The organism is Pantoea sp. MBLJ3, from assembly GCF_000816655.1.
Taxonomy (GTDB): domain Bacteria; phylum Pseudomonadota; class Gammaproteobacteria; order Enterobacterales; family Enterobacteriaceae; genus Pantoea; species Pantoea eucalypti.
This window is the reverse complement of sequence record NZ_JSUT01000030.1, coordinates 1-57,671: the sequence shown is the minus strand read 5'-3', so window position 1 is coordinate 57,671 and position 57,671 is coordinate 1. Positions and strand designations below refer to the sequence as shown.

Genomic DNA, 57,671 nt, shown 5'->3' with positions numbered 1-57,671 from the left:
GTCAGAACGCAACAGCAATACCCTGCCCTGTAACTGCGTCGTCTGCGCGGCCAGCACCATGTACCAGTAATCTTCATGGCGCCATACTTTGGGATCGCGAACGTGACCGGTATACCCTTCCGGTACAGCAATAACCGGGCCGAGCTTGTCAAAACCCCCCGCACTGTTCTGCTGCGCCAGACACTGCCACGCCGTACGCGAACCATCATCAAACTTGACGTTGCCGGTATAGATCAGCGTCAGCTGACCGTTATCGTCTACCGCGCTGCCGGAGTAGCAGCCGCTGCGGTCATACTCCTCATCCGGCATCAGGGCAATGGGCTGATGCTCCCAATGCAGCAGATCGGCTGAACGCCAGTGTCCCCAGCATTTGTGCTGATGCGCACAGCCGAGCGCGTTCCACTGGTAGAAAAGATGGTAGTCACCGTTGAAATGGATAAATCCATTAGGATCGTTCAGTAACCCGGTGACCGGAGCCAGATGCCAGCCTGGATAATGGCTGTCGCCCAGCGCCTTTGGCATACCCTGCATCACCGCCTGCAGAATGGTGGCAAGACGTGTTGATGAGGCCATTATTCAGAATCCGTTTTGTATTTGAGAAGATATGAAATCACAAACGCGGTGGTAAAGGCGATTGCGATGCCGATGACATAATTCAGCAGAGATCCAGCCTGGACAATCGCCATGCCCGGTAGTCCGGTCAGCCCGACCGCTGTCATATAAACGTGAACCGACACGACCCAGGCACCGCCCAGCGCACCGCCCACCAGTCCGGCGATAAAGGGCTTCATAAACCGCAGGTTGATACCAAAAATGGCCGCTTCGGTGATCCCCAGTAATGCAGAAAACGCGGAGGGCAACGAAATCGCCTTGATCTTCGCATCACGGGTTTTGAACCACACTGCCAGACAGGCACCGCCCTGAGCCACGTTCGCCATCGCCCAGATGGGCAGCAGGAAATTCACGCCGATTGAAGGATTGCCCAGTAGTCCCGCTTCAATGGCGTGGAAGCTATGATGGACGCCGGTGATGACAATCACCGAGTAAAGCCCACCAAATACCAGCCCGGCCAGCCATCCGGCGTGCGCAATCAGCGTGCTGAGGACAAAGGAGATGCCATCACCCAGCATACGGCCCGCAGGACCAATAATCAGTAGCGCAATGAATCCGGAGATAATCACCGTCAGAAACGGGGTCAGGATCAAATCCAGCGCATCCGGTATTACCCGACGTAGCTGTTTTTCGAGCATGCTCATGAACCACACCGCCAGCAGTACCGGGAATACCGTGCCCTGATAGCCAATCATCGCGACTTCAATGCCGAAGAAGTTCATCGTGTGGAAACCGGCTGCCACGCCCCAGGCGTTGGTCAGCGCCGGGTGGGTCAGAATGCCACCCAGCGTTGCGCCCAGAAATGGGTTACCGCCAAACTCACGCGCTGCCGTAAAGCCAATCAGTATCGGCAGAATAATAAAGGCCGCCGAGCTGCACATATCCAGCATGATGTAGAGTGCATTTTCCGGATTGACCCAGCCGTAGGTTTTGACCATCCCCAGCAGGCCCATCAGCAGACCTGACGCCACAATCGCCGGAATGATCGGCACAAAGATGTTCGACAGCAGTCGGGCGATGCGCTGGAAAGGGTTAAGCTTGCGTGCGGCAATATCAGCAGCCTCAGACTTGCTCGATTCGCTAATACCCGCCTCGGCGATAAAGGCAGCGTAAACCTTGTTTACCACGCCAGTCCCAAAGATAACCTGAAGCTGTCCCGCATTACGGAAGCAGCCTTTAACCCCTTCAATCCGGCCGATCGCGGTAGTGTCCGCCTTTTCATCATCCGCCAGCACCAGACGCAGCCGGGTCGCACAGTGTGCTGCGCTGGCGATGTTCTCTTTACCACCCAGCAGCGGCAGTAAGGCCCGCGATATTTTTACATAGTCCATATACACCTCAGTCTTGTTTTGTTTTTATTCGTGTGGCGTTGAGGCCCCGGTCTCCGGGGCCATCCGGTCAGAACCAGGTTTCCATCTGTACACCGAAGTTCCATTCGCCACCGGCATCAAAGCCCTTGCTGCCGAACGCGTCGTCACTGGCATAGTTATTGAGCCGATGATCCCAGTTCATCCAGGTTGCAAACAGACGAATTTCCGGACGCTTAAGGAAGTCACCGACATCACCGGCTTTCAGGGTTGGCGCAATAGTGAGTTTGGTAAAGCTGCCGCTGACCGCGTTACGGTTGTTGTAACCTTCCGGACGCAGATCCATGTACTGATAAGAGCCTTCATACTGCATCTCAAAATTCTGGGTGATTTCCTGAATCAGACGCAGGTTAACTGTCGCCCAGTCATAGCTGTCACCTTTGACGTACCGATCGTCACTGCGCTGTGCCAGTACGGCAGGCGCAATGTGCCAGCCACCGCCCAGCGGGGTGATGCCGTAACTCGCCAGCCGCCAGGTGTTCGCTTCTGGCAACAGTGCGCCGTCAGACCCAATTGACTTCACCTCTGCGCCCAGGCCATGGCCATAGAGCAGTGCCGTTTTGGAAGTGCCCTCTGTCAGCCCATAGAAGCTGTCGTTATGCAGGCCCAGCAAAGCATGTACGCCGGTTTCGGCCGCATCGCCTTTGACTCTGAGTCCGTCGATATCCCGGCGATCGTCGTTATCTTTCGCCCGCATACCACTGAGCATCATCTGCACCGGGCCGACAAAGTTATTCAGCGTCAGGATGTAGTTCTGCGCCGTATTTTCATTGTTTTCGATGTCGCCAAAGGTACGACCGTACAGCGAAATGTTGCTACGCGTCTGATCGCTCCACTTCATGTCGTAAATGCCGGCACCGGTACCTGCAAGAAACACAACATCAGAATCGATCCAATGGATATCAAAGTTATCACGGTCAAAACGCTTACCGGCCCACACGGTAGAGTTATCAAATGCACCGCTGAAAGTGGGAAGTTGCCCAAGCTCGACAAATGCCTGACGCAGGTTGAGATCGCTGCTGGATGCGGTCCAGTCGTTATAGGTGCGCTGCCCGTCAGCCAGCATGGCTTTGAAACGGGTGGTAGCACCATTATCCAGCGTCTGCTTATGTTCGAGGTTGAGCTCAACATACGTATCCGGCTCATTACCGAGACGTCCAACGTGACCGCCGGTTTCGCCAGCAGGAGTGAGTGTCGGACCACCCTGCGTTTTAGTGGCTGAGCTGTTCATCAGCAATCCGGAACGGGCGTAACCGTGGAACTCAAAGCCACCTTCATCGGCAGATTTTTGTTCCAGCTTCGCGGTGCGCTGAGCAACCTCGGCGGTGGAAGTCTGGGTCTGCTGCTGTACGGCTGCCAACTGTTGAGCCTGCTTCTCAGCCACCTGTGCCTGCTTTTCGGCGACCTGAGCGCGGGTTTCAGCAACATTTGCTCGCTGCTCGGCTGCCTGAAGTCGTCGCTCCATCGCCGCAAGGCGTGCCTCAATGCTGCTCATGCTGGAATCGGCCCAGACTGATGTAGAAAAGAATATTAAAGAGAGGGCGACTGCTAACGTGCTTTTTTTCATTTTTTATTCCCTGAGGAGAGGCTATCATCACCGGCTTTTTTGCTAAACCGGTTTAGGCGCAAATCATAGCCACGGGTAATTTCCCTCTGCAATGAAAATAGCTAAACCGGTTTAGTGATTGTGAGATAGCTCCCAAAACAGGGGCGTCAGGGATGATTAGCCGGCCAGATTGCCCAGCTGATGGAGCCAGGGAAGTGCTGTCATGGCACCTTTCGCGGTGGTTGCCAGGGCGCCACAGCGTTGTGCTGTGGCAAGACAAATGGACAGCTTTGATTCATCGGCAGGCAGACCTGACGTCGCCAGAACCCAGAGTAATCCGGCCACGAAGGCATCACCTGCACCTGTGGTGTCGACGCTGTCCACGGGCGTCGTCGCATGGTGAGTGATCTCGCCCTGATAGCAGGCGATTACCCCTTCCCTGCCCCGCGTCACCAGTAATAAGCGAATACCAAATCGTTTGGCCAGCTGCGGCAAGCTGACAGCTGGTTCCTGTCCCGGACAGAGGAAATCCAGTTCCTCGTCTGAGAATTTAACCACGTCGGTATGACTCAGCGCCTCGTTCACCACCAAATGCAGCAGTGCCGGATCGGACCAGAGGTCTTCACGCAGATTTAAATCAAAGCTGACATGGCCGCCTGCAGCACGAATCTGCTTCATGGCGGTAAGCGTGGCGGTGCGTGATGGCTCAGCTGCTAAGGCGATCGAACAGCAGTGCAACCATTCACCGCGCTGGAACTCAGGCAGATCCGACGGTTCAAGAAACAGATCGGCGCTTGGGCGCACCATAAAGGTAAAGGAGCGTTCGCCCTGCACATCCAGCCCGACCACCACCGTTGACGTGCGGTGCTGTGAATCAGCGATCATGTAGCGAGTATCAACGTTCTCCTCTCTGAGCGTCTGCCGCATAAATTCACCAAAAGGATCAGCGCCTATCCGGCCAATAAAAGCACTGTTTCCCTGCAGACGTGCAATGCCAACGGCGACATTAGCCGGTGCTCCGCCCGGACACTGCATCAGGTGGCCCGGCTTTTCGGGTAGCAAATCGACCACGGCATCCCCGAGACACCATACGCGAACAGACATAGACAACTCCTGTGATTGAATTTAAAAGCTAAACCGTTTTAGCTATAGCGTTAAACTGTACCAGGATCAAGCGTAATACTGCTGAAATGAGGCGCGTCGTACAGAACATCTCTTCAGGCGAAGAAGAAAATGCGGATAAGGCAGGTATGCCTCTGGGTGGATAGCAGATAAAAAAACCGGCCAGTGGCCGGTTTCGAAGGCGATACAGGGTGACGATTAATTCATTGTAGAAAGAATCTGTCTTATTGATGCGTCAATCTGCTCAGCGATCTCTTTTGGCAGACGACTGAATTCATATTGCACGGTCCGCTTCTCATCATTGGTTTTGCGTCGTGCATAGGTATTAGCCGTGGTAAATGTTGCCAGTTTCTCCGTCACAGTTTTGCTGACGGGTGTCGGTTTCTTTAACTGACGACGCGCGCTTTTGAAGCCATTCAGGATAGCGCTCTTCTTATCATCCGGGTTGGTGATTCGCAGGAGATCATCTTCATTCAGCTTTTGCTGAATCTCGCTGACCAGCGCAGAGACCTCAACCGCTTCCGCTTTAGCCTCCTCCCAGACATCAAGCAGCAACTGGTAATCCTGAAGCGTCAGCTCAGAGACAACCGGGAAGAGTTCAATGAACTCAGCAGGCACAGCTGCTGCCTGGAACGCACGAGTGACCTTGGCATTAGAGATACCTTCTGCTTTGGCAATCTCGGATTTGCTCATGCCATTTTCGTTCATCAGCATAAAGCGTAACCCTAATTCGCGCAGGTTATGCTCTTTAGCGGTCTGTATATCAGCGGCCAGTTGACGCGCATCACTGATGCTCAGTTCATCAGCGGTGACCAGTACCTCCAGGCTTGCCCCCGAAAGAATACATGCAGCGCGGCGGCGTGAACCATCCATGATCTCAATCTGATCACCGTTGATGCGACCAATTGCCGGGAAAAACTGCTGCAACGTAATGGTACGGGTGATCTCCTGCAGCGATTCCGGTGTCAGTGTGCTCTGGTCACGACCGTTGATTTGGGGATCAACCGTTGTTCTGGTCTCAATATCATCATGCAGGATGAGCTGGCGAACGAAAGTTGCCTTCGCACCCGATTTCAGCGTAAAGGTGCGTGACTGACTGCTACTGTCAATCATGTTCGCGATAGCTGAATCACCAAATTTGCGGCCAATGCGCTGTATAGGTTTGCTCACAAGGTGCTCCTGATATATTCGATGCGGTCAAACACAGCCCTGGAGAACTGTTCGGCTTCATATTTAGCTTTGCGCAAAGCGTCCGCACTGCCTGGATAAGATGAGGGATTGGCACTGATGACGGTATCAAAGGATTCACCGCAGCGTTCAAACCCGTCCAGTCTTGGCAGGCTGCAGTCCAGCATTGATTTGGTAAACACTTCACGAGCATAACTTTGAGAGGTCAGGTGATCGTGTTTAGAGGTCATTTTCGACATAAAGCCAATATTTGCTTTAAGACGCGGTTCAATGCCTTCTGACTCAATACGTTCGAGCATTTCTGGCAGGCGAGTCAGATACTTCATAGTTGAATGGAAATCGACCTGTGCCGGCGGCGTCGGTGTCAGCAGCACATCACTGGCCGCAATAGCATTCAACATGAACGAATCAAGGTGAGGACCGGTATCGAGAAAGATGAAATCATAATCACCGGCCAGACGATCAATCACGTTGCGGCGCAATACTTCGGACGGTGCAACGCCAGGCAGATGTTCAGCAACCAACTCTTCCCAGTCACTGGCAACGAAACCATCGTCTATTGAGGCGGGAATTACATCCACTCCCGGCATGACAGTTGGCTTAATAAACTGTTCGCGAAGCTGGTCGGCATCCAGGTCGTTCAGCATGGCCTGCGCTGCGGTCTCAAGAACGGAGCCTACGCTATTAGTGTGACTCAGGAACATTGTGCTTGATGCCTGTGGATCCAGGTCAATAACCAGAATGCGCAGGTCATTATGCAACATAGAGGGATGAGCGCGCATACCGTGGGCCAGTGTGACAGTACTGACTGTTTTAGAAACACCGCCCTTAAGACTTACAACAAAGACGACGAAGGGTCCATCATGGCGATCGCGATATTTTGGGACTTTACGGTGCTCATAGATGTCGACTACGTTCTGAATGGTCAGTGCGTATTGTGAGGTACTGCCGGTTTGTTTCTTACCAAACTGATAACCTGCTTCTTCCATATCACCAATGGCAGCAACAACAGCGTGCTTACTCAGTAATGGCATATTGGCGACGGCATTACGTGAGAAAGTCTGGTAAAAACCGGTCTGATTGAACTCCTGACGTTGTTGTTCAATGTGGCTACTCAGTCCATGTAACATGGAATTGGCTCTGGTCGCCATTTCCAGCACTCCACCATAATCGCGCTTCATAAGCCCCTCTGCTTTACTGTTTTTTGCATACTACACAAAAAGGCTAAACCTGCCAATTTTTTAGAAAAATGACAAAAACCTGGATTTTTTATTAATGACATTAAGATGACGATGAGATGGATGGGAGAGTTATGAAAAGGGTGGGTCAAATTGACGGTTTCTCTCGCTGAAATGAATGAATTCGATGTTTCAGGATTACCTCCCTAAAGAGGCTTCAGGGCGTTTTCAACTGTCGTTTCACCCCTTTATATTACAGCATACCATTCTGTTTATTGTGCAAAGAGTTATAAAGTTCATATGTTTTCCATGGTATTTTCAGCATGAAAATTTAAATAAATTTCATATTAATCATCAACATAAAAGAGAAATTGAATGGTGAAAAAATGCGTTGCAACGTGTTGAAGATAAGCTCTAACTTTGATTTTTAGCCTTTTTATGATTGCTTCAGCTTATTAATTTTATCAACAGGGCTTGCAAGTCTGGTAAGTCGATTAATGGCGGTGTCCTTTCAATTTCCATCGCTTAAACTTGAAATTTTTACTCTCCTTAAATCATCATGTGTCATGACTTTTTCATACTCTTGATTGCCGGGCTTCATCGAAGCTTTATAGTATTTTAAGTCTGACAAACACTCTATTACTTACTCAGGTTGCGTTTGAACAACATATCCAGTCGTTATGCCGGTTGATAAATTTTGTGAATTCACTGATCTTTCCGTACCCGTTTCAGACCGGGGGCAGGGCTCATACTTATAAAGCAGGTATCAAATCTTAACCGGACATTTTGACGATTAAGTGATTGCGAATATGTATCATCGCCCTTTCAATATTGTATTCAACTCCGCAAATATTTACCTATCTCTCAGTTTCTCTTTCTGAGGAGAACCTTCACTTACTCGAAAACGAGGCAGCACAACATTTCTTCCATGTCTGACAATCTTCAACTTTTAAAAAAATGAGTTTCCGGTTGCTTTTAGTAGTCTGAATTTCTGTTCAGCTCCTTTTTGAACGCTGCTGTAAACCAGACTTCGCTTTCTCAGTTAATCAACATAAGATATTGAATCAGAAAATTACAAGGGGAATTTGATTATGGTGTTTTCATCATGAAAAAATCATAATAACTCCTTATTTATCATAATGATAGATTATTTTTTAGGGTGGTAACTCTTTAAAGTATGAAGAGCACGACAAATGCTCAATCTACATCAGAGCCCTATTTAAAATGTGGTTATCAGAGTTTCTTTCACGGTCTTGCTGCTTATGCTTTGTTCAAAGGGCTTTCATGTTAAATCCTCTGCTAAACCAAACCTGACGGCTGATCACAATTCAATGCCTGTCTTAAACATCAGATCTATCTGACATGCTGCTTCTGCCATGTTTTCTCTGTTTTATCCTCATTATTCACAGGCCAGATCCAATTGGTCGATCCTTAATAGATCAAATTGAGATCCTAAACAGATCCCCATAACGTCTGAGGGCTTGTGGCACAAGGCTTTGAAGGGTGTCAGTAACCACTATAGCGAGAAGAATAACCACTATAGAGAGTGGAATAACCACTGTAGCGAGGAAAGCAACCGCGCTGGCGAGTACTTAACAACCACTGTAGCGAGTAAATGACTTTTTATTGTGTGTATAACCCTTTTGAGAGGGCATTACTGTCGCTTCACTGACACTGTGCGATGAGAGCGAGTGCTGCATGTCGAGGGCAGGGCAAATTATCCGTTCTGTTAACCTCTTTTTACCGGGTTATCCACTGAATAGATCCAATAACAGATCATCATAAGATCCTAATAAGTTCCTTAAAGATCCCCAACGCGCTCCAGGCCACGGTACGCCTGAGCTGGGGTAAGGTGACTAACCACTATAGCGAGTAGAACAACCACTGTATCGAGAGAAATAACCACTATGGTGAGTAGATTAACCGCTGTAGTGAGTGATAGTATCCACTGTATCGAGTAACAGCGGCTTTCGCCTGTTCACATCACGGATCTTCCTAATGCCAAGAAAAGAACCAGATATCCTGAACATAGCCGATGCGTTTAGCGAAACAGACAAACGCACAGGTGAAGTTGTTACTCTTACCCCCAACAGTAACAACACCGTGCAGCCGGTAGCGCTGATGCGGCTCGGCTTATTTGTTCCGACGCTCAAATCTACGGCGCGCAGTCAGAAAAACCAGATGAATGCCATGGATGTGACACAGGATCTTAAGCAGTTATCCCTGGTCAGGTCAGAAGGCTATGACAACATTAAGATTCTGGGTGCCCGGTTGGATATGGATAATGATTTTAAAACCTGGGTCGGGATCATTCGAGCATTCGCCACGCATGAGTGTCTGGGAGACACTGTAACGCTCTCTTTCGTTGAATTCGCAAAACTCTGTGGCATACCTTCGGTACGACTCTCCTCGAAGCTCAGGAGCCGCCTGGACGCATCCTTGACGCGTATCGCATCGAATACTCTGACCTTTACCAGTAAAGGCGGAGAAAACTACACGACGCATCTGGTGCAGTCGGCTAAATACAGCATCAAGAAAGATACGGTAACGCTGCAGGCTGACCCCAAAATCTTTGAGTTGTATCAGTTCGACAGAAAGGTTTTGCTGCAGCTGAAAGCTATCAATGAGCTGGCCCGCAAAGAATCCGCTCAGGCACTCTACACCTTCATTGAAAGCCTTCCTCCTAAGCCTGCCCCGATATCAATGGCGCGTCTGCGTGCCAGACTAAACCTGACGTCACGCGTGATTACCCAGAATGCGACTGTCAGAAAGGCCATGGAGCAGTTAAAAGAGATTGGTTATCTTGATTACACCGAAACACGGCGGGGCTCGTCAGTCTACTTTTGGGTGCATTATCGTCATCCTAAGCTGCGTCCGGCCGAACTGCCACTCAGCAACTCTGACCTGATCGATGATGAGATCGACGATTATGACGATCTTGATCTTGACCCCGGCGTTATTGATGTCAGCCTGCCTGAACCGATGATCGAAGAAGAGAACAGTGAACTGGTCATGGTGTCTCGTGAGGAAAAAGAATTACTCAACAAAATCAGAAAGCAGAAGAAGCTGTGACAGATTCGCTGTGTCGCTCTCGCCATTTTGCAGGGATAGGCTTCTTTAAAACGGTAACCACTGTAGCGAGTACTGCTACTCGCTACAGTGGTTAGTGAACAGTGATTAACAACAGATATCTTGTCTTAATAGCGTCGCTGCCAGCATGCTCACTTGTCATTTACTCTTTTTCTGAACTGAGTCCGGTGATTTTCATGCTCGCTACAGTGGTTACTCACTGTGTATAGGGACCTGTCTGTTAAAGCCAGATAACCAAACAATGGCCTGTTATTCACTCGTTACAGTGGTTACTACGTCTGCTTCAGGCTGGCTATCGCTGGGTTAGAGAGACCAGATGCGCTACCGGGATAAAATTTGAGTTTTTATGTTACTCGCTACAGTGGTTAGTCCCTCCTGATTTCTGCTTAATCCTCTGATTTTCCTCTCCGACGCGCTCAGGCTTTACTCGCTATAATGGTTATCAGGCTAATTTTTCGTAAAAACGGCCAGTTAATGCTCAGATAACAACGATCAATAATGAAATGTTCTCGCTACAGTGGTTGTTAATTGGGAGCAGAATTGTTTAGCTTACTCTCCATAGTGGTTGTTATTGTCAGGGACTTTTATGCCTGGCAATGAATCCCTGATTAAAGTGATTACTCACTATCATTTAATGCCTCTCCAGGTAAGGTTTTTGTTAACAGCTTCAATTAAACCTCTCCCTGAATTGTTACTCGTTACAGCCGTTAATAAAGATACCCACCTTTAGAATTTCGCTGACAAAATGCTTTATCACATCCTTAAAAGCTCTTCTGTAAGGCCGCAGACTGCGACAATTGATGCAATCAAGGGTCAACTTTCATTATTGTGAAGGGGATTCGTCTTTTACTCTCTACAGTGGTTAGGGCATGACTGACGTGCACGGGTGCTGTTGAGGTGTGTTTAAAGCCAGAGTGGTTGAGTTGCCCTGAATGCTTTTTTCATTTACTCGCTATAGTGGTTTCCGAAAATCTGCATGAGGCCTGTCTACTCGCTACAGTGGTTAGCTGATGGATTTTGATACGAAATAAGGATCTGCTATCGCTGATTTCTCAATGCAGATGTTAAAAGGTGAGCTTTTCTCACTACAGTGGTTGCTCTGAGATCTTAGCGAGAATGAATAGTGAGACCAGAGATTTATCAACAATTGCAGTAAGAAGTGGCCGGGTTTCCCGATATCACAACACGGAGGGCAGTGGGGGAGGGCATGTTCAGAGGGATGAGGTTAAAGCGCTGAATGACTCTTTAAAGGACAGTTATCAAAGCGGCCGCACCCGGGCGCACCGCTTGATACTGTTCAGGCAGCTTGCCCTATATCGCTTCCCGATATTCGGGCCAGGCGACAGACTGGGCTTCGTAGCGGCCTGCAGCAGCGAACAGCGTGCCCTGGAAATTAATCACACCTGCGGCCTCCAGCCACATCCACTCTTCAGCCTGTACGATCCCTGCGGCAATCACATTGATCTCCAGTGCTGAACAGCATTTGATGATCGCCTGCACAACGGCCTGCTTTGGCCCACTGCGATGGACATCACGAGTGATACCAGCATCTATGCGAATGCGGTCGGGCTGAATATGAGTCAGTAATGACAATCCTGCGGAACCGTCACCAAAATTGTCGATGGACAGACTAATTCCAGCCGCTTTTAGCGTGCGTACTGCCTCAGAGAAATCTTCCAGCTGCGAGATAACTGCAGTTTCACTTACGCCGATAACGACCTGCTCAGGAACCAGCCCCGCCTGATGAATGGCGGTTACAATCTGCTCAACAGCCTGAGGTATCACCACCAGTGTCATCGGTAACAGACTGACGTAAAGCGTCATACCGTCCGGGCAGACCAGCCCTGCATGGGCAAATGTCGCTTTAACGGTTTCCAGATCGTTAGCATAAAGCTGGTCCCCTGTTGCGTCATCAGCATGCGCAGGCCTCAGTGTTGTTGCTTCAATGGCCGTGACCTGACGAGCCAGGGGATCGACCACTGGACGGAAACTGACGCCTTCTGTCTCGGGATGGGAGTCAGGTACATCATTGTGTTCGGAAATAAACTCCCAGTAACCTGGCGGGAGAACTTCGTAGTAATTCTCTTTTTCACGTGACTCTACGAACGTGCGCAGGAATTGCAGTGCCCGATCATCATAGGTCAGGCGATATTTTGACGTCCCTTTATCCAGCACAGCCTGCAGCAGTGATGAGCGATCGTGTTCACGCAGGTCAAAGAGCGCCATACCCGCGTTACCAAAGCGGCGGTAAGGTGCATAATCGCGCATCAGCTCGACTACATTATGGTGTCGCCGATCGGCGCAAATTCGCTGATAGACAGCCTGAATGCCCGCTTCCGGACCTTCAAGCAGTTGAAAAAAATGGGTACCATTAAATAATAAAATGCCGGTCACGTCGTGAGCCGTATTTATTCTGTTGGCGTTGTCGACCATCGCGGGAATGGTTCTGATCGGAAAATCATCAGAAATATGGCTGCGATAAATTATGGTAGTCAGCATGTGCAGCTCAGCTTTATATGAATGTTGGGTACACGCTAACATTGTTCAATAAATGTTTCATCACTACTTATTCAGTGTCGCACAGACTGCACCAGAGCAGATGGCAGTAAGCGTAACGGCAAATTGATGGAGCGATTTCAATAATCGCTGACAGTATTAAAGACACGGATACTGAACAGACAACTGCATGCCTGCTACATAGTAAAAAAGGCCGCCATAATGGCAGCCTCGTCGTATTAACCTGATAAACGTTATTTAATCAGCTCAGCAGAGACGTAGGCACGGTTATCAACGCGTGCGCCGGTGATTTTATAATATGCACCAGCATCTTTGGCCAGCGACGCGACTTTCGCTTCAGCAGCATCCAATGTCGAAGCAGTAGCGGTAATACTCTCTGCAAAACTACTAAAAGAAATCAGTAGTGCGGTAACAGTAACGAAATTTTTGATTGTTTTCATGGGCAGAATCCTCAGCATTTTCATTCAGGGAGAGGCGTTTTGCCTCGATGTAATGAATCATAGGCAAGATCATGCCGGACTAAAATAGCTAATATTTGCTGAAGTAATTCAATTATTTTGAATAAATGAATGTGAGGGTGTTTGAGAGGACCAGATGTGCGAAACGCGATCTGATATCAGATCGCGTTCAGGCCAGTTTAATGGCACTCGCCACGTAGCTTCCAGTGAAGCCAGTGATCGAGAGCTTCTTCGCGTAGCGGCTTTGAATAGAAATACCCCTGAGCCTGATCGCAACCATATTCAGTCAGGGATGACACCGCGTCCGGACACTCTACCCCTTCAGCCACCACGGTATAATCCAGCTCTTTGAGCATCGCGATAATGCTACGGGCAATGATGCGTGAAGCGGTATCTGAGGACAGTTCACTGATCAGGGAGCGATCCAGCTTAATCACATCCAGCGGCATACGGCGCAGATAACTGATGTTACTGTAGCCGGCGCCAAAATCGTCGAGTGAAATTTTGAATCCTCGTTCCCTTAGCATCTCCAGCCCGCGCAGAGCGGTGGGGCTTTCGAGAATACGTTCGGTCTCCAGACATTCGATGCCCAGCAGAGAAGTCGGAAGTTTAGATTTCAGCATCTTGCTTTCCAGCGCTGAAGCGAATCCCTCACGCGCAAAGTCGCGCACACTAACGTTTATGGTCAAGGGCAACTGGATACAGTTATTACGCAGCCTGCTGAGACGTTCGACCGCTTGATCGATAATCCAGATGGTCAATACAGAGAGTAGATCGGTCTGTTCAGCCAGCGGGATAAATGCAGCGGGTGAGAGCTCTCCCCGGCTGGGATGTTGCCAGCGGATAAGTGCTTCCAGACCCACCGGTTTACCACTTTGCAGACAAATTTTCGGCTGATAGACCATGTAAAGCCCGGTATTTTCACGTAACGCCGTTTTAAGATCGGTCATCAGCATGAAATCTTCTGAACGCTGGGTTTCCGATGCAATATTAAAGCACTGAGAAGGCAGCCCACGGCCAACAGCTTCATTCAATGCACTAACCGCGCGACGTAATATTTCTGATGCTGGCAGATGGCCGGCAACAAATCCCGTTTCACCAGTATGGGGAGTCAGTGCGACCGACAGACCTTCATCCATGTCTGCGCTGATACCCTCCAGACGACCGGCTACCCAGGCAGCACTGAGCCGGCTGTCCGCTCGCGTCAGGATAGCAAACCGGCCCGTTGCCACGGTATAGATCATCTCGCCAACTGCCGGGCGCAGGCGCAGCGGCAACAGGGTAGCCATATCTTTTAGCAGACTTTCGACCGGTGTCATTCCCATGGTCCGGGCCAGTTCGTAAGCGCGTGACATATCAATGCAGTCAATCAGAACCAGACGGCGTGGCGTCGTATCGCCGGCCAGGGCCAGATACTGCAAATCCCGTATCAGGCGTTGACGATTGGGCAGGCCGGTCACCGGATCGGTAAAACCCGCCGAGTGCCAGGCTTCCAGGAATGACATCACCAGTGTGGAGAGCAACGTCAATATCGTCACTTGCTCACTCGCAAATGCCTGTGGCTGGGTGTCGGTAACACAGAGTGTGCCCAGAATCATACCGTCGCGGGTTTTCAGTGGCACACCGGCATAAAAGCGAATAAAGGGCGAGCCGGTAATCAGAGGATGGGTGACAAAACGCGCGTCATGATACGTATCAGGCACAATAACGGCACTGTCACTGTCAACCACGTGGCGGCAGAGTGAATCTGCGCGGGTTGAGCGTTGCAGATCAAAATTGTGTGATGCCCGTACTGTTTGAAATTCATCATCCAGCACCGAGATAAAGCTGCCCGGGATACCCAGGGCCTGACTGGCTAGCCGGACAAACTTCCGCAGAACCTCGTCGCGGCTTTCATCTGGGGCGCGCAGAGCCTGTAAAGCGCGTCCTCGGCGCTCGTTGTCGCCGTCTGGATTGTTAAGCATGTGTGTAGAACCCCCGCACCGGCTGATTACAGTGCGAAAAAAAGAAAACTGTCCGGAACGAAATGTGATTCGGGCGGCAGGAAATAGAGTGTGATTTTTATTTTCAACTTAATGATAAGGGACTATGCACTGGGTGTCTCTTAATATTTTCTTTAACGCATTAAAAGCGTGTTTACGATTTGAAAATTTAATCGAAGAGGCATGAGACTATTTGAGCTTCTTCATTTTATAAATAAAAAAGGTAATTTTAAGAAGGGCTAATGTTTATCTGTCATCATGAGATGAATAAGCATTCAGGATGGTTAATATTATTTAAAAGGCAATTTTACACCGAAGCACAACGTTTACATGCAGAGCAATCGCAACTTGCGGGTCGAAGGACAGGTAACCGCATAAAAACACTAAGCAAAAGCCAGGATGTGATTTTGAACGGCAGATGTGACCTGTCAGCATAACGCTGTCTGATGCAGGTCAACCCACCGCATGGCTGGCGGAAAACCAGCGCTTCAGTCAGGATTTATTAAACTTTTAGCCCTCTGGGATTATGTTGGACGGCGTGGCGGCGGATTTTGCTCAAGCCAGTCCCGGACCTGTTCTGTCTGCGGCCCCCCCTCCCGGATAGCGCGCGTCAGCCTTTCCTGTGTTGTACCTAATTCCTGGGTCCAGTAAGTGATTTGCCACTGTTCGCGAATTTCCACCTGTGACAAATCATCAGGCGAGCGACGCTGGATAGGATTTTTCATTTATTATCCTCCTCTGGTTTCAATGAAGCAGCCTGAACATAATTCTCAAGCTAAGCATCTATCCTGATGAAGAAAGGCGTAATGAGGTAGCGGATTAATCCCTGAATGGACCTTAAGGCAAATAACAGGATAATTCCTGGCGGGAGGAATAAAGCACTCTAACGAAATAGAAAAATCGCCGATGAGTTGAAATATGCCGCTTCGCTTAAAAAATTTATGTCTGAATCTTAAGTCTGAAAATTTGACATTTATTCAAAATAGTCAATTATTCTCTGGTCTTGTCGTCCTCACCGCTTTCAGATCGCTTCGCTCAGTCAATCGCGAAGCGCTGTGCGTTTTCGTTTCATCGTGTTGAAGGAGTCTTTGTTTGGTTAACCGTCCCCCCCAGTCGCCTGTGGTTGTCCAGAGTAACGTGCGTGAACTTCGTCTTGCCGCCGGCCTGTCGCAGCAGAGTGCTGCTGAGCGTTTTGACCTTAGCCTGAGAGTCTGGCAAACCAAAGAAGCTGCAGGCAATCCAACGTTATTAAGTCAGGGCGAATATGAGTTGCTATTATTATTGGCTGGCCGCCATCCCCATTTCGTTCTTTCACCCCAGAGTAAGAAATAGACGCTGTGTTATCGCCCTTAGTGTTATTCCCTGCAATAACCGGCTGTATGATAACAATAAAAAAAGCCAGTTTCTGGCTTGAAAACTGACTGAACAACCCTATTTAGGAAGTTGACTGGAAGTGTGTTACCGGTCAGATGAACTTTTGGATGAACCTGTTCAGGAGATTATCACTATGTCAGTACAACACGTTTCTGTTTTCCCCTCCCTGTCTGATTCAGTTTTTTCAGACCGCTTTAATCGCATCGATAAGCTGTTTAGTCAGCTTACTGGCGACAGTCCGGTAAGCTCTGTTCCTGCTTATGATCTTAAGCATGTTGAGGAAAACCGCTATGCGTTGACCGTTAGCGTACCGGGCTGGAAAGAGCATGAACTGGAGATTGAGTTACGTGGCGATCGGCTTTCAGTCGCGGGGCACAGAGAACAAGCATCTCAGCACGCATCCGATGAGGCCGGCAAAGAGAGTGGCCGCTGGATACATCGCGGCATTTCCCGGCACGATTTCCAGCTGAGCTTTTCTATTCCGGAGCATATAAAAGTGACTGAAGCCAGCCTGGCGGAAGGATTGCTCAATATCGATCTGCTCCAGGAAATACCAGAGAGTGAGAAACCGCGACGTATCCCGATTGCAATCGGCGGTCAGCGTACGCTGGAACATCAATAATATGAACAGGGCGGAGACGGCAAAGGCTGTTTCCGCCTTTTAAGTGCCGGCTGGTGAAAAGGTGACGGTGCTCAGGCGCTGGCAAAGATAAGATTATTTTGCGACTGCAAATCGATGTTAGTGCCAGTCAGCATGATGGGTTTACCCGCTTCAAGACTGGCATTAAATGCCGCCTTCATTGAGGCACTAATCCCATCACCACAACACATCAGATGATGTTCAAAACGACATTGTGCCACGGCGGGTTGACCAGAAGCGACTGCGGCCACTTCAACCCGAAAACCCTGTCCATTAAGCCGTATCGCCTCCATCCAGATCTCTGTTTCATCTGTAACGCTGACCGCTTCCAGGAACAAGGGAACCGTGCTGCGTCGACGGGCTGCCAGAGACAGGCGCTCCCATTGCGCGACAACCGCGGCATGAAAGCGTTGCAGACGCATATCCGCTCCATCACTCAGGTCAGCGCGCAGCCAGAGGTTAAGGGGTCGCAGGTAGCAATTAACGTAATCGTCACCACAGTAGTCGGTGTTCATCATTTGAAGTTCGCGATCGATATCAGCATCTGGATTATTGGCCAGCAACTGCAAAATATCCTCTTCGCGACAAGCCCACCCGCCTGACAGTGCCACGTTGGGCCAGTTAATTGCCGTATGGATATCGAACAACGTATGACCTCCTGACGTCATTTCACGCACACATAGCGCACGCGTGAGCTGATTATCTGAGTAGCCAGCAGGACCCGGTGGCGTGATTAGCCCGGCACGGCGCCAGCGACGCAGAGTTTCAGGAAGAACACCGACAAGGCCACATACGGTGTCGGTAGTGTGGTGAGGCATAGGTAATATCCGGACGATTTTGAGGTCCCATGTTCAGGGACGAGAGTCGCAGTATGCGCTTCATCGGCAAATAAAGAAATAATCATTTCCATAATCACTGCCCGCATCAGGCGCAGTTGACATTAAGTCGGGTGAATAAGGATTGAGGGAAATCAAAGCAGGTGCCGGGCGCTGTAACGCCCGGCGATTCAGAACGCATTACCAGTGATACTTATTGGAGTCTTCCCAATCTTTCACTTCTTTTTCAGCACGATCTTTTTCGTAGCCATAGCGTTCCTGAATTTTACCGACCAGTTGATCACGCTTCCCTTCGACAACGGTCATATCATCATCCGTAAGATCACCCCATTTTTCCTTAACCTTACCTTTGAACTGCTTCCAGTTACCGCTGATGCGATCTTCGTTCATGGTGATTCTCCCAATTTCGGTTGTTATCCAGGGACGTGATGAATATCTGTTTTGCCTGTTGGCTGCCAGATGAATAAAGCATGGCACAGCTTTTGCACTTTGCAGCGAGGAGGTGTGAGCCGGGTCAAACTCTGAGTAAAAGAGGAGAGATAAAAGGAACGCTCTCCTCTTTAGTCAGTCCGGGCGGCGCGATGGCCAGCTTACTGCAGGCAGCGCATTCAGGGCCGGGCGGGCAAACAGAAACCCCTGGTAATAGCGAACGCCAGCACCTTCCAGCCAGAGCCACTCTTCAATTTTTTCTACTCCTTCCGCGATGACCGTGATCTCCAGCGCCTGGCAGCATTTAAGAATGGCCAATACTATCGCCTGGCGAGGGCCGCTACGGTGAATATCGGTGATGAGTTTGCGATCAATTTTAACTTTGTCGGGCTGAAAATCGGCTAACAGTGACAGGCCTGCGAAACCGGCGCCAAAATCGTCCAGCGCCAGACTGATTCCGGCAGCTTTAAGTTGCTGTACGGCAGACTGAAACTCGTCAAAGCGCGAAATGATCTCATCTTCCGTCACCTCAATCACGACCTGCTCAGGTCGCAATCCTTGCTGAATGATTTGCTGGATAAGATGGTCTACCGCATGATCGATCACGACCAGCGACATGGGCAGGAGATTGACGGAGAGCGTCAGCTCCCGCAATCCCAGGTGTCTGGCCAGCTTGAAAGCGTAGGCTTTAGAGTGCAGATCGGCCTGGTATCGCTCGTTCTCCTGCAATTGTGAAAAATAGTCGGCGGGTGGGGCGCCATGTGGGCCGCGTATCAGGGCTTCACAGGAAACAATCTGACGATTTGTTGCATCGACAATTGGCTGGAGCGCAAATTCACAGCGCTGCCCGGAAGTCTGTTGCCCGGCGGGCTGAACGTCTTGTTTAAGAGGTAAAGTCAGCGTCCATAGACTGGCGGGATCGATCTGAATAAACGTCGCTTTATCACGTCCTTCGACGAAAGAACGCAGGAACTTTACTACCCGGTCTTGTTTGATGCGCTCATCACTCAGAGTCACTCGCTTAAGCAGGGCATCCACCACGGTATGTTGCGGATAGTCACGTAAATCAAACAGGGCCATACCAGCATTTCCAAAGCGACGTGCGGGCGCATAATCTCGCATCAGCTCAATCAGATTAAAGTGTCGATCATCCTGACAGATACGCTGGAAGACAGTCTGGACATTATCGACTTTTCCTTCCAGCACCTGAAAAAAGTACTGCCCATCATAGAGCAGGATTCCAGTGACCTCAGCCTCGGCATTTTTAATACTGGCGCGTTCCACCAGCGCCAGTAATCTCTCTGGCGAGACAGAAGCCACAAGCTGGCTGCGATATATAAGGGTGGAGAGCATAAGCAAACTCATATGGCCAAACATTACTGATTAACCATATCACAGAAAAATTGATGGCTAAGGGCACAACTGTAGCCATTATAACCTTTTGCTTACAGCATTAATCGGGCTATCAATTTATGGCGTGGTCAGGATTGTGAGGATTGACGTATTGCATCGCTCAGGAGCGGGAAGGTGATAAAGGAATGAGTAAAATAAAAAGCCCCCGCAAAAGCGGGGGCGAATATCGGATATAGCGCATTATTATAACGTTACGACATCCCTGGTGAGGCGCCGGTCAAAACAATAGTGACTGATTATTACGCGTTTTTTGTTCTCCTTACCATGGTGATTTGGCGAGCTTTTTTAGCAGATAAGAGTTGTTCTTTAGATATTTCATAAAAAATACCTTTAAATTCAAACAACTGTTTTTAAGTGTTGATAATTTAAGCCCGGCTGATGAATCATCAGGTTACAAATACACCATTTTTCCAGACAGCGCATTAACGTAGTCACCACATTTTCGCTAAATACACGCATATTACCCGTCAGCATAAACTCGCGAATGTCGTCACCTGTGTTATCTGAAAAAGTGCCCCCTGTAAAAGGGGGCAAGGGTAGGAGTCAAATCACTCTGTAAAAGAAGTGGATTTCATTACAGAGCCATTTAAAGATAGGGCAAAACCAACTTTTATGCCGCTGTGTTTAACAGTTTTTTTATTTAGATATCAAATAATTAAAATGCTACTTATGGTACTTGCTTTTTTTATCAATGACTTAATCTGATGTGAAAACGATTTCTAAGATTTGGATTAAAGTCCCCCTCAAACCTGCCGCTTCTGCTAAAAGTGGCCGGAACAGTGATGTCTCACAGTGTCTGAATCAGGCTTTTCACGAAGACTTGACCGCATCAAAAACAAATTGTACTGTTTGTATATACAGTTATTTTGGGCCTGAGCCAGAGCGGGGTAAATGTGATGTCACAGGATGATGAGGTCTGGACAGCATTCAGGGATGCGATGAGGCAGGATGATGTCGGTCAGTGCACAGTAAGCACCCGAGATTTTGTCGCTGAGCTTGAACAGCGAAATGCCTCTTACACATTTCGCGCCGCGAACACCTGGATTGAAATGCATATAACCACTTTCAGCGATATTTCGATTGAGGATGGTGATTGTCGGCTGTTTCAGGTGCCCGCGGCGCGCACTTAAAACGTGCCGCAGAATCGTTATACACAACAGACAAGAGAGCGTTTAAGCCTGCCCGCGTTAACGCTTGCAGGCTGAATAAACATCAGAGCCTTGACGTGTTGTGGCGCAAATCTGACCGATCCTGAAACTTAGGATTGGCGGAATAACTTTTGTCGCACGCCATGCGAGCCAGATTCAAAGCAACTTTGCGTTTTTTAAGCTTTAACTTCGGTAGCCACTCTTTGAACTGGGCTGTCAGTGACGCAGCCTGCTGCTCGTTGGCGACACGGCAGATAAACAGCTTGCTTTTAGTCTGACGGCTGACGTCAATGGCGTAGATTTCAACGCCAGCGCTGCAAAAGTCATATTCAACATCCGTAAACTGCATGTGTGGCCAAAGACCCGTTCTGGTTTCAAATGTGGCTAAATCCATGATCACTACCTTTTTTATTTTAAGCGATATTGCTATCTGACAGACTAAAGCCTGGTCGGGCCAGTGAGCATAGACCAGAATCAGCATTCCGCCAGTCATTTCACTGATTTAATCTGGGCCTGCCACGAATGGCTAAAATCCTATGCCTTCTCCTTTAAGCCTCTGGACAGTCAATAACACATACATCAGTGCCACTGATGATAAACAGAGGTTGTGATTTTGGCTCTCAGTCTTCGCTTAGTAATCCCTTTCCTATTTTTACTGGGTCTGTAGCAAGATTTCTCTGGGGTTGCCCTCCTTCTGACAGATGATTATTGTCAGTCAGGCTGTTGAATTAGCTCGCTAATCATTAGGATCAAATGAATGGCTGATATGTAACAAAGATGACCTTGCTGCATGTAAAAAAACACCATTCTGAAAAAGAGGAAATTATGTAAATACGACTAAATGTAAAACTTTATGTCCTGATGGTAAGCATCATTTTGATAGATAGTGCATTCTCTGAGATTCGCCAGAACAATTAAAAAAATATATTTACCCCAATTAATTAAAGCACTGCTGACCAGAGCCGATAAGAACGATCCAGCTTTCGATATATTCAAATTACTCTTTTTTAAGGGCTCGTATGACTATTACACAGCGTCTCGTACTGATTTTTTCACTGCTGGCAATGTCACTGATTGCGCTGGTTATTATCTCATTGTCTGTGATCTCGGGTTTTCAGTCGCGATTTGAATATGTCCAGGTCAACGCGATACCCAGCATTCGTGATCTCAATAAATCAATCAGCGTGACCAATCAGCTAGGTATTGCGCTTTATCGCCATCATAGCACCAGTGATGCGACGAAATTCTCCGCGGCAGAAGAGCGCATTGAGAGTTTGCTTTCGCAGATTAAGTCACTCAATGATTATTATATGGCGAACGACATCTCGAGCGATGAAGATAAAGCGATGACTGAGCAGGCCGATAAAAATCTGGATGCAGTCCGTAACGCATTGCCGGCCTTTATTGCTGCATCACGCGCCCACAATGATGCGGTCACACTGCCGTTATTACAGAGTGAGAATGGGATTGGTGCTGCAGCGCGTAAGATGGAGGCAGATTTCACCCGTCAGATTCAGCTGAACATCGATATTGGCGAACAGCTTAGAACTGAGAATAAGCGTGTTTATAACAAGACGCTGTGGATGATGTCTGGCGGGTCCTTGCTGCTTATTCTGATACTGGCCGCTTTTTCCACGAAGGTGATTCTGGGCATCAAAAAGAGCCTCTCAGGCATGGTGAATACCATGACCCAGGTCAGTCATACGCTTGACCTGACCCACACCGCTGAAGTCCGCAGTAAGGATGAGATCGGTAAAACGGCAATGGCATTTAACCAGCTGCTGGCACGCGTTTCTGGCACGCTTCTGTCGGTCAGTCATGCCGCACAATCGGTCAGTACCGGGTCAACGCAGATTGCCGCAGGCAATGAGGATCTCTCTGCGCGCACGGAAGAACAGGCTGCTTCACTGGAGCAGACGTCTGCCAGTATGGCCACACTGAGTGAAACGGTGCGTCAGAACTCAGAAGGTGCGCATCAGGCCAGCAGCCTGGTGAATAATGCCAATAACATGTCAATCCAGAATGGGTCAGCGGTGAAGCAGATGCTCAGCACTATGGATGAAATCCGCGGCAGCTCTGCCAAAATCTCTGAAATCACCGGCCTGATTGAAGGCATTGCGTTCCAGACCAATATTCTGGCACTGAATGCGGCCGTTGAAGCCGCACGTGCCGGTGAGCATGGCCGCGGCTTCGCCGTTGTCGCCTCAGAAGTGCGTAATCTGGCGCAGCGCTCCTCTTCTGCTGCCCGGGAAATCAAAGATCTTATTTCTACGTCTGTTTCGCAGGTTGAGCACGGTTTAGCGCAGGCCAGCGGCGTTGGTGCAAACAGTGAAAATGTCCGCCAGGCGATTCAGCAGGTGGCCGATCTGGTCAATGAGATTGCCGCAGCAACCTCTGAGCAGAGCAAAGGCATTGAGCAGGTTCATCAGGCAATTGGCCAGATGGATGAAGTGACGCAGCAGAACGCCTCGCTGGTGGAGGAGGCATCATCTGCTTCTAAGTCGCTGCAGGAGCAGGCAGAGACACTGGCAGGGTTGGTGGCGACCTTTACGCTGGAGAGCAATCACCGTGTCGCTCAGCCGCAGCAGGCCGCAGCTCTGCGTCGTCCGGTATTGCAGGCAAAGCAGCCTGAGCGCCAGGCCATCGACATGACGAAGGCGAACTGGGAAAGTTTTTAACAGTTTACCAATAGCATAATGGCCTCCACACTGTGGGGGCTTTTTTTTAGCATTAATCAATAAAATAACTTCTTTTAAATAAAATGAAATCGATTTCATTACTAAAACAAAAGTAACTCTTTAGAGTTATATGATTAGGTTTGTTTTTTTCGTGGTTTTTATATTCGGCTAATAGCGTAATGATAATTAATCAGATAGGGTGCGGATATTTGTTATCGGCGATTTCCGAGTCGACTTTAATTTCTTTATTTTCAAAACAATAATGCTGAAGACACGCTAACGGCTTAAGGTGTCCGCCGAAGGGTTTGTTTTTTATCTTTATGATAAATATGGTTATTTTTAAGTTTGAGTTAGGTTAATCTTGCAGTAAATATCGTCATTTTATTCACTGAAAAATAACGGAACGCAATCTATACTCCTTTCTGTTGTTATATGTGTTTCTGAATTTCATACAAAACTCATCTCTTCATACCAATACTGTGCTGCATGAAGCACGTCTGGCTATGTAAAAGAAGAAGTAAAAATAAAATTACAAACCTTATTTTGTCCAGGGCTCACCTGCACGCCTCATACATCAGAGCGGAAAAAATGAAAAAAATACTCGACCGAATTAATCTGCCAGCGAAATTCCTGTTACTGGGATCTTTTGCGCTGGTCCTGTTTATATTACCTACATTTTTGTTTATTCAGACAGGCAATCAGCTTATCAATACAAAAAAAGTTGAGCTCACCGGTATTCCGGTTGAGAAAAAAGTCCTTCAGTTACTGAACCTGCTACAGCGTCATCGGGCTGAAAGCGCAATCGCAATCGGTCAGAACAAACCGGATAATCCGCCGCGTATGGCGTTGGTGACCCAGATTAACAGTTTGTCTGAGAGCATTGCTGACGATTTGCGTCAAAGCGATGAGCAGGCACAGCCATTAAAGCGACTTGAGAAGGTTAATCAGGAATGGCGTCAGCTGCAAGAGGAGCTCAATGGTGGCCGACTGACGCTGGCGAGCAGCCTGGTGCAGCACACTCATCTGATTCAGGTGCTGCTGGACACTAATCAGGATGTGCTGGATTTCTATCAGCTGTCGCTGGATGCTGACTTAAATACCTATCAACTGATTGTTAGCATTTTTGGCCGACTGCCGCTGCTGACTGAAACGCTGGGTCAGATTCGCGGAAATGGTGCTTCATTGATTGCCAGCGGTAAAGCCTCTGATGCTGATCGCAGCCGGCTGGCATTTCAGATTGATAATGGCAAAACGGTACTGTCGCAGTTCAGCAGTAATATGGATAAGGTGTTTATGATTGAACCTGATCTAAAGGCGACTTTTGGTGACCTTGCGCAGAATGCAAAACAACAGGCCCTGAGTGCATTACAGCTGGCTGAAGGTGCCATCATAACCGGACAGGTCAGTATTACGCCGGTTGAATATGTGAGGGTCTTAACCGAGGCGATTAACCGCTACGCCATGCTGGGCAATCAGAGTAGTGGTCGACTGCAGGAACTACTGCAATCTCAAATTGATGAACGTCGTCAGGCGCAATACCTGCTGCTGGCAGGCCTGCTCACCGTCGCGCTGCTGGCTATTCTGCTGGCTGTCATGATCACCCGTTCAGTCACCCGTCCGGTCAAAGAAGCGGTCGAAGTTGCCAGCCGTGTTGCGGCCGGCGATCTGACGGCAGCGCTGACTGTTTCCGGCAGCAATGAAATGGCTGAACTATTGAATGCGCTGATGCGGATGCAGCAGCGTCTTGCCCAGCTGGTTTCGGATATCAAAGGTAACGCAGCCACTATCGCCAATTCCTCTGAAGAGATTGCTCGTGGCAATGGCGACCTTTCATCACGCACCGAACAGCAGGCTGCATCTCTGGCTGAAACAGCGGCCAGTATGGAACAACTGGCATCAATCATTCAGCAGAATGCGGATAACACCCGCTTTGCCTCTGATCGCGCAGAATCAGCCACTCAGGCGGCACTGTTAAGCGGTGCGGCGATGGATTCCGTGATGCAGACGATGCAGAAAATCCGGGGCAGTTCTGGACAGATTGAAGAGATCACCTCCGTCATTGACAGCATCGCTTTCCAGACCAATATCCTGGCACTGAATGCGGCCGTTGAAGCGGCACGTGCGGGTGAGCAGGGCAAAGGCTTTGCGGTTGTCGCGTCGGAAGTGCGTGCGCTGGCACAACGTTCAGCCAGTGCAGCGAAAGAAATCAAGAGCCTGATCGAGCAGTCGGTGACGCATGCGCATGAAGGGATCGCGATGGCCCAGAACGCAGGCGACAAAGTGAAGCAGAGCGTCAGCGCGATTGAACAGACCTCTCAGCTGATGCGCGATATCTCTGCTTCATCTGAAGAGCAGAGCAGCGGTATTTCGCAGGTTAATATTGCGGTGAACCAGATGGATCAGGTGACGCAGCAGAACGCCGTGCTGGTCGAAGAGTCTGCCTCCTCTGCAGAGGAGCTGGCTTCGCGCGCAGGTCAGTTGCGTACGATGGTCGCGGTATTCCAGACCGCATAAGTGAGTTAAAATAGCCGCCACCTGTGGGCGGCTGTTCTCTTCTCCGTGTTTATCGTCCGCTACGCCTGATGTTCCTGCAGACAGGCCAGATACTTCTCTCCTGACCGCATCACTTTCTCTTTTGCCTGATGATGAATATCCTGACCTTCGAACGCGCCATAAAGCTGTCCGAACGTCACGCCGGAAAGCCGATGCATGATGTCACTCACGGTCGCGGCTGACAGTGGCAGCATATTCGGGTAGCTCCACAAAAACGACACGCCATGCGCACCCGGCGTGACCTGAATAATATCACCCGCCAGCATCACGCCTTCGCCTTCATCCCAGTGCAGCACGCAGCCGCCGGGAAAATGACCGCCCAGCCGTAACAGCGTCACACCGGGCATCAGCGTCAGCGACTCACCCTGCCAGAGCTGGATATGCGGACTCTGCCGCACAATCCATTGCCTGTCGCGGGCATGCAGATGAATAGGCGCGTTAAAGACCTCAGCCCACTCCTGCATGGTGGTGTAGTAATGCGGATGTGAAATCGCGATAGCATCAATGCCACCCAGCGCGGCAATAAGCGTATAAGTTGCATCATCCAGGTTGGCAATACAGTCCCATAGCACGTTGCCATGCGGCGTACGCAGCAGAAAAGCGCGCTGGTTGATGGCAAACTCAGGCACAGTTTTAAGGCTTAATAGCGCATCGCTATGGGCCGTCCACTTATTGGCGTGGCTGCCGCGCAGTTCATCAAATGCGATCCAGCGCTGACCCGCAGCCGGAACATACTGGCGTTCATCCTCACAGATTTTACAGTGCTCATCAGGGGCAGCAGAGGGATAAGCGGTTCCACAGGCGGTACATAACATCGTCATAGTGATCTCCTTTGTTTCACTCAAGCTTATGCACACCTGCGAAAACCGCACTTTCGTGAGGCTATTTCGTCACGCGATTAGGGCTGGCGGCGCAGGGTAATCCGGGTCAGTTCGGAGGGACGACCCAGCCTGACCGCCATGCCTGGCCAGAGTGCCGTGCCGTTATTCACATAGAGCTGCATTCCGTCGACCTGATAAAGCCCGGACACAAAACCGCCATTGGGTTTAGCAAACAGCCGGTCCAGCCCGATAATCAGTCCGCCATGCGTATGGCCGGAGAGCTGCACATCTACCCCCTGCGCCGCGTTCTGGCGGGCATTTCGTGGCTGATGATCCAGCAGAATCACCGGCGCGCTTTCAGGTGCCTGTTCCAGTGCGCGGGCCAGATCCGGACCGGTCGCGTTCCTGCCTGGCGCGGAGGCGTCCGGCAGGCCAGCAATCACCAGCTTTGCGGCTCCGCGCTCAATAACGGTATGGTTGTTGAGCAGAGGCTGTAGCCCCAGTGAGGCCAGATGCGCCGTCCAGATTGCCTGATGGAAGAAATATTCGTGATTGCCGGTGATGGCCCATACGCCGTCGCGCGCGGCCAGCTTCCGCAGCGGCGCGACGTCATGCCGACGATGCTCCAGGCTGCCATCGATCACATCGCCTGTCACCACAATCAGATCGGCTTTAAGAGACATCGCTCTTTCAACCATCCTGGCGGTCCAGGCGGCATTAAATAACCGGGTGATGTGAAGATCGGTCAGCTGAAGCAGCTGATAGCCATCGAACTCTGGAGGCAGGTTGGGTAGCACCAGCGTCACCTCTTTGACCGGGGGCACCCGTATCGCCTGCTGAACACCAAAGGCAGCCAGCGCCATTGCCAGCACGACGGCCAGATAGCGAATACCGGGAACCAGCTCCAGCGGATGCCGTAACAGCAGGGCAATCAGCATGACCGCATCCATCAGCATCTGCAGCAGCGCCAGCAACAGTACGGTGCTGTATGCCCAGTTAAACAGGATGATGATGATGCGGGGCATTTCGGCGGAAAAAATTCCGCCTGAGGTAAAGCGGCTTACCAGCAGATACTGTGAAGCCAGCAGCACCAGTGCGGAGAGCAGGATCTTGATGGCCAGAGGCATAGATAATGGAATAATGACGCGCGCAATAACATACCAGCTGGGTAAGCTGAAAATCAGGTGAAACATGGCATTTTTCCGGTAGGGCGCTGAATATCCGCGCAGGCAAAAAAGAGACAAGGGTTTATAGAGCCGTTTTCAGCACTGTAGTGTATACGATGCTGCCGTCAGGGTTACTTCACGCCAGGTGCTTTAACGGGGATAAAGCAGAGAGAAAGGATGAGCAAAAACATCTCTGCAGGGCGGAAAAACAAAAAAGCGTGACCGGTGCACCGGCCACGCTGACAACATTCATATTCTGACATGTCCGATTAGCGTAGAACGCCTGAGGTCATCTGCGTCTCGTCGGTGACGCGCGTCATGGAGATAGGAATGCTTTTATAAGCGGGGATACCGCTTTTGGTATCGTGGCTGTCGAGCGGAACCATCACATTCGCTTCCGGATAGTAAGCGCCAACCGAACCTGAGGCCATATCGATAATCACGATAGTCAGGTTTTTCATCTGGCGAGAAGTGGGATTGCCATCCGGGTCCAGCGCCATCAGATCGACACGGTCACCGACCCGCAGCTGGCGTTTTTCCGCCTCTTCAGCATTGATAAATAGCACGTCACGCCGGCCCGTCACGCCCCGATAGCGGTCATTCAGGCCGTACAGCGTGGTGTTATACTGGTCGTGACTGCGCAGGGTGGTGAGTACCAGATCATGGCATTTCAGCGAGCGGGGATCTTCATTGATGCCCTGCATCACCTTAAACTGAGCACGGCCAGATGGCGTCAGCCAGACGCGTTCTGACGCAGCGTTATGAAGCCGGAATCCTCCCGGATGCTTAATCCTCTCATTGAAGTTTTCAAACGCCGGGAACACCGCTTCAATGGCATCACGGATGCGGCTGTAATCGGCCGCCATGGCTGACCAGTCAACCACGCTGTCTGGCAGAGTTGCCCTGGCAAGGGAGGCCACCAGCGCCGGTTCAGATTTGAGATGAGGCGAAGCCGGGTCCAGCGAGCCGCGTGAGGCATGCACCATCGACATTGAATCTTCAACAGTCACGCTTTGAACACCGGTAGCCTGAACATCGCTTTCAGTACGCCCCAGTACTGGTAGCAGATAGTTGTGCTTACCGAGTAACAGGTGTGAGCGGTTGAGTTTGGTGGCCATATGCACCACCAGATCCAGTTTGCGCATCGCCGGGAACGTGACCTGTGGGTCGGAAATCGCCTCTGCCAGATTGCCGCCCAGACAGAGCAGCGCTTTAGCTTTGCCGTCGCGCATCGCCTTAATCGCCTCAACTGCGCCGTGACCATGCTTCTGCGGCGGGTGGAACCCAAACACCTTCTCTATGCCATCCAGCAGCGACTGCGGCGGGATCTCCGTGATGCCCACCGTGCGATCGCCCTGCACATTGGAGTGACCGCGTAACGGACAAATACCTGCGCCAGGCTTACCGATGTTGCCGCGCATCAGCAACAGGTTGGCAATTTGCTGCACGTTCTGGGTGCCATACTGGTGCTGGGTAATCCCCATGCCGTAACAGATGATGGTGCGTTCAGCACTAGCGTAGAGCCGGGCGATATGCTGGATCTCTTCGCGCGCCATGCCAGAGACTTTCAGAATATGCTCCCAGTCGGTACTCTCCAGGTCGGCTTTCAGGGCGTCAAAACCTTCGGTGTGTTCAGTGATAAAGGCTTCATCAATGACGCCGGGTTCGCCTTTGCTCAGCGCCTCCTCGTGCATAGTGAGCAGGATCTTCATCACCCCTTTCAGCATTGCCGCGTCGCCACCCACCCGCACTTTGTAGTAGGTCGAAGCCAGCTCAGTGGAGCTCATTGACAGCATCTCAATCGGGCTCTGCGGTGAAGTAAAACGCTCCAGCCCGCGTTCACGCAGTGGGTTAATCGCCACGATAGTCGCACCGCGCTTAGAGACCTCACGCAGCGTGCCCAGCATACGCGGATGGTTGGTACCTGGGTTGTGGCCGATACAAAGCACCAGGTCGCAGTGATCAAAATCTTCCAGTTCTACCGTGCCTTTGCCGACACCAATTGATTCCGGCAGCCCGACGCTGGTCGGTTCGTGACACATGTTTGAGCAATCGGGGAAGTTATTAGTGCCATATTCGCGGGCGAAGAGCTGCCACAGGAACGCCGCTTCATTCGAGGCGCGACCCGAGGTATAAAACTCCACGCTGTCCGGATCGTCATAGCTGCGCAGATGCTCACCAATTTCCCGGAATGCCGTATCCCATTCAATAGGCTGATAGGTGTCGGTAGCGGCATCGTACTTCATCGGATGGGTCAGCCGTCCTTCGCCCTCCAGATGGAGTGCGCTGCGCTCCCACAGTTCAGTCACGGTATGAGCCGCAAAGAACTCTGGCGTGGTGCGCTTGCTGGTCGCTTCCCACGAGACGGCTTTTGCGCCGTTTTCGCAGAACTCAAAGGAGGAAGCATGTTGCGGGTCGGGCCAGGCGCAGCCCGGACAGTCGAAGCCCTGCGGCTGGTTGACTTTAAACAGGGCGATCACATCCTGCTTTACTGACATCTGGCCGCGGATCGCATCCGCAACTGCCTTAAGTGCGCCCCAGCCACCGGCAGCCCCCCCATAAGGGGCGATGCCATTTGTGCGATTTTGCTCTTTCATAATGCTCCACAGTGTCTCTATTGTTATCCGATAAGCCTGGTACAGAAACAGTGGCAACAACGTGGAAACTGGCTGTAATTCAGGGAAATTATTTCTCAAAATGTTTCGACAGCCCGAAACGTAAGCCGCACATCAGATGAAGCGCAGCGCATCCGGGCTGTTGCAGAATAAGCAGCGCACGAGTTCCGCCGACAGGATGATGAGGCAGGGAAAGGGGGGAAGTATAAATCTTTACCATCAGGCAACGGCGGGTAAGTGAGCCCGTTTATTATGGCTGGACGGCGATCGCAGTAACGCACGCCATGTCTGAACAGATGCACCATAATCCGGAGAGCAACCTTATGAAAAGAGCCTTACTTTTGCTGGTTTTACTTTCCATTTATAGTCTGATGCCCGTTAAAGCCAGTGGCCCGGATCGGGCTGGAGAGCTGCTTCCCATGAAGATTATTATGACGATCAACCATCAGTCGTATGAGATTGCGCTGGCGGATAACCCCACCGCGAAAGCATTTTTACAGCAACTTCCGCTAACCATGACGATGGAGGAGCTGAACGGCAACGAGAAGTTTGCAGACCTGCCTGCTGCCCTTAAAAACGATCCGCATAAACCCGGCACGATCCAGCAGGGCGATGTGATGCTGTATGGCAATAAGACGCTGGTGCTTTTTTACGAGACATTCCAGACCTCCTATAGTTACACGCCGATAGGAAAGATGCTGTCGACAGGTAGCCTCAAAAAGAGTGTCGGTGAGGGGGGGATTGATGTACGGTTCACCCGGCCATGACGGATATCAAAATCTGAAATAACCGGCTGGTACAGGATTCATATCGCGCTGAGTCTGGTGAGGGTGGCATCTGGCATGACGGACTACGGTGCGTTGTGGCCGCGGCCAGACGTTGTGATCCTCTTCGGGAAGCGAGACTGTCGGGCCGATCGGCCAGCCTGACAGTTAAGCCATTACTTCTTCTTATTCAGCATCGACTTCAGGTCAGCAAAGGGGGTGTAGGTAGCCTCACCGACATCTTTTTGTGCATCCTCGCCTGCCACTACGCGGGTGCCATACTGGTCAGCCTCGGTGTACTTTGAGTGCTCATGGTCATGACAATAGAGACACAGCAATTCCCAGTTACTGCCATCTTCCGGATTGTTGGTGTGGTCGTGATCGATATGGTGAACCGTCAGCTCGCGCAGGTTTGAATAGACAAACTCGCGTGAGCAGCGTCCACACACCCATGGATAGATTTTAAGTGCTTTCTCACGATAGCCGCTTTCCAGCCGCGTATAGTTTTTGGGGATCAGAGCCATTGCCGGGAATACCTGTTATTCAGAGTAAATGTCACGAGAGTGCAGCTAATATATCCCACAACGGAACCGAAGGAGAAATCATCGTGTTCCGCGGGAAGAGAAGCGATACAATCCGGTATGACTATGCCACCTGGCTAAAGAGGCCTGTTTTTAATCTTTATGCGCTTAAGCTCCACCGCCAGCCTGATAATCATCCCTTTGCATGCGTCTTGCTTTCCTCTCATTCAGCGTCTTACCCGCCGCAGTTCATCATCTCCAGTCCGGGATAAAAGCGACGGTTTTATACGGCTGCTCAGATCAGCTCAGAGAATCACCATCCTGCCAGCGCTAACCTGGCTTGTCAGCAGCAAAGGGGCAGAATATCGCTGCACTCAGCCTGGTGTAAGAAAAGGTAATGTCAGGATGTTTATCCGAAAGGTACAACCTATAATCAACGCAGTTTGTTGGCCCGCAGGAATGCAGGTCTTGCCCCCGCCCAAAGGAAGAGATCCCGCTGATGTTTTCTCGTTTTTTTATTTATCGTCCCGTCTTTGCATGGGTTGTTGCCATTTTAATTATGCTGCTTGGCGCACTCTCTATCACCCTGTTACCGGTGGAACAGTATCCCGATGTTGCACCGCCCTCAGTGAATATCAGCGCAACTTACACCGGGGCGTCAGCGGAAACGCTGGAGAACAGCGTCACGCAGGTGATTGAGCAGCAATTGACCGGGCTGGATAACCTGCTCTATTTCACCTCCAGCAGCAGCTCGCAGGGGAACGTGTCAGTCACTGTAACGTTCAGCCAGGGCACGGATCCCGACACCGCTCAGGTGCAGGTACAGAATAAGGTGCAGCAGGCGCTTTCCCGTCTGCCCAGCGAGGTGCAGCAGCTTGGTGTCACCGTGACGAAATCGCAGTCAAATTTTCTGCTGGTGATGGGGCTGTATGACACCACGGGTAAAAGCAACAGCACAGATATCGGTGACTGGCTGGTCAGTAATATGCAGGAGCCGCTGGCCAGGACCGAAGGGGTCGGCGACATCCAGGTGTTCGGCGGTCAGTACGCGATGCGCATCTGGCTCGATCCTTTCAAACTAAACGCTTATGCGTTGCAGCCGTCTGACGTGTCGGCGGCGATACGCTCGCAAAACATTCAGGTCTCAGCCGGTAAAATCGGCGGCCTGCCATCACCCGATAATCAGCAACTCACCGCCACGGTCAGAGCGCAGTCGCGACTGCAGACGCCAGAGCAGTTCCGCAATATCATCGTCAAAAGTGATAAAAGCGGCGCGATCGTGCGGGTGGGTGATGTGGCGCGGGTGGAACTGGGCGGCGAATCCTATGACATGACGACCCGACTCAACGGGCATCCTGCAGCCGGGGTTGGGGTGATGCTGGCACCGGGCGCGAATGCGCTGGCCACCGCGACGCTGGTGAAAAACAAAGTTGAAGAGTATCGCCACTCAATGCCGCAAGGCTACGAAGTGGCCTATGCGCTCGACAGCACCGATTTCATCAAAATCTCCGTTGAGGATGTGGTGATCACCCTGATCGAAGCGATCGCGCTGGTCGTGGTGGTGATGTACCTGTTCCTGCAGAACATACGCGCGACGCTGATCCCGGCGCTGGCGGTGCCGGTCGTGCTGCTCGGCACCTTCGGTGTACTGGCGTTATGCGGCTACACCATCAACACCCTGACGCTTTTTGCCATGGTGCTGGCCATCGGGTTGCTGGTGGACGATGCAATCGTAGTGGTCGAGAACGTCGAACGCATCATGCATGACGAAGGTTTGCCGGCACGAGAGGCAACGGAAAAGTCGATGAAAGAGATCTCCGGCGCGCTGGTGGCTATCGCGCTGGTGCTCTCGGCTGTATTTCTGCCGATGGCGTTTTTCGCCGGATCGACCGGCGTGATTTACCGGCAGTTCTCCATCACCATCATTGCGGCCATGACCTTCTCCGTAGTGGTGGCGCTGACCCTGACACCCGCGCTGTGTGGCATGCTGCTGCGGCCAACAACACCGCATCGTAAAGGCTTCTTTGGCGGTTTTAACCGCTTTTATGCCGCCACCGAGCGCCAGTATCGCCACAAAGTGGTCAGCACCTTGCGTCGTCCGCTGGTCATGGTGTCGCTTTATGCGGCAATGGGCGTGGTGCTGTTTGTGATGTTTACCCGCCTGCCGGGCAGCTTCCTGCCCACCGAAGATCAGGGCAGCATTATGCTTCAGGCGACATTGCCAGCGGGCGCAACCGCCAGCCGCACGGAGGCCGTCAATCAGCAGATTGTTAACTGGTTCCTGACTGAAGAGAAACAGAATATAGATGTGGTCTTCACCATTAACGGCTTTAATTTCAGCGGTGCTGCGCAGAATGCCGGTATGGCGTTTATCAAGCTTAAAAACTGGGACCAGCGACCCGGCAGTGAGAACTCCGCCGAGGCGATTGCCGGACGCGCGACCTATGCGCTGGCGTCGATTCGGGATGCGCAGATCTTTGCACTGACGCCGCCATCGGTGCCAGGTCTGGGACAGAACAACGGCTTTACCTATGAGCTGCTGGCCAGCGGTGGCACCACGCGTGAACAATTGGGTAACCTGCGCGATCAGCTATTACAACGCGCAGCGCAAAGCCCGGAGTTAACGGGCGTGCGGGCAAATATCCTGCCACAAACGCCGCAGTTGCAGGTAGATATTGATACCAGCAAAGCGGTGGCGCTGGGACTGAATTTGGATGACGTGACCGATACGCTGACCAGCGCCTGGGGCGGTGCTTATATCAATGACTTCATCGATCGTGGACGGGTGAAGCGGGTCTATGTGCAGGGCGACAGTCAGTATCGTTCAGCACCATCAGATCTGAATAAGTGGTACATCCGGAACAGTGAAGGCACCATGACGCCATTCTCGGCCTTTGCCTCGACCCGGTGGACCATGGGACCAGAAAGCCTTGATCGTTATAACGGCTCTGCCGCCTATGAAATTCAGGGTCAGAATGCCGAAGGGTTTAGCTCCGGCGATGCCATGAATGCGATTGAGCGGCTGGCTAATCAATTACCTGCAGGCACGACGGGCGCGTGGAGCGGGCTTTCGCTGCAGGAAAAACAGGCGGGCGGGCAATCGACTACGCTTTATGCGATCTCGATTCTGGTGGTTTTCCTCTGTCTGGCTGCGCTGTATGAAAGCTGGTCGGTGCCGTTCTCAGTGCTGCTGGCGGTGCCGCTTGGTGTGTTGGGTACCGTGCTGGCAGTGGCGCTGCGGGGATTGAGCAACGATATCTATTTCCAGGTGGCGTTGCTGACCACGGTCGGACTGACCTCTAAAAACGCGATATTAATCATCGAATTTGCAGAAGATGCAGTGCGCCGGGGCAGTTCGCTGAGTGCAGCTGCATTGCAGGCAGCACGAACCCGTTTGCGGCCGATTATGATGACGTCACTCGCCTTTATTGCTGGCGTGATCCCGCTGGCGGTGGCAACCGGTGCGGGTGCTAATAGCCGCATTGCCATCGGGACCGGCATCATCGGTGGCACGCTGGCAGGTACGGTCCTGGCGTTGTTCTTTGTTCCGCTGTTCTTTGTGCTGGTGAAGCATTATCTGACCCGCCATCGCAAAGGCTAATCACGCAGACAGCCCGTCTGCAGTTTTCTGCAGACGGGCTGGAGTCGATGAGCAGAAGATTACAGATTCTGTTTAAAGAAAGCCGTCAGTTTGGCGAACGGGATCAGATCAGTGCGATCATAAAGGTCGACATGACCTGCATCAGGTACGATATACAGCTCTTTGGGCTGAGCTGCGCGCTGGAAAGCATCTGCACTGAACTCGCGTGAGTGCGCTTTATCACCGGTGATGAAGAGCATTGGGCGCGGAGAGATGGTCTCAATATCATTGAACGGATAGAAGTTCATGAACTTCACATTGCTGGTGAGCGTCGGGTGCGTGGTTAGTGCAGCTGACGAGCTTTTTGGGGTGAACTCGCCCCGAGGTGTCCGGTAAAAATCATAAAACTCTTTAGCAACTGGCGGTGAATCAGCATCAATTTTGTGTGGTGTACCGCCTGTGTAAGCAATTTTACCCCCGGTAAATTCCGCATAACGTTGCTGTGCTGCTGCTTCAATGATCTGCTTGCGCTGAGCCAGCGTCTGGCTTTTATTCAGCGCATTACGGTTGGCTGATCCCATGTCATACATGCTGACGGTAGCTATCGCTTTCATGCGGGGATCGATCTTTGCCGCGCTGATGACGAAACTGCCACTGCCACAGATGCCCAGCACACCAATTCGATTGCGGTCGACAAATTCGCGTGTCCCCAGGTAATCGACTGCGGCACTGAAGTCTTCGGCATAGATATCCGGAGAAACCGCATTACGTGGCTGGCCTTCACTTTCGCCCCAGAATGAGAGATCGATTGCCAGGGTAACAAAGCCCTGCTCAGCCATCTTTTGCGCATAGAGACTGGCGCTCTGCTCTTTGACTGCGCCCATCGGATGCCCCACCACTATCGCCGGAAGACGCGCTGTTTTACTCGCTTCTTTAGGTCTGAACAGGGTGCCGGTGACGCCCATCTGATACTGGTTTTTAAACGTCACTTTTTCGCGGGTCACTTTATCGCTTTGATAAAAGTTGTCGGCGCCGCGTGACATATCGGCAGCGCTGGCTGCAAATGAACTGATCAACAGTCCGAACATCAGGGTTAATGCTCTCATGAAAGGATCCTCAGGGTTGACGAGAAGTGGGCAACAGGCTGCCCGGTTAAACAATGAATCTGCTATCAGGCGGCGCTTTCTTTGCGCGCAGTGATCAACGCCAGTCCAGCGGCAGCGATGAGTAATGTGGCGCTGATGGCAAAGGTGATCTGCCAGCCTGCATGGTCAAAGGCCAGACCGCCCAGCGTCGATCCCAGAGCAATCGACAGCTGGACAATGGCAACCATTAATCCGCCACCCGTCTCCGCGTTATCCGGGAAGGTTCTGGCGACCCAGGCCCACCATCCGGTGGGTGCGGCAGTTGCCACCAGTCCCCAGATGCCCAGCAACGGTGCCACCAGCCACAGCTGATGACCGAATACCATGAGCAGCCCTGCGACTGACGCCATGATCAGTGGAATAATCATCAGGGTGAGATAAAATCCACGCTGCAGAACAACCCCGACGATCAGTGTTCCGATAAAACCGGCAACGCCAATGGTCAGCAGCACCAGCGATAGCGTAGAAACGTCAACCTGCGTGACGGTTTCCAGAAACGGACGGAGATAGGTAAAGAGGGTGAATTGCCCCATAAAGAGCAGTCCGCAGGCGGCAAGACCTATTGTTACCAGCGGTGAACGCAGCAGCTGCAGGAGGTTTGCGCTTCGCTGCCGTGCTTTATCGACGGGCATTGACGGCAGTGTAAATCCTTGCCAGAGCAGGGCGAGCAAGGCCACCGGCACCAGGCTGAAAAAAGCGCCACGCCAGCCGATGACAGAACCGAGATAGCTCCCCAGCGGTGCAGCGATAACTGTCGCCAGCGCATTGCCGCCGTTAAAAATAGCCAGTGCACGCGGCACCTGCCCGGTGGGGACCAGCCGGATAGCCACCGCAGCTGACATCGACCAGAACCCGCCAATCACCATGCCAATCAACGCCCGGCCAGTCATGTAGGTGAGATAGTTGGGTGCCATCGCGACCATCAATCCGGATAGCGCCATTAGAAGTGTCAGCGTCAGCAACAGGATTTTGCGGTCGAGATTGCCTGCAATACGGGTGATCAACAGGCTTGTCATCACCGCCAATGCGCCGGAGATAGCAATGCCCTGTCCGGCCTGACCTTCACTGACCGCCAAATCACGTGATAACGGCGATAACAGGCTGACTGGCATAAATTCAGATGCGATCAACGTGAATACGCAAAGCGTCATTGCCCAGACGCCACCCCAATGGGCGACGTTGTGCTGAGGGGAATATGCCGTTGTTTCCGGAGAAGTCATGCTGAATCCTGTTTCATTGGTGGTGGTCATGATGAACTCAGGAAATTTTACGGTTTAACTTTATATTGACTAGCTAATGAATCCTTAATGGGGTTATAACCAGCGATTATGAATTCATCGACGGGAGCGCAACATGAAGCGCAACATGAATGATCTGCAGGCTTTTATTACCGTAGCGCGTGAGGGCAGCTTTACCCGTGCAGCGGCACTGCTGGGCGTTACGCAGCCCGCGCTGAGTCAGACGATTACTGCCCTGGAAAACCGGATGGAAATTCGGCTGCTGACCCGCACGACGCGGAACGTCTCACCGACCGCAGCAGGTGAACGGTTAATCCTGGCGATTGGCAATCGATTCGATGAAATTGAGGCGGAGCTGGATATGCTGACCGCGATGCGTGACAAGCCCGCCGGCACGGTACGCATCACCTGTGGCCCGCATATTCTCAGTTCACTCCTGCTGCCAAAACTGACGCCACTGCTGGAGGCTTATCCGGATATCCGACTCGAATTCGATGCGAATCATGGCTTGCGAAACATCGTGGCCGATCGGTTTGATGCCGGAGTCAGAATGGGTGACACAATTGATAAAGATATGGTGGCGATGCCCATAACCCCACCGTTACGAATGGCGGCGGTGGCGGCGCCCGACTATTTTCGTCGTCATGCTGCGCCTCAGGTCCCACACGATCTGCTGCATCACAACTGCATTAATATGCGACAGGCAACAGCGGGTGGATTGTATGTCTGGGATTTTGACGGAGAAGAAGGGCCGTTGAATGTGCGGGTAAATGGACAGTTAACGTTCAACACTTCGGCACACATTGCAGAAGCGGCAGTGGCCGGTTTGGGAATTGCTTTTCTGCCTGAACAGGAAGTCGCAGAAGGGCTGGAGCAGGGCACGCTGATCCGGGTACTGGAGCGCTGGTGCGAACCGTTTCCCGGTTATTATCTCTATTATCCCAGCCGCAAGCAGCATTCACCGGCTTTTAACCTGGTCAGAGAGGCGTTGAGGCTAAAAGAGGGGGAATGATGAATAGATTCAGAGTGTTGATGGAAGAGATGCCACTCCATGGCGTAATACGTCCTAAAGCGCTTTATTCAGAATTACTTAGAAGGACGTCGACTAATCTTGCCTCCTTTCCGACCGGCTTCCCTGGCCTTTTCAGGATCGTTTCTGAAGTTGCCCCCACTGACCTTGCCTCCTGCACTGCCAGCTTCACTCGCTCGTTCTGGATCGTTGGCAAAATTGCCGGCACCACCTCTGTACTTCTGTTGTGTCATAGGAAGACCTCATATCAATGTTCCATTAGATAAAAAGGACTAGCTAGTCACACCAGGAAGCATAGTCGTCCGCTTCGTTTATGCAAATGCACAGACTGAAGTTGTTGATAATGCTGACATTAATTTTTAATAAAGCGCTGGCGTCGGCATGGTAAGGAGAGATGAACTGCGCATAAAGGCCTGACGAAAAAGGAGAATGGTATGAGTAAAGCGACCTTGCTCGACACGCGGGGAGATTGGCGGGGATCTGCCCGCCGTAGCACGCAAACGCTGCGAAAAGCAGAGGCAACAGATGAGTGACAGATAAACAGGAATAGTGCCAGGCCCTCATTCTGGCTTATTTTATGCTACTAAAATGTAACAACTTCATTCATTAAACCAACTACAGCAATTGCTAAAGGTTTTCCCGCTAGTGGCGATAACCCAATGGCGTTGAGCGCGCCGATCAATGATGAACCCGGTACTCAGCGACGAGTTCTGAACGCGAACGGACCTGCATTTAGCCCTCCTTTTAAAAAACACCAGCAAGCGCGAGTTTAAGCGCAACCTACTCTGATAAAAGCGAAAATAATAATATGTCGATCATTAAGACGATCAAAAGTCGCCTGCCTGTTGCCCGTCTCAGGCGTAGCAGCCAGCCAGCGAATGGCACCTGGGATTGTCGTGCGCTGCCGGAATCACTCTCTTCCATCGGGTTAAGCTCGCGCGCGGGCGGGATCCTGATGACTTTTGTTCCGCCTGAAGCCGATTTTCAGCGGGTCAGTCAGGCCTGGCAACGCTTTAATTCCGCCGATTTGACCGTGCTGACACTCTCTTCCAACGGTGCGCTGAGCAGCAGCCGATCGCAAAGTACTTACTGTGATGGCAATGGCCCGGAGGGAAGTTATCTCTGGCTGCCTGACACGCTGATCGCCAGCCATGAGACGCACATTGTCGACCTGCATGTCGCGGACACTCAGACTGCCAGCCAGCGTATTACCGCCATCCAGCAGGAACTGATGCGGTTGCAGGTGCGGATGCCACTTTCGGCAGACCGTACTTTCGCGATGATTTATTGCGACGGACTATCCGCGTCCGAAGGTTTTCTGATGCAGGCCTGGTACAACTGCGGGCGTTTCCCATGCCTGGCGATTGGCGGTTCAGCGGGCGGTAAAATTACCTTTGATGGCACCTGGATCGGTACTGGTGGCAAGGTGCTGCAGGGCAAAGCTGTGATTATGTTCTGTCAGATGGCGCCCGGAAAATCCTTTGCTCCGTTTAAAAGTCAGAACTTTACGCCACGCGAGCAGAGCTGGCTGATTGCCGAAGCCGATCCGGTTGCGCGCACCGTCACCTCTGTGTTTAATCGCCAGGGTCAGCAGCAGCCGTTTGTCGCATCGCTGTGTGAACACCTTAACTGCACTGAAGCGCAGCTGACCGAACGGCTGAAAGGGTTAACCTTTGGCGTTAAAGTCGGCGGGGAATACTTCATTCGCTCGATCGCCAGAATTGAATCGGGTGGCGTGCAGTTTTTTTGTGACCTCGAGTTTGGTGACCGGCTTTTCCTGATGGAGGAGAAAGACTTCAAACAAGCGACGCAGCAGGAGTGGCAGGCTTTTACCGCGCAGCATGGCAAACCGGCGGCGATTCTGATGAACGACTGTATCCTGCGTCGTGTCGGTAATGCTGATAAGCTTCACAGCGCCCACTTTTTTAAAGGCATCGCTGCCGCCGGCTTCTCCAGCTTTGGCGAAATTCTGGGCGTGCCAATCAATCAGACGCTCTCTGCACTGGTGTTCTTTAATCATGACGTCAAAGCGATGAGCCAGTTCCCGGTGGAGTATGCCGGTTACGCCGCACATTACGCGCAGCGTGCGCTGCGTCGCTGGGAAGCGCTGAACAGTATTCAGACACGGGTCCTTGATCGGGTTATCAACTATCAGCAGGCATTGACGCCGCTGATGGAAGCGTTGCCAGTGCTGGAAACGGCTACCCAGAGCCAGGGTGAAACGTTGAGCCTGGCAGAAAGCAGCATCCGTAACATCAGCAATATCGCCACTGAGAGTCAGCAGGCTCAGGGACGACTGGACGATGGGTTGGACGATCTGGAAAAAATCTCCAACGGCATCAATGAGATTACGCATGGCATCAGCAATATTGCTTTCCAGACCAACATTCTGGCGCTGAATGCCGCAGTAGAAGCAGCTCGTGCGGGCGAGGCTGGCCGCGGATTTGCCGTGGTCGCGGGCGAAGTCCGGCGTCTGGCGCATTCATCGAAAGAGCAGGCTGAAGCCACCGCCAGTAACATCGGTGAGGCGGTCAGCACCATCTCACGCATCCGGCTGGTGGCCAGTGATTCGGCGCAGACCGCCGCGCAGATGGCAGAGCGCAGTATTTCAGCAGCCGATACGCTGGCGGCGATGAATCAGCAGACGCGTCATGAGCGCGCCGACATCGCGAAGCACCTCGGCAGCCTGCGCGAACTGACGCAGGGGATGGATGCGATGCAGGAAGCCGTTGCGCAGCTCAAGGTGTTACAAACTCTTTCAGGTGCGCAGGTTAAAGGCTGAATTATCTGAATAAAAGGCAAAAAAGTGCGGTGTAAGCGCAACGGCCAGGCAAGGCCGGCTTTCAGTTGTTACACTTGTGTGTGATTAATCACGCAGAGGTATGAATGAAAATTAAAAGTTATGCAGCCATGCAGGCTGGCCAGGCCCTTGAACTCTATGAGTACGATGCCGCCGAGCTGGCAGCCGAAGAAGTCGAAGTCCAGGTCGAATATTGTGGCGTCTGCCACTCAGACCTGTCGATGATCGATAACGAGTGGGGCATCTCTCAGTTCCCGGTGATTGCAGGACATGAAGTAATTGGTCGGGTTTCTGCCCTTGGCGAAGCGGCCAAAAATAAAGGTCTTTCAATCGGCCAGCGTGTAGGAATCGGCTGGACAGCAAAAAGCTGTCAGCACTGCGATGCCTGTATTAACGGCGAGCAGGTGAACTGTCAGCAGGGCAGCATCCCGACCATCATGAACAAAGGTGGTTTTGCCGAGAAGCTGCGCGCCGACTGGCAATGGGTTATCCCGCTGCCGGAAAAACTGGATGTAGCAAGCGCCGGTCCGCTGCTGTGTGGTGGTATCACCGTGTTTAAACCACTGCTGATGAGTAACATCACGGCGACCAGCCGCGTAGGTGTGATCGGTATCGGTGGGCTGGGTCATATTGCCATCAAAATCCTGCACGCGATGGGTGCAGAAGTCGTGGCATTCAGCTCAACGCCAGATAAGAAGCAGTCAATCCTGGATATGGGCGCAGATGAAGTGGTAAACAGCCGCGATCCTGAAGCCCTGAAGCAGCAGGCGGGTCGCTTTGACCTGATCCTGAGCACTGTGGCGGTCGATCTGGACTGGAAACCTTATTTCGCCGCGCTGGCACCTCAGGGTAAATTCCACACCGTGGGCGCAGTGATGAAGCCGATTGAAGTGAGTGCTTTTGATCTGATTCTGGGCGACAAAGCGGTAACCGGTTCATCAACCGGCTCACCAGGTCAGCTGCGCTCGCTGCTGCGTCTTGCTTCCCGTGCAGATATCGCCCCACAGGTTGAGTTCTTCCCGATGTCGGACATCAATAAAGCGCTGGATCACGTCCGCGCCGGTAAAGCCAATTACCGTGTCGTACTGAAAGCCGATTTCTGATGGGAATCTAAATGATATGCCGCAGCCTGCTGCGGCATTTTTTTTGCCTTTATTTTGTCAGCAGTCCATCAGACAGGCCAGCCGCAATCACGCTGATTGGGTTTAAGGGTCAACAGTTTAAAAAACCACGCTAAGATTATAATGTATTGTTTTTATTAACAAGTATTCGTTCAGAAAACCCGGCAAGCGCCAGGTTTGTTCTGAGGATTAATGTCCTGAATTTTTTGCGGTTTCTTGTCTGACTTCGTCAATCGTGTCACGCATATTGCTCAGACATTTTGCAGCAGCAGCTCCAGCTTTTTCCAGCACGGGTTCTGCCTTCGCGAAATACTCCTCAATTTTCATCTGATTTGCATGTGTGATTAAAGGTATACCGCATACCATTGATGTGCCAAATCGCTGCTTTAAGGCGTCGGTACTTTTGTCCAGCGAGTTGGTTGCGTTAATTACAGATATTGGATCTTTAATTAACGCCATGCTAAGAGCTGTGGTCAATTCCTCTGTATGAGCAGCGTCAAGGGTATCACCAATACTGTCAATTTTTCCCGGAAACGCATGGAGCGTTTTGTTGTCTGCCTGCTCAATCAGTTGGATATAAGCTTTCCATTCATTTGATGATGCTATGCAGGAGGACGGAATAGTGCAGGCGATCAGCAAGATGATTCGCAAAATCATCTCACTACCTCCAGCGTTTTATCTGTTGACTGAATGATTTTTGTGCGAATAACCGGCCCAGGGATTATGCAACCCTCAGAAGCGAATCCAGGTACTTTCGGCGGCTTCCTTTCACCGTGTATACGAAATAAAGAGCGGCCATAACTTTCGCCAGAGGTTTGTGTCAAAATTATGGTAAATGGTCCCTTTGAACTGGTATGTCCGCCAATATGCCAGGTACCGCGAGGAATTGGCCCCATACCTTTAACGTGTTGACGATCCGGGTTGTTTTTGTTGGTCAGGCTCCCTGAATAACCTTTACCCATTAACTTACCGCGGTGCCACAGTTCGCCGATACTCTGGTGATATATCCATGCCATATGTTGTTCTCCTATGCCGCGCTACGCTCTTTCCAGGAATCAGAGTGAATAATATTGCCGTCCAGATATTTCCAGGTGATTTTTTCATACGTCATTTCGAGCACTTCAAGGTGATCGTGACGTTCGTAATCCCGGTCCTTAACATCTTCCATAAAGGGTACGACACAGGTAATGCGGACATTTTCAATAAATACGTTAAAATATTCTTCTTTCTGTCCGGCGTAATTAATGCGATAGAATTTAAGCTCGGCAGACTTTAAAAGCTTTCCAGCGCTGACGAACTGATAAAGGTATGGACTTGAAGAGTCCAGCGCTTTGGTCAGCATAAAGGGCGCATGCTCGCGAGTGGCCGTTATCTTACCGGACAGATTATCCGTAGGGAGTCATATGCCGTGAGCCAGTGCGGTTATTTCTATACTTCCTTCTCGTTGCTGCACATCAACAGAGCCTTTGACGGGATTTCCACCATCATCCTTCAGCCATAAATAAACAGGTATAGCCATTCTGTGAACTCATGTTTCGTGATTAAAGAGCAGGGATTATCGCCTTCTGTTCCTTTATGGCGGAAATGCCAATTGAGTTTTTATTGATTTAAATCAATGGAATGAATTGCTTTTAATTTTCGTTTCGGACGGAAATATGTGGCGTGGGATATGCCCGTTTTCTCTGCCGCTGTTTTAAATGACTGCCCCGGGCGGATCAATCTCAGTGCTGATAATGTCGCACTATGTGGTTTTCAGCCGAACTTCACAGCGGACTCCCTTGCAGCAGCCCGACCGTCATTGGTCCGCTCTTTAAGACCGGTTCTCCCACCTGCCAAAAGATAATTTCACATTTTGGCCCGATCCCATCGAATGCTGACCTTTGGGCCTGTCATGCACACGATGAACAGTGACGTAAAGTAATCGCATAAGCGCCAGTAAAGCTGGCTGATTTTACTGAAACTGTTTATGGAGCCTGGCATGAAGCTAACCCAAATTCGCAACGCTACGCTGTTACTGGAGTATGCAGGAAAAAAATTCCTTATCGATCCTATGCTGGCCGAAAAAGAGGCCTGGCCAGGCTTTGCCGGCAATGCCCGACCTCACCTCAGAAATCCGATGGTAGATCTGCCAGTCCCGCTGGACGAACTGCTGGCAGTAGATGCGGTCATCATCACCCACACCCATGCCGATCACTGGGATGAAGCTGCGCAACAGCAGGTGCCAAAGAATATGATGATTTACAGCCAGAATGAAAGTGATGCTGCGCTGCTTCGTTCACAGGGTTTTGAAAACCTGCGGGTGCTGCAGGATGAAAACCGTTTCATTGATGGTCTCACTCTATATAAAACCGATGGGCAGCATGGCAGTAATGCATTGTATGCTGACAAAGCAATGGGCGAGATTCTGGGTGATGCCTGTGGTCTGGTGTTTATTCATCCGGCAGAAAAAACGCTGTATGTTGCTGGGGATACAGTGTGGGTCAAACCTTATGTCAGAAGTCTGCAACGTTTCCAGCCGCAGGTTGTGGTGTTAAATATTGGCAATGCTACCAACGATCTCTATGGTCCGATTATTATGGGCAAAGAGGATACGCTGCGTACCCTGAACATCCTCCCTGGCGTGATAATTGTTGCTTCTCATATGGAAGCCATCAACCACTGCCTGTTGACCCGTGCTGAACTGCGCGCCTATACCTCAGAACAGGGTATTGCTGACAAAGTGCTGATCCCGGAAGATGGTGACTCCATGACGTTCTAATCGACCCTTCACTGAAGCGCAGGCGCTTTGTGAACGGCTTGTGCTTTACAATCGGTTTCCACCGCCATGCTTGTACAGTGAGGGAAGATAATGGCTGGGCTCAGAGTCGCAGTGCTGGCAACCGCAGGTTTTAGTCTATTTCACTTTTCAGTTCCCTGCATTTTATTTGGATCGGCTATGCCACAGCAGGCGCTGTTTCAGGTTGATGTTTTTGCAGAAAAACCTGGCGTGGTTCGTTCCGATATGGGACTGTCAATCACCGTAGAGCATGGCCCTGAACTCCTTGATCAGGCGGCGATTATTATAGTTCCCTACTGGCACAATCTGGCTGAACAACCGGCGCAGGTGCTGCTTAATAAGCTGGTAGCGGCCTGGCAGCGTGGTGCGGAAGTCGTTGGACTGTGTCTGGGCACATATGTACTGGCTTATGCAGGTTTACTTGATCAGCGCCGGGCTACCACACACTGGGAATTTGAGCAGGACTTCAGTTCCCGCTTTCCGGCCGTTCAGCTCGATAGCAACGCGCTCTATGCCCGTGACGATCGTCTGATAACCTCTGCTGGTACCGCTGCAGGGATCGACTGCTGTCTGGATATCATCCGTCATCACTATGGTAGTGCCATTGCCAATCGGGTAGCGAGACGAATGGTGGTGCCGCCCTACCGTGAAGGCGGTCAGGCGCAGTTTATTGAGCGTCCGGTTCCGGAAACAACGCGTGACAGTAAGATTAATGCACTGCTGGCGTCACTGCGGGAGAATCTGCATAAGCCGCAGAATCTTGATTCCCTCTCGCGCAGGCTCAGCATGAGCCGGCGAACGCTGACCCGTCACTTCCAAAGAGCAACGGGTATGTCTCTGGGTGAGTGGTTGACGGCTGAGCGCCTTCAACGCAGCCAGTGGCTATTGGAAACAACCACTATGAATATTGAAAGTGTGGCCGAAAAGGTGGGTTTTGAGTCGCCGGTTTCATTTCGTCAGCGTTTTAAATCGCGGTTTGGTGTTTCACCCAGCGAGTGGCGTCGAACGTTTCGTGGTTCTGAGCCAGTGATGGCCAATGATAACGTGGAAAAGAAGGACGCCAGGACACCAGGATAAATATCTGTGCCATGGGACTTTGCGGACCGGAATATTGCCGCCCATTGGCGGTCAACATTCCGGCAAGAAATTAGCGCGATTAAATCAGGAAATCATCCAGTGACTGGCCATTTTCGATCGCAGCTTTAATGGCTGAAGGGGTTCGGCCCTGACCCGTCCAGTAACGAACCTGACCGTTTTCGTCATTGTAGCGATATTTAGCCGGACGCTTTGCCCGTTTCTTTTTGCCGGTTACCAAAGGAGAAGCGCTATTTACCAGTTCCAACGGATTAATTCCTTCTTCCATCAGCAACTCCTGATAAAACGCCAGCTTTTCAGCTTTCTTACGGGCTTCTGCCTCTCGTGCACTTTCCTCTTCACGACGCTCATTTACCACTGTTTCTAATTTCTGGTGTAGCTCTGCCAGCAGATCCAGCGTCATATTGCGTGCCTCAGCACGCATTGTGCGGATATTATTCAGGCTGCTCAGATTCTTACTCATACCAATCCTCAAATACTCAAGTTAATCAATAAAGTGCAAATTATTCAGCCAGTAAGGGTAACATTTCCGTATGCGGCATTTGAAGGGCCAATGTGGTTTATTCGCTGTTAATCAGGTTTGAATGGTGGTATCTAATCCAGTAAATCGTACAGTTTAAGCGTAATCTGCTGGCTAATGCCTGGTTTTCGTTATAGAAGCGGCGCTGGGTTTAGCATTTTCTTTTTTATTAACTGTGCGTGAATCAGAAATGAGGTTTTATTCAGGACAGGCATGATGCCTTGCCATGATAGTGGTTGGCCATCGCCAGAAATTCGTCGTGGTTTTGAAGCATTATCCTTTGAGATGTTCTGCTCAACATCTTGCAGTGCTGCGCTGGTGCGGGTGCAATCTTACAACAGTAAAGATACGCCGCCGGGTCCCTTTGGTTATATTGGTGTGGCCTTAACCCGTCGTGAAGGGATAGATGTCAACGTTGCCCGCGCACGGCTTGACGGTGTTTTGCCTAAGGGATGCTCAGCAATCTGATGCACCAATGGGTAACCGGGCGTTTTTTCCGACCCTGATGGCAATACGCGTGAACTCTCTTATAATCAGCAGATCGGCCTGGAAATTATCAGCGCTCGTAACATGTAATCGCTGAATAAATAAATCAGCTCAGGGGAAGAATGAAGCCGGGTGTCTGTTGCGGAAGATGTTCAGCAACTAAGTGTAGTGAAACGCCTGGGAAGAACTGTAGATTGACGGATGAAACAAATTGCAGAAGGGCGGGGTAAGGGCCGACGGATAATGTCAGAGCTACTACCGGATGTCGATGTGATATAAAACAGCCTGCTTAAAGCAGGCTGTTTTCATGTATGCAGACTGAGTTAAATCAGGAAATCATCCAGTGATTTACCTGCATCAACGGCTGATTTAATAGCTGAGGGTGTACGGCCCTGGCCAGTCCATTGCTTAACTTCACCATTTTCGTCGGTGTACTGATATTTAGCTGGTCGAGGTGCGCGTTTTTTCTTCTCAGCGGGTGCAGTTGGCATACCATTTAACAGTTCATTAGGATCGATACCCTCCTGCAACAGTAACTCGCGATATTTTGCCAGTTTCTCGGCTTTTTCACGATTAGCTGCTTCCGAAGCCTGAGCTTCTTCCCGACGCTCACTCACTACAACTGACAGTTTTTCCAGCATTTCTTCCAGGGCAGCCAGGTCAAGCTCGCGAGCGTTTGCGCGAAGGGTACGGATATTATTCAAGCTGTTGAGAGTGTCACTCATCAAAGTCACCATAGTCATGTTCAGATAATAAAATACAGAGCGGGTTCACGCTGATGCTTTTCGTCAGACCTGCTTTTTTAGAATGCTTGCCTTCGAAGAATCAAAATACAGAACCGATAGTTCAACGCTAACATATTAATCGCTTTCTACAAGAGTTTAAACTGTAATTACCGTATCACCCTTAAATTGAAGCAGAGTTACTCTTTGCGGTGCTCTTAGCTCAAAATGTCAAAAAAAACGACATCTGAAAAGTTAGTTAATTGGGAGCGGGTATAGGGAAATTGTGCTTTAACGCTGTTTTCAGCAAAGTCGCTTCGCAAATCCTGTACACGCATTGCTCTGAAAATTAAAGGTAATGATTCAGGGCAGACAGCTAAAACTGGATAAGATCATGATGTTAATCGTAATTTTGTTGAATGACTGGCACGGTGACGCTTTAAATAATTAGCCCACTGATTAACTGTGGTTATTTGTAACGCCATGATAATGGGTTGTTTTTTTCTTATGCAGCGCATAGGGTTATTTAAGAGCGGGCCGGCCTGCGTTATGGCTGATTTAAGCGTTTGCATCCACCTACAGCCATCAAATAAATGGATACAAACTCGTCAAAACGAGAGCCACCCGTTGTGGGCTAAAGTCAATTATTTACAAGAGTCATGATTTTTGAAGCTCTGTAAAGATTCAAAGAGGGAGGTAGTTTACAACGTAATCATAGACAGCATTATTTCCCCACGTTATTACCCTGTTGTCATTGATGCTGATAACGGAAGCGATAGCATTTTTCATCGATATTCATTCAGCTCAGTCCGTGAACCATGTGATTTTGCAATCACCTCGCCAGCCTGTCCCAAAACACATCGATGGACATGCTGCCAGACACTGAACTGAAAACGGTGTGCCAGGAAGCGGCTATTATTAACCTGGCTAATTAATTCGTCGTCAGCAGCGCATAATGCCAAAAACCTGTAATAGATATTTCACAGTACAATGTCAGAGCAAATGGGGTCGTCGAAGAATAATCATAGAACAAGAGAGTATGAAAAAAAGCAGTCTGCTAACTTTGTCGCCCATTGTCATCAGTTATCCAGTGCGACGGTTAGCTATACTGTATATGGCATAGGCTTTGTCAGTGTCCTGGGTTTTCTGGAGGATTGACGTGTTCAAAGGCAATAAAAAGTCACTACCGGTGCGCTACTGCAAAACGTGTAACAAACCGATGTCATGGCGAAAAAAATGGGAAAGGTGCTGGGAAGAGGTTCTGTATTGCTCGGAACGGTGCCGTCGGCAGCGTACTGCACAGCAGCAGCAGGATGATGCCCGAATAAATTCCGGCCACAATCGATAAAACCTGTCGGGTCAGTGCTGGCCAGGATTTTACCTGGCCTCTGACAGTTCAATGTCGTTAGTGCTGAATCTCAATCTGTTGCCAGCCTTGTTTGAACATACAGTCTTTCACCAATATGTCTCGCTGACTTTCATTAGCATCGCTGGTTGAGTAATTCGTATCAGTTGTCTTGTGTTTCTTGTCTTTTGAGGTGTATTTACCGCTAACGACATTGTCTGGCGGTAAATCCCTGAGTGCCTGAGCTTTACAGGCTGTTTCTGCCACGAACTCCTGCTGCTCAGATGCGTCAGGCTTGACCCATTTATACTGGACACATCCTGTCAGACAAAGGGTAAATAACATCAACATGAGTGGTTTCATCATCTGTTTCTCACTGCTTTCCGTCAGAGTCATAACGAAAAATGGGTAAAGAAACCGATCAGTCAAGCTGGCTGGTTTCCTCACCCTATAGAAGAGGAGCGTTATCTGATATTAAAATGTCAGGCCGCCACCAATGTAAGGCCCATCGATCAGGGTATGGCCCGGGCGTCCATCTTTGCCATCAACACCTGCATAACGGTAGCCGGCTTTCAAGACCAGCGGCCCCAGCGGTGACCAGCTTATGCCGGCGTTCGCTTCCACAAAATTCTTAACGCTGTTAGTCAGTTGTTCCGGAGCAGAATATCCCTCACCATAAATCGCAAAATCAGCGGGCAGATTGATTTTCACACCGCCACCGACAGGAAATGCGACGCCGTTATCCCCTTTCTTGCCACCAAGATAAGTGGCTTTGGCGCCAGCAGTCAGCATTACCGGACCAAGTTCAAGATTATAACCGGTACCCGCCTGACCAATCTGAACACCATCCGCCGTATTTTTGATCCACTGGCTATCCAGATAAATTCCGCTGGATGAGCGGCCAATTTCTGCGTCCAGCGCAGTGGTATTTTTACCTTGCTCCACATTCAAGCCAATGGCCATTGCAGACGAAGAGACGCACAGCAGCATACCCATGCTGATTACAGAAAGTTTCATTGTTCAGTTCCACTGCTTTTAAATTTTAAAATTAATGATTACGATTGCTGGCTGAATTGATTTATTTTTGTACAATTTCTTTAACGTCGTGCTGCTGCAACTGATGCATATTTCCGTCTGCATCTTTATACGAGATCATGCCAGTTTGTTTATCTTTGGCGGGTTTACCATGAGTCGTAATCATGTGCCCGTCATTGGTAGAGATGACATAATTGCTTGAGCAGGCGGTCATGGATATTACTGCAGCCGTCATCACAATAGCGCAGACGAATTTTTTGCCAGAATTGAAAGATGTCATTTCACTGTCCTGTCATTAGTTTTTAAGAAGATGTGGCATTATTAGCTAAAATTGTTAAACGACACGATAACAATTCCAGCCTTCGGAAAATTATCTGCCAAAAGACTGATGCAGATCAATTGTAATGTGTTGGGGTGTATGATGATTAAGCATGTTTTGTTAAAAAGCTGCAACAGAAAATCAAACATGTATTTGCGATAAATGAAACTTTCAATTCAGATAAAGAAAATCCTGAATGTGCCTCTGATTATAAAATGAACGACGCACTATTTAAATAAACTGAACTTAAATTTATCGCCACTTTTCTCAGATGATTAAAAATCGGGATGTCATTGGAATAAGCGTTAGCCGCACCAAAGGAAAATGAACAGTATACTTTATGTTAAGTAATGAAAGATCAATAATGCGATAAGTTAGTTACAACACCCTGTTGAATTAGTTTCAATAACACGAGAAGGCCTGCTGATTTTGTGTGTTTATTGACGTACTAAAAACAATTTATTCTGGAATTCCGAGTGCCTTTTGATTAGCTGCCCCCGCGCCCCGAAGGGGCGTACATAGACGTGATAGACTTATGTATGATGTAACTAATTTTCTGCAAGATCCTGTTTAAGTGCTATTATTGGGTTCTGATTGTTCCCTTTAAATTGATGAATGTATTAACTTTTAGCAGCGATCCCGTAACTGTCCTCTAATCCTGAACAGCTACAACATTAAAACTTGCGTAAGGCTCATATCAGCAAACCATAAATACGTTCCAGCTAACTTCAACGGCGGTATAATCAGCCCTTAAACGCATAGGCCGTAGCCTCAAAGGACATGTTTCGGTTTTGGCTCAGCCGTTTTATCAATGGGAGGGTAGGTACTTGCTACATGCCATGATAATCAACCGTAAATGCCCTTGCAGCAAATTAAAGAGGCTCACGACCGGGAAGATCAGTGTGTTTTTTCACTACTCAGAAACCATATCATCTGAATCGACAAAAACCACAGTTTTATAATCGGTAAGATTCTTTTACGAAGTCCAGTGAGGCTGGAGAAGTGTCATTTTTAACAGAGTGTCCGGGAATATTGTAGTGGTTACACATCCGTAATGCGCACTCCCCATAAATCAATACCGTGAACCGCTGGTGTATCCGCCATTTAAACTACGGTTATAGAGGATGAATTATAAAAATAACTTTTCAATAAAGCTCAAAGGTGGTTAAAAGACAAATTCCTCAGCCTTATTTCGAATGTAAGGCTGATGACGTTTATTGCCTCTCTAACCTCAATAGTGCAGTGGAAACGTCTGAAATGGCGCTGCCTGACCTGATAGATGGCTTAATGCTCAATTTACTGCATCATCCGAATGGTCTGTTTCAAATGCTAAGCTACTACCGGAACCTGATTAAGCCTTATTAGTTACTGTGTTCGGATACCCGTTTTTTACATCTCAAGGGTTCGTAAAAGCCAATCTCTGGATTTAAAGATGAGTGCAGGCAACCCTGAAAATTGCCAGATGTCACCTGAAGGACGGCATCGGCCACCATACCGCCCGCTGCAAATAAGCTAAAAATTATCGAGTGAAACTACCATCACCCACCTGCGCCTGTTCGTACCATGCCATCAGTTCCATGGTGCCAGGCTCATTCTCGGCGGGTGCCCATGGGGCAAGATCCTGTTCAGTAACTGGCTGGTAACCGCCATGCTTTACCTCAAAAATAACCCCGCCTTTATCCATGGAGAGTACCGCATGCCAGATGCCGGCATCCGTTTCGAGCACCTTGCACTCTTCACCCAGCATCACCCGCTGGGTCACATAACCATTGTCATCAAAATTTAATACCAGGAAGCGTCCTCGAAGAGGCATCAGCAATTCAAAAGTATGCGGATGGCGGTGTGGGCGCACATAAGTGCCCGGCTCCATAGCGATGGCCAGACGTTGAACCGGATCGCTTAATTCGGGATGTAGATTACGATTAGCTCGCAAGCGAGGAGAGTGTGCAGCCTGTTCGCTTTGTTTCTGGAGGTCACTCAACGTAATTTGTTTCATATAATCCTTATTGATCCAGGGCTGCTCTCTACCCCAAGGTTACCGTAAGATTTTGTGCCATTCATTATGGCCGAATAGCCTCTGTAGTTGCCTGACATTGTCACCGCTTATGATGCAGGTCTGACTCAGTGGCAACAAGCCATGATGTCTCTATTTACACGTATCAGGCCATCTCACCCGTCACCAGGCTCCTGTGAAAGGATACGTTTTCTTCCACATACGCATTGACGACATGTTTTCTCTCGATTGCTCATTCCAGATCAAAAAGCGAAACGCTTATCATTTATAAAATGAGTGCTTCTTACCTTGAGGCAGAGCGTGTTATGGCAATTAACCTGGGCAGTACCTATCGAATTCTTGGCTATAAGCCGTCTGTAAATTTCGCCTGGCGTCAGAAATTACTGACGATGGGCATGCTTCCCAGCGCCGTTTTTGAGACGGTTCGCGTGGCGCCAATGGGGGACCCTGTGCAAATTCGCACGCGCCGTATCAGTCTGGCAGTTCGACAGCGGGACCTGTCCTCTATGATCCTGGAGGAAATCGTCTGATGAAAAAGATCACCATCGGGCTGATTGGAAATCCTAACACCGGCAAAACCACGCTATTTAATCAGCTTACCGGAGCCCGGCAGCAGGTCGGTAACTGGGCGGGTGTGACAGTTGAGCGTAAAGAAGGGCAATTTTTTACTGCACAGTCAGATGTCAGGCTCATCGACCTGCCCGGAACTCGTTCGCTGACGACGCTGTCTGCTGAAAGCGCCATTGATGAGAGCATCGCCTGCCAGTATCTCTATCAGGATCACGCCGATATGGTGATTAACGTGGTCGATGCATCCAGTCTGGAAAGTAATCTGTTCCTGACCCTGCAGCTACTGGAGCTTGGCGTGCCCTGCATTATCGCCCTTAACATGCAGGACGTTGCCGCCAGTCAGAACATCACTACTGATATTCAGGCGTTATCTGCACGTCTTGGCTGTCCGGTTGTTTCCGTGACCTCAACCCGGGGCGATGGTATTGCCCAGCTCAAAACCCTGATCGATCAGGCTCATGTTTACTGCGCTCCGGAACGGGTGCGTTACCCGGCCGCGATTAACTCAGCAATTGAGCAGCTGTGTCTGCAAATGCCCGAAACGATAGCGCCTCAAAAACGTTACTGGCTGGCATTGCAGCTGCTGGAGGGTGATATTAACAGCCAGAAGCTTTGCCCGGAGCTGCTCCCGCATTTGCCTGAGATGATGAAACAGGCGGGCAATGACACCGGCGTACAGATTGCCGATTACCGTTATCGTGCCATCAACGCACTTTGCGAAGCCGTGAGTAATATTCATCAGGTATTACCAGCCGGTCGGACCCGTCAGATTGATAGTATCGTGCTGAATCGCTGGCTGGGCATTCCGATATTCCTGGCAGTGATGTATGTGATGTTTGTGCTCTCAATTAATATCGGTGCCGCACTGCAGCCACTTTTCGACAGTGGTTCTGTGGCCATATTTATTCATGGCATGCAATGGCTGGGCTATGTCGGCCACTTCCCGGACTGGCTGACCGTTTTTCTGGCCCAGGGCATCGGATCCGGCATAAATACCGTGCTGCCGATCATTCCTCAGATTGGCCTGATGTTCCTGTTCCTTTCTTTTCTGGAGGATTCCGGCTACATGGCGCGCGCTGCTTTTGTGATAGATCGGCTTATGCAGTCGCTGGGCCTGCCGGGTAAATCCTTTGTGCCGCTAATCGTCGGCTTTGGCTGTAATGTACCGTCAGTCATGGGCACCCGGACACTCGACACACCGCGTGAGCGCTTGCTTACGGTCCTGATTGCACCTTTTATGTCGTGCGGGGCGCGGCTGGCGATTTTTGCGGTTTTCGCTGCAGCATTTTTTGACGCACATAGCTCCAGCCTGGTTTTCTCACTCTATTTGCTGGGCATTGTTGTTGCGATCATCACCGGGTTGGTACTCAGGCACACCCTGCTGAGCGGGGAAGCATCCCCGTTTATCATGGAAATGCCGGTCTATCACCGGCCTCATCTGAAAAGTCTGCTGTTGCAAACCTGGCAGCGGCTGAAAATGTTTGTCGTCCGGGCCGGACAGGTCATCATTTTGGTGAGCATGCTGGTTGGCGTACTGAGCAGCTTTGCATTTAATGGCCAGCTGGTCGAAGACATTAACCATTCTGCACTGGCGGCATCCAGTAAAGCGATTACACCTGCGTTGTTGCCGATTGGTATCACTCAGGATAACTGGCAGGCGACCGTTGGACTGGTGAGTGGCATTATGGCTAAAGAGGTCGTGGTCGGCACACTCAACAGCCTTTACACCACTGAAGCGCTCCAGAACAACGCGTTTGATCCGCAGACTTTTAACCTTAAAGCTGAGCTGACCGATGCGCTGACACAGACCTGGGCGGGGTTAACAGCTGCATTGAGAATTGATGCACTGGCTCATCCCATCGATGCCAGCAAAGGTGATGGTGAGATGGCATCCGGCTCTATGGGCATCATGTCAGCCAAATTTGGCAGTGGCTTCGCCGCATACAGTTACTTAATCTTTGTCCTGCTCTATGTGCCCTGTGTTTCAGTCATGGGCGCTATTGCGCGCGAAGCCGGCAGAAAGTGGATGATGTTCTCATTCTTCTGGGGACTGAATATTGCTTACACCACGGCCACGCTGTTTTATCAGACCGTCACGTTTACCGAGCATCCTGCATTTAGTGCAACCTGCCTGATTGGCATGCTGTTGCTTAACATGGTCATTCTGTTTGCACTGCGAAAAGCAGGAAGCCGGGTGCAGGCAATACCAGTCATGATGCAGGAGGGAAAGGGACGTTGTCACGGCTGCCACGGCAGCTGCGATAAACAGAAAGGCTACGCACAATAAAAAGAAACAACAGATTCAATTACTTTATCCGCTGGGTGACGGGCTTTTCAGCGCCACAGCGGATAAGTGACGTTGATGATATTGTTCAGACAGATGTAAGCTGAATTAAAGTTCATCTGGAGTGATGTAAACCGCCTGAGAAGACCTATTAACAACCCCTGTCAGGAGACATGATTTTCCAGTGTGGGAAGCTGATGTTATAGAAGGGTGTGATGCTGGCAGCATCTCTTACCCTGGCTTCTGAAGCGAAATCTTTTTCCAGAACAGATGAGCCTAAAACAGCATACCTGGTGAATAAATGCTTTAAATCAGCGAGATAATGGGAACAAAGGCCAGATAACGACCTATTCAGTACAGGCTTACACACAGGCTGTCCACTTTTTCTGTGGATAACTTTAGCCTGAATATAGCTTCAGATGGCCTTTTTAGAAGCTATCAGTCAGATAAGTCAGTGTCAGCATACTGGTCCATAAACTCTACCATTGCGCCTTTATGTGCATCCACATGACGGATATACCGCATCAGGGTTTCCGGTTTTTTCCATGTGCCTTCCTGCATAATACGGGCAATCGGATAACCATTATCCGCCATATCCTGAGCGGCACCCACCCTGGCACTGTGGCCACTCCAGCCACTGTAGCGATTTTTGTTAGCTTTCACCGCGCCAACGTTCCCAGCGCTGCGCCATGCACGGTTAAAGATCTGTTCCAGAGCCCGGGTACTCATTGGCTTTTCGGCAACCAGTACGCGGCCAGATCGATGAACTGCGGTAAACAGATAAGCATCGGGCTGATTAGAGAGTCCGGAGGCTTCTATCCACTGTTCCAGACGTTGGGTTGAGCGGGTGCCGAGCGCCTTGATTAATCCACCGGTCTGCACAATCGTTTTTGTCCAGGCAACATCCAGAATGATACGGCCATCAACGGCGTGCATCACATCACGCACCCTTAATCGCGACAGTTCACTGATACGGAGTAGCGTGGCATAGGCTACGTGTAAAAAGGCCAAATCGCGCACTAACTGAAGGTTTTCAGATCCTGACCATTTTCCATCCAGTACCAGCAGGTCAGTAAGCCTGAAGGGAACAGCCTGGCCAGCACGTTCACCGTTCATCACGGCCACGCGATTTATCTTCTTTATGGTACGAAAAACCAAAGGAGATACATTCGGCACCGGCAATCCGGCGTTACGGTGTAACATCGAGATGAGGGCCGCGTGTGAAGTAATCGTTGAAGAAGCCCGACCACTTTGAGCAAGAAACGAGAGATAGTCGCGCAGGTCATCAGCGCTCATCGGCAGGAAGCTGCGCTGGTTATCTTCCGACCAGCGATTACAGATCCGCATGACGCTAATCAGCTGCCGCCAGGTGTTAGGTGAGAAAGCCTCTTTATCCTGGACGAATTGCCTGAGGCGTTCTGTGATGTCGCTGTTCGGATCCACACTCAAATAGGTGACAGGCTCTAACTCATTCATTTTGCTCACTTATCAACCAAAACATGTCCTGACAACGCTACGTGAATTCTGAGAAGTTAGCAGGGGGATTACCTGCCAGAATTCACGTAGCGTTGTC

The 57,671-nt window shown here is 50.4% G+C and carries 47 protein-coding genes and 1 pseudogene (1 of these 48 running past the window's edge); 17 read left to right on the top strand and 31 right to left on the bottom strand.

Annotation, left to right across the window (positions count from 1 at the left end):
- The 6 genes from NP77_RS22235 to NP77_RS22210 form a co-directional block, all read right to left on the bottom strand.
- Positions 1–573, bottom strand: partial view of a sucrose-6-phosphate hydrolase gene (locus tag NP77_RS22235; protein WP_039661950.1) — the start only. Its footprint begins 837 nt before the window's first position; the window shows 573 of its 1,410 coding nt (coding positions 1–573); it begins with the start codon at positions 571–573; its stop codon lies off the left edge, out of view.
- Complete coding sequence (locus tag NP77_RS22230) at positions 573–1,943, bottom strand: sucrose-specific PTS transporter subunit IIBC (RefSeq protein ID WP_003850636.1); 1,371 nt, start codon at positions 1,941–1,943, stop codon at positions 573–575. The genes NP77_RS22235 and NP77_RS22230 overlap by 1 nt, the downstream gene beginning before the upstream one ends.
- A 67-nt stretch (positions 1,944–2,010) precedes the next feature.
- On the bottom strand, positions 2,011–3,546 hold the full coding sequence (locus NP77_RS22225; RefSeq protein ID WP_039661948.1) for a carbohydrate porin: 1,536 nt from the start codon (positions 3,544–3,546) through the stop codon (positions 2,011–2,013).
- 156 nt (positions 3,547–3,702) lie between these two features.
- Entirely contained in the window at positions 3,703–4,629 is a 927-nt protein-coding gene (locus tag NP77_RS22220; RefSeq protein WP_039661946.1) for an aminoimidazole riboside kinase, read from the bottom strand.
- Between the two features lie 216 nt (positions 4,630–4,845).
- Positions 4,846–5,817: a ParB family protein gene (locus NP77_RS22215; protein WP_039661945.1), complete on the bottom strand. Its 972-nt coding sequence runs from the start codon at positions 5,815–5,817 to the stop codon at positions 4,846–4,848.
- Positions 5,814–7,016: an AAA family ATPase gene (locus NP77_RS22210; protein ID WP_003850644.1), complete on the bottom strand. Its 1,203-nt coding sequence runs from the start codon at positions 7,014–7,016 to the stop codon at positions 5,814–5,816. Before NP77_RS22210 ends, NP77_RS22215 begins: the two co-directional genes overlap by 4 nt.
- 1,995 nt (positions 7,017–9,011) lie before the next feature.
- On the opposite strand from NP77_RS22210, the gene NP77_RS22205 reads away from it, so the two are divergent.
- Positions 9,012–10,085 carry a RepB family plasmid replication initiator protein gene (locus tag NP77_RS22205; RefSeq protein WP_008926788.1) on the top strand — a complete coding sequence of 358 codons (1,074 nt, stop codon included), beginning with the start codon at positions 9,012–9,014 and terminating at the stop codon, positions 10,083–10,085.
- A 1,329-nt stretch (positions 10,086–11,414) separates the two neighbouring features.
- On the opposite strand, the gene NP77_RS22200 is transcribed toward NP77_RS22205, so the two are convergent.
- The 4 genes from NP77_RS22200 to NP77_RS22185 form a co-directional block, all read right to left on the bottom strand.
- Complete coding sequence (locus tag NP77_RS22200; RefSeq protein WP_039661943.1) at positions 11,415–12,602, bottom strand: diguanylate phosphodiesterase; 1,188 nt, start codon at positions 12,600–12,602, stop codon at positions 11,415–11,417.
- A gap of 251 nt (positions 12,603–12,853) precedes the next feature.
- Positions 12,854–13,060, bottom strand: coding sequence for a DUF1471 domain-containing protein (locus NP77_RS22195; RefSeq protein WP_039661940.1), 207 nt, complete (start codon positions 13,058–13,060; stop codon positions 12,854–12,856).
- Between the two features lie 197 nt (positions 13,061–13,257).
- Positions 13,258–15,042, bottom strand: coding sequence for a GGDEF domain-containing phosphodiesterase (locus NP77_RS22190; protein WP_039661938.1), 1,785 nt, complete (start codon positions 15,040–15,042; stop codon positions 13,258–13,260).
- A 542-nt stretch (positions 15,043–15,584) separates the two neighbouring features.
- Positions 15,585–15,785, bottom strand: a complete 201-nt coding sequence (locus NP77_RS22185; RefSeq protein WP_003850653.1) for a DUF3606 domain-containing protein — start codon at positions 15,783–15,785, stop codon at positions 15,585–15,587.
- A gap of 367 nt (positions 15,786–16,152) precedes the next feature.
- Between NP77_RS22185 and NP77_RS23225 the strand changes: the two genes are divergently transcribed.
- Positions 16,153–16,392, top strand: a complete 240-nt coding sequence (locus NP77_RS23225; protein WP_008926786.1) for a hypothetical protein — start codon at positions 16,153–16,155, stop codon at positions 16,390–16,392.
- 175 nt (positions 16,393–16,567) lie between these two features.
- Positions 16,568–17,056 (top strand): Hsp20 family protein, encoded by a 489-nt coding sequence (locus tag NP77_RS22180; protein WP_008926785.1) that lies wholly within the window; start codon positions 16,568–16,570, stop codon positions 17,054–17,056.
- Between the two features lie 71 nt (positions 17,057–17,127).
- Here the strand turns inward: NP77_RS22180 and NP77_RS22175 are convergent, their stop codons facing one another.
- The 3 genes from NP77_RS22175 to NP77_RS22165 all read right to left on the bottom strand — a co-directional run bounded on the left by NP77_RS22175 (position 17,128) and on the right by NP77_RS22165 (position 19,692).
- The gene (locus NP77_RS22175; protein ID WP_039661935.1) at positions 17,128–17,892 is read right to left on the bottom strand and encodes a MerR family transcriptional regulator; all 765 of its coding nucleotides are present in this window, start codon (positions 17,890–17,892) and stop codon (positions 17,128–17,130) included.
- A 198-nt stretch (positions 17,893–18,090) separates the two neighbouring features.
- A complete protein-coding gene (locus tag NP77_RS22170; protein ID WP_003850662.1) occupies positions 18,091–18,300 on the bottom strand; it encodes a CsbD family protein in 210 nt (69 codons plus the stop codon).
- 174 nt (positions 18,301–18,474) lie between these two features.
- The gene (locus NP77_RS22165) at positions 18,475–19,692 is read right to left on the bottom strand and encodes a diguanylate phosphodiesterase (protein WP_008926784.1); all 1,218 of its coding nucleotides are present in this window, start codon (positions 19,690–19,692) and stop codon (positions 18,475–18,477) included.
- 956 nt (positions 19,693–20,648) lie between these two features.
- On the opposite strand from NP77_RS22165, the gene NP77_RS22160 reads away from it, so the two are divergent.
- Positions 20,649–20,882: a hypothetical protein gene (locus NP77_RS22160; RefSeq protein ID WP_039661933.1), complete on the top strand. Its 234-nt coding sequence runs from the start codon at positions 20,649–20,651 to the stop codon at positions 20,880–20,882.
- 82 nt (positions 20,883–20,964) lie between these two features.
- Here the strand turns inward: NP77_RS22160 and NP77_RS22155 are convergent, their stop codons facing one another.
- Positions 20,965–21,294 carry a hypothetical protein gene (locus NP77_RS22155; RefSeq protein ID WP_008926782.1) on the bottom strand — a complete coding sequence of 110 codons (330 nt, stop codon included), beginning with the start codon at positions 21,292–21,294 and terminating at the stop codon, positions 20,965–20,967.
- Between the two features lie 625 nt (positions 21,295–21,919).
- Here NP77_RS22155 and NP77_RS22150 point away from each other — a divergent pair.
- Positions 21,920–23,578, top strand: coding sequence for a methyl-accepting chemotaxis protein (locus tag NP77_RS22150; protein ID WP_008926781.1), 1,659 nt, complete (start codon positions 21,920–21,922; stop codon positions 23,576–23,578).
- A 588-nt stretch (positions 23,579–24,166) separates the two neighbouring features.
- On the top strand, positions 24,167–26,092 hold the full coding sequence (locus NP77_RS22145; RefSeq protein ID WP_003850672.1) for a methyl-accepting chemotaxis protein: 1,926 nt from the start codon (positions 24,167–24,169) through the stop codon (positions 26,090–26,092).
- A 59-nt stretch (positions 26,093–26,151) separates the two neighbouring features.
- Here NP77_RS22145 and NP77_RS22140 read toward each other — a convergent pair whose 3' ends face one another.
- The 3 genes from NP77_RS22140 to NP77_RS22130 form a co-directional block, all read right to left on the bottom strand.
- Entirely contained in the window at positions 26,152–26,952 is an 801-nt protein-coding gene (locus tag NP77_RS22140) for an MBL fold metallo-hydrolase (RefSeq protein ID WP_003850675.1), read from the bottom strand.
- A gap of 77 nt (positions 26,953–27,029) precedes the next feature.
- On the bottom strand, positions 27,030–28,145 hold the full coding sequence (locus NP77_RS22135; RefSeq protein WP_039661930.1) for a metallophosphoesterase: 1,116 nt from the start codon (positions 28,143–28,145) through the stop codon (positions 27,030–27,032).
- A 242-nt stretch (positions 28,146–28,387) separates the two neighbouring features.
- Entirely contained in the window at positions 28,388–30,715 is a 2,328-nt protein-coding gene (locus NP77_RS22130) for an FdhF/YdeP family oxidoreductase (protein WP_039661928.1), read from the bottom strand.
- Positions 30,716–31,056: 341 nt separating this feature from the next.
- On the opposite strand from NP77_RS22130, the gene NP77_RS22125 reads away from it, so the two are divergent.
- Positions 31,057–31,500, top strand: coding sequence for a cyclophilin-like fold protein (locus NP77_RS22125; RefSeq protein ID WP_039661926.1), 444 nt, complete (start codon positions 31,057–31,059; stop codon positions 31,498–31,500).
- Positions 31,501–31,673: 173 nt separating this feature from the next.
- On the opposite strand, the gene yajD is transcribed toward NP77_RS22125, so the two are convergent.
- Positions 31,674–32,021 (bottom strand): HNH nuclease YajD, encoded by a 348-nt coding sequence (yajD, locus tag NP77_RS22120; RefSeq protein ID WP_039661923.1) that lies wholly within the window; start codon positions 32,019–32,021, stop codon positions 31,674–31,676.
- 496 nt (positions 32,022–32,517) lie between these two features.
- On the opposite strand from yajD, the gene NP77_RS22115 reads away from it, so the two are divergent.
- Entirely contained in the window at positions 32,518–35,619 is a 3,102-nt protein-coding gene (locus tag NP77_RS22115) for an efflux RND transporter permease subunit (protein WP_039661921.1), read from the top strand.
- 59 nt (positions 35,620–35,678) lie between these two features.
- On the opposite strand, the gene NP77_RS22110 is transcribed toward NP77_RS22115, so the two are convergent.
- Positions 35,679–36,704 carry an alpha/beta hydrolase gene (locus NP77_RS22110; RefSeq protein ID WP_039661919.1) on the bottom strand — a complete coding sequence of 342 codons (1,026 nt, stop codon included), beginning with the start codon at positions 36,702–36,704 and terminating at the stop codon, positions 35,679–35,681.
- Between the two features lie 65 nt (positions 36,705–36,769).
- Positions 36,770–37,894 (bottom strand): MFS transporter, encoded by a 1,125-nt coding sequence (locus tag NP77_RS22105; protein WP_231572365.1) that lies wholly within the window; start codon positions 37,892–37,894, stop codon positions 36,770–36,772.
- Positions 37,895–38,096: 202 nt separating this feature from the next.
- Here NP77_RS22105 and NP77_RS22100 point away from each other — a divergent pair, with 202 nt between their 5' ends.
- Positions 38,097–38,993 (top strand): LysR family transcriptional regulator, encoded by an 897-nt coding sequence (locus NP77_RS22100; RefSeq protein ID WP_039661915.1) that lies wholly within the window; start codon positions 38,097–38,099, stop codon positions 38,991–38,993.
- 74 nt (positions 38,994–39,067) lie between these two features.
- Here the strand turns inward: NP77_RS22100 and NP77_RS23220 are convergent, their stop codons facing one another.
- Complete coding sequence (locus tag NP77_RS23220) at positions 39,068–39,244, bottom strand: general stress protein (protein WP_008926846.1); 177 nt, start codon at positions 39,242–39,244, stop codon at positions 39,068–39,070.
- 575 nt (positions 39,245–39,819) lie between these two features.
- Here NP77_RS23220 and NP77_RS22095 point away from each other — a divergent pair.
- Positions 39,820–41,793 (top strand): methyl-accepting chemotaxis protein, encoded by a 1,974-nt coding sequence (locus tag NP77_RS22095; protein WP_008926845.1) that lies wholly within the window; start codon positions 39,820–39,822, stop codon positions 41,791–41,793.
- Positions 41,794–41,897: 104 nt separating this feature from the next.
- The gene (locus NP77_RS22090; protein ID WP_039661912.1) at positions 41,898–42,914 is read left to right on the top strand and encodes an NAD(P)-dependent alcohol dehydrogenase; all 1,017 of its coding nucleotides are present in this window, start codon (positions 41,898–41,900) and stop codon (positions 42,912–42,914) included.
- Positions 42,915–43,121: 207 nt separating this feature from the next.
- On the opposite strand, the gene NP77_RS22085 is transcribed toward NP77_RS22090, so the two are convergent.
- From NP77_RS22085 to NP77_RS22080, 3 genes and pseudogenes are all read right to left on the bottom strand, one after another.
- Positions 43,122–43,589 (bottom strand): hypothetical protein, encoded by a 468-nt coding sequence (locus tag NP77_RS22085; RefSeq protein WP_033762109.1) that lies wholly within the window; start codon positions 43,587–43,589, stop codon positions 43,122–43,124.
- The gene (locus NP77_RS23215) at positions 43,586–43,948 is read right to left on the bottom strand and encodes a tlde1 domain-containing protein (RefSeq protein WP_072040395.1); all 363 of its coding nucleotides are present in this window, start codon (positions 43,946–43,948) and stop codon (positions 43,586–43,588) included. Before NP77_RS23215 ends, NP77_RS22085 begins: the two co-directional genes overlap by 4 nt.
- An 11-nt stretch (positions 43,949–43,959) precedes the next feature.
- Positions 43,960–44,451 (bottom strand): annotated as a pseudogene (locus NP77_RS22080) (Hcp family type VI secretion system effector).
- A gap of 459 nt (positions 44,452–44,910) precedes the next feature.
- On the opposite strand from NP77_RS22080, the gene NP77_RS22075 reads away from it, so the two are divergent.
- A complete protein-coding gene (locus NP77_RS22075) occupies positions 44,911–45,690 on the top strand; it encodes an MBL fold metallo-hydrolase (RefSeq protein ID WP_039662009.1) in 780 nt (259 codons plus the stop codon).
- A 90-nt stretch (positions 45,691–45,780) separates the two neighbouring features.
- Positions 45,781–46,785 carry a GlxA family transcriptional regulator gene (locus NP77_RS22070; protein ID WP_039661910.1) on the top strand — a complete coding sequence of 335 codons (1,005 nt, stop codon included), beginning with the start codon at positions 45,781–45,783 and terminating at the stop codon, positions 46,783–46,785.
- Positions 46,786–46,864: 79 nt separating this feature from the next.
- Here the strand turns inward: NP77_RS22070 and NP77_RS22065 are convergent, their stop codons facing one another.
- Positions 46,865–47,266, bottom strand: a complete 402-nt coding sequence (locus NP77_RS22065; RefSeq protein ID WP_039661908.1) for an H-NS family nucleoid-associated regulatory protein — start codon at positions 47,264–47,266, stop codon at positions 46,865–46,867.
- 270 nt (positions 47,267–47,536) lie between these two features.
- On the opposite strand from NP77_RS22065, the gene NP77_RS23210 reads away from it, so the two are divergent.
- The gene (locus NP77_RS23210; protein ID WP_156137321.1) at positions 47,537–47,791 is read left to right on the top strand and encodes a hypothetical protein; all 255 of its coding nucleotides are present in this window, start codon (positions 47,537–47,539) and stop codon (positions 47,789–47,791) included.
- Between the two features lie 341 nt (positions 47,792–48,132).
- On the opposite strand, the gene NP77_RS22060 is transcribed toward NP77_RS23210, so the two are convergent.
- Positions 48,133–48,534 carry an H-NS family nucleoid-associated regulatory protein gene (locus tag NP77_RS22060; RefSeq protein ID WP_003850529.1) on the bottom strand — a complete coding sequence of 134 codons (402 nt, stop codon included), beginning with the start codon at positions 48,532–48,534 and terminating at the stop codon, positions 48,133–48,135.
- A gap of 1,156 nt (positions 48,535–49,690) precedes the next feature.
- Here NP77_RS22060 and NP77_RS23205 point away from each other — a divergent pair.
- Entirely contained in the window at positions 49,691–49,879 is a 189-nt protein-coding gene (locus NP77_RS23205) for a DUF2256 domain-containing protein (protein WP_072040393.1), read from the top strand.
- 57 nt (positions 49,880–49,936) lie between these two features.
- Here the strand turns inward: NP77_RS23205 and NP77_RS22055 are convergent, their stop codons facing one another.
- The 4 genes from NP77_RS22055 to NP77_RS22040 all read right to left on the bottom strand — a co-directional run bounded on the left by NP77_RS22055 (position 49,937) and on the right by NP77_RS22040 (position 53,226).
- Positions 49,937–50,242, bottom strand: a complete 306-nt coding sequence (locus NP77_RS22055; RefSeq protein WP_008926834.1) for a hypothetical protein — start codon at positions 50,240–50,242, stop codon at positions 49,937–49,939.
- 108 nt (positions 50,243–50,350) lie between these two features.
- Entirely contained in the window at positions 50,351–50,893 is a 543-nt protein-coding gene (locus tag NP77_RS22050; RefSeq protein ID WP_003850534.1) for a YfaZ family outer membrane protein, read from the bottom strand.
- 61 nt (positions 50,894–50,954) lie between these two features.
- Entirely contained in the window at positions 50,955–51,191 is a 237-nt protein-coding gene (locus NP77_RS22045; RefSeq protein WP_003850536.1) for a YgdI/YgdR family lipoprotein, read from the bottom strand.
- A 1,558-nt stretch (positions 51,192–52,749) separates the two neighbouring features.
- Entirely contained in the window at positions 52,750–53,226 is a 477-nt protein-coding gene (locus tag NP77_RS22040; RefSeq protein ID WP_003850539.1) for a WbuC family cupin fold metalloprotein, read from the bottom strand.
- Positions 53,227–53,549: 323 nt separating this feature from the next.
- Here NP77_RS22040 and NP77_RS22035 point away from each other — a divergent pair, with 323 nt between their 5' ends.
- Positions 53,550–53,774, top strand: coding sequence for a FeoA domain-containing protein (locus tag NP77_RS22035; protein WP_039661906.1), 225 nt, complete (start codon positions 53,550–53,552; stop codon positions 53,772–53,774).
- A complete protein-coding gene (gene feoB, locus NP77_RS22030; protein WP_039661904.1) occupies positions 53,774–56,101 on the top strand; it encodes a Fe(2+) transporter permease subunit FeoB in 2,328 nt (775 codons plus the stop codon). Before NP77_RS22035 ends, feoB begins: the two co-directional genes overlap by 1 nt.
- A gap of 435 nt (positions 56,102–56,536) precedes the next feature.
- On the opposite strand, the gene NP77_RS22025 is transcribed toward feoB, so the two are convergent.
- Positions 56,537–57,574, bottom strand: a complete 1,038-nt coding sequence (locus tag NP77_RS22025; RefSeq protein WP_003850543.1) for a tyrosine-type recombinase/integrase — start codon at positions 57,572–57,574, stop codon at positions 56,537–56,539.
- Between the last annotated feature and the right edge of the window lie 97 nt (positions 57,575–57,671).

Excerpts from the sequence above, each read along its gene's own strand:
- NP77_RS22230 (WP_003850636.1), bottom strand. The coding sequence starts at position 1,943 with ATGGACTATGTAAAAATATCGCGGGCCTTACTGCCGCTGCTGGGTGGT.
- NP77_RS22225 (WP_039661948.1), bottom strand. The coding sequence starts at position 3,546 with ATGAAAAAAAGCACGTTAGCAGTCGCCCTCTCTTTAATATTCTTTTCT.
- NP77_RS22220 (WP_039661946.1), bottom strand. The coding sequence starts at position 4,629 with ATGTCTGTTCGCGTATGGTGTCTCGGGGATGCCGTGGTCGATTTGCTA.
- NP77_RS22210 (WP_003850644.1), bottom strand. The coding sequence starts at position 7,016 with ATGAAGCGCGATTATGGTGGAGTGCTGGAAATGGCGACCAGAGCCAAT.
- NP77_RS22205 (WP_008926788.1), top strand. The coding sequence starts at position 9,012 with ATGCCAAGAAAAGAACCAGATATCCTGAACATAGCCGATGCGTTTAGC.
- NP77_RS22200 (WP_039661943.1), bottom strand. The coding sequence starts at position 12,602 with ATGCTGACTACCATAATTTATCGCAGCCATATTTCTGATGATTTTCCG.
- NP77_RS22195 (WP_039661940.1), bottom strand. The coding sequence starts at position 13,060 with ATGAAAACAATCAAAAATTTCGTTACTGTTACCGCACTACTGATTTCT.
- NP77_RS22190 (WP_039661938.1), bottom strand. The coding sequence starts at position 15,042 with ATGCTTAACAATCCAGACGGCGACAACGAGCGCCGAGGACGCGCTTTA.
- NP77_RS22185 (WP_003850653.1), bottom strand. The coding sequence starts at position 15,785 with ATGAAAAATCCTATCCAGCGTCGCTCGCCTGATGATTTGTCACAGGTG.
- NP77_RS22180 (WP_008926785.1), top strand. The coding sequence starts at position 16,568 with ATGTCAGTACAACACGTTTCTGTTTTCCCCTCCCTGTCTGATTCAGTT.
- NP77_RS22175 (WP_039661935.1), bottom strand. The coding sequence starts at position 17,892 with ATGCCTCACCACACTACCGACACCGTATGTGGCCTTGTCGGTGTTCTT.
- NP77_RS22170 (WP_003850662.1), bottom strand. The coding sequence starts at position 18,300 with ATGAACGAAGATCGCATCAGCGGTAACTGGAAGCAGTTCAAAGGTAAG.
- NP77_RS22165 (WP_008926784.1), bottom strand. The coding sequence starts at position 19,692 with ATGCTCTCCACCCTTATATATCGCAGCCAGCTTGTGGCTTCTGTCTCG.
- NP77_RS22160 (WP_039661933.1), top strand. The coding sequence starts at position 20,649 with ATGTCACAGGATGATGAGGTCTGGACAGCATTCAGGGATGCGATGAGG.
- NP77_RS22155 (WP_008926782.1), bottom strand. The coding sequence starts at position 21,294 with ATGGATTTAGCCACATTTGAAACCAGAACGGGTCTTTGGCCACACATG.
- NP77_RS22150 (WP_008926781.1), top strand. The coding sequence starts at position 21,920 with ATGACTATTACACAGCGTCTCGTACTGATTTTTTCACTGCTGGCAATG.
- NP77_RS22145 (WP_003850672.1), top strand. The coding sequence starts at position 24,167 with ATGAAAAAAATACTCGACCGAATTAATCTGCCAGCGAAATTCCTGTTA.
- NP77_RS22140 (WP_003850675.1), bottom strand. The coding sequence starts at position 26,952 with ATGACGATGTTATGTACCGCCTGTGGAACCGCTTATCCCTCTGCTGCC.
- NP77_RS22135 (WP_039661930.1), bottom strand. The coding sequence starts at position 28,145 with ATGTTTCACCTGATTTTCAGCTTACCCAGCTGGTATGTTATTGCGCGC.
- NP77_RS22130 (WP_039661928.1), bottom strand. The coding sequence starts at position 30,715 with ATGAAAGAGCAAAATCGCACAAATGGCATCGCCCCTTATGGGGGGGCT.
- NP77_RS22125 (WP_039661926.1), top strand. The coding sequence starts at position 31,057 with ATGAAAAGAGCCTTACTTTTGCTGGTTTTACTTTCCATTTATAGTCTG.
- yajD (WP_039661923.1), bottom strand. The coding sequence starts at position 32,021 with ATGGCTCTGATCCCCAAAAACTATACGCGGCTGGAAAGCGGCTATCGT.
- NP77_RS22115 (WP_039661921.1), top strand. The coding sequence starts at position 32,518 with ATGTTTTCTCGTTTTTTTATTTATCGTCCCGTCTTTGCATGGGTTGTT.
- NP77_RS22110 (WP_039661919.1), bottom strand. The coding sequence starts at position 36,704 with ATGAGAGCATTAACCCTGATGTTCGGACTGTTGATCAGTTCATTTGCA.
- NP77_RS22105 (WP_231572365.1), bottom strand. The coding sequence starts at position 37,894 with ATGACGCTTTGCGTATTCACGTTGATCGCATCTGAATTTATGCCAGTC.
- NP77_RS22100 (WP_039661915.1), top strand. The coding sequence starts at position 38,097 with ATGAAGCGCAACATGAATGATCTGCAGGCTTTTATTACCGTAGCGCGT.
- NP77_RS23220 (WP_008926846.1), bottom strand. The coding sequence starts at position 39,244 with ATGACACAACAGAAGTACAGAGGTGGTGCCGGCAATTTTGCCAACGAT.
- NP77_RS22095 (WP_008926845.1), top strand. The coding sequence starts at position 39,820 with ATGTCGATCATTAAGACGATCAAAAGTCGCCTGCCTGTTGCCCGTCTC.
- NP77_RS22090 (WP_039661912.1), top strand. The coding sequence starts at position 41,898 with ATGAAAATTAAAAGTTATGCAGCCATGCAGGCTGGCCAGGCCCTTGAA.
- NP77_RS22085 (WP_033762109.1), bottom strand. The coding sequence starts at position 43,589 with ATGATTTTGCGAATCATCTTGCTGATCGCCTGCACTATTCCGTCCTCC.
- NP77_RS23215 (WP_072040395.1), bottom strand. The coding sequence starts at position 43,948 with ATGGCATGGATATATCACCAGAGTATCGGCGAACTGTGGCACCGCGGT.
- NP77_RS22075 (WP_039662009.1), top strand. The coding sequence starts at position 44,911 with ATGAAGCTAACCCAAATTCGCAACGCTACGCTGTTACTGGAGTATGCA.
- NP77_RS22070 (WP_039661910.1), top strand. The coding sequence starts at position 45,781 with ATGGCTGGGCTCAGAGTCGCAGTGCTGGCAACCGCAGGTTTTAGTCTA.
- NP77_RS22065 (WP_039661908.1), bottom strand. The coding sequence starts at position 47,266 with ATGAGTAAGAATCTGAGCAGCCTGAATAATATCCGCACAATGCGTGCT.
- NP77_RS23210 (WP_156137321.1), top strand. The coding sequence starts at position 47,537 with ATGATGCCTTGCCATGATAGTGGTTGGCCATCGCCAGAAATTCGTCGT.
- NP77_RS22060 (WP_003850529.1), bottom strand. The coding sequence starts at position 48,534 with ATGAGTGACACTCTCAACAGCTTGAATAATATCCGTACCCTTCGCGCA.
- NP77_RS22055 (WP_008926834.1), bottom strand. The coding sequence starts at position 50,242 with ATGATGAAACCACTCATGTTGATGTTATTTACCCTTTGTCTGACAGGA.
- NP77_RS22050 (WP_003850534.1), bottom strand. The coding sequence starts at position 50,893 with ATGAAACTTTCTGTAATCAGCATGGGTATGCTGCTGTGCGTCTCTTCG.
- NP77_RS22045 (WP_003850536.1), bottom strand. The coding sequence starts at position 51,191 with ATGACATCTTTCAATTCTGGCAAAAAATTCGTCTGCGCTATTGTGATG.
- NP77_RS22040 (WP_003850539.1), bottom strand. The coding sequence starts at position 53,226 with ATGAAACAAATTACGTTGAGTGACCTCCAGAAACAAAGCGAACAGGCT.
- NP77_RS22035 (WP_039661906.1), top strand. The coding sequence starts at position 53,550 with ATGGCAATTAACCTGGGCAGTACCTATCGAATTCTTGGCTATAAGCCG.
- feoB (WP_039661904.1), top strand. The coding sequence starts at position 53,774 with ATGAAAAAGATCACCATCGGGCTGATTGGAAATCCTAACACCGGCAAA.
- NP77_RS22025 (WP_003850543.1), bottom strand. The coding sequence starts at position 57,574 with ATGAATGAGTTAGAGCCTGTCACCTATTTGAGTGTGGATCCGAACAGC.